The organism is Rhizobium sp. P2_G2 (genome assembly GCF_056403555.1).
On the sequence record NZ_JBFUFF010000062.1, the window covers coordinates 1 to 41,823 of the forward strand.

General features: G+C 60.2%; 33 protein-coding genes and 1 pseudogene. 15 read left to right on the forward strand and 19 right to left on the reverse strand.

Features of this window, described 5'->3' with window-relative positions:
* From AC1D06_RS29220 to gmd, 6 genes and pseudogenes are all read right to left on the reverse strand, one after another.
* The coding region (locus AC1D06_RS29220; protein WP_477968544.1) for a transposase at positions 1-160 on the reverse strand (160 nt) is incomplete at its 3' end.
* A 1,826-nt stretch (positions 161-1,986) separates the two neighbouring features.
* Positions 1,987-4,593 (reverse strand): annotated as a pseudogene (locus tag AC1D06_RS29225) (toxin TcdB middle/N-terminal domain-containing protein); the annotation flags it as partial.
* 237 nt (positions 4,594-4,830) lie between these two features.
* Positions 4,831-5,256 carry a hypothetical protein gene (locus AC1D06_RS29230; RefSeq protein ID WP_477989372.1) on the reverse strand — a complete coding sequence of 142 codons (426 nt, stop codon included), beginning with the start codon at positions 5,254-5,256 and terminating at the stop codon, positions 4,831-4,833.
* Between the two features lie 146 nt (positions 5,257-5,402).
* Positions 5,403-6,569: an acyltransferase family protein gene (locus AC1D06_RS29235; RefSeq protein ID WP_477989373.1), complete on the reverse strand. Its 1,167-nt coding sequence runs from the start codon at positions 6,567-6,569 to the stop codon at positions 5,403-5,405.
* Between the two features lie 60 nt (positions 6,570-6,629).
* Positions 6,630-7,562, reverse strand: a complete 933-nt coding sequence (gene fcl / locus AC1D06_RS29240) for a GDP-L-fucose synthase (RefSeq protein WP_477989374.1) — start codon at positions 7,560-7,562, stop codon at positions 6,630-6,632.
* Between the two features lie 3 nt (positions 7,563-7,565).
* Positions 7,566-8,636 carry a GDP-mannose 4,6-dehydratase gene (gmd, locus tag AC1D06_RS29245; protein WP_477989375.1) on the reverse strand — a complete coding sequence of 357 codons (1,071 nt, stop codon included), beginning with the start codon at positions 8,634-8,636 and terminating at the stop codon, positions 7,566-7,568.
* Positions 8,637-8,781: 145 nt separating this feature from the next.
* On the opposite strand from gmd, the gene AC1D06_RS29250 reads away from it, so the two are divergent.
* From AC1D06_RS29250 to AC1D06_RS29260, 3 genes are all read left to right on the forward strand, one after another.
* The gene (locus tag AC1D06_RS29250; RefSeq protein WP_477989376.1) at positions 8,782-8,946 is read left to right on the forward strand and encodes a hypothetical protein; all 165 of its coding nucleotides are present in this window, start codon (positions 8,782-8,784) and stop codon (positions 8,944-8,946) included.
* Positions 8,947-8,993: 47 nt separating this feature from the next.
* Entirely contained in the window at positions 8,994-10,820 is a 1,827-nt protein-coding gene (glmS, locus tag AC1D06_RS29255) for a glutamine--fructose-6-phosphate transaminase (isomerizing) (RefSeq protein WP_477989377.1), read from the forward strand.
* Between the two features lie 76 nt (positions 10,821-10,896).
* On the forward strand, positions 10,897-11,637 hold the full coding sequence (locus AC1D06_RS29260; protein WP_477876951.1) for a DUF502 domain-containing protein: 741 nt from the start codon (positions 10,897-10,899) through the stop codon (positions 11,635-11,637).
* Here AC1D06_RS29260 and recG read toward each other — a convergent pair.
* Positions 11,576-13,681, reverse strand: coding sequence for an ATP-dependent DNA helicase RecG (gene recG, locus AC1D06_RS29265; RefSeq protein ID WP_477989411.1), 2,106 nt, complete (start codon positions 13,679-13,681; stop codon positions 11,576-11,578). The genes AC1D06_RS29260 and recG overlap by 62 nt on opposite strands.
* 99 nt (positions 13,682-13,780) lie before the next feature.
* On the opposite strand from recG, the gene AC1D06_RS29270 reads away from it, so the two are divergent.
* Both AC1D06_RS29270 and mfd read left to right on the forward strand, forming a co-directional pair.
* The gene (locus tag AC1D06_RS29270; protein WP_477876950.1) at positions 13,781-14,095 is read left to right on the forward strand and encodes an FAD assembly factor SdhE; all 315 of its coding nucleotides are present in this window, start codon (positions 13,781-13,783) and stop codon (positions 14,093-14,095) included.
* A 26-nt stretch (positions 14,096-14,121) separates the two neighbouring features.
* Positions 14,122-17,622, forward strand: coding sequence for a transcription-repair coupling factor (mfd, locus tag AC1D06_RS29275; RefSeq protein ID WP_477989413.1), 3,501 nt, complete (start codon positions 14,122-14,124; stop codon positions 17,620-17,622).
* A 2-nt stretch (positions 17,623-17,624) separates the two neighbouring features.
* Here the strand turns inward: mfd and AC1D06_RS29280 are convergent, their stop codons facing one another.
* From AC1D06_RS29280 to AC1D06_RS29295, 4 genes are read right to left on the reverse strand one after another with little or no spacing between them, the layout of a single operon-like run.
* Positions 17,625-17,993: a DUF5615 family PIN-like protein gene (locus tag AC1D06_RS29280; RefSeq protein ID WP_477989378.1), complete on the reverse strand. Its 369-nt coding sequence runs from the start codon at positions 17,991-17,993 to the stop codon at positions 17,625-17,627.
* A complete protein-coding gene (locus AC1D06_RS29285; RefSeq protein WP_477989379.1) occupies positions 17,990-18,220 on the reverse strand; it encodes a DUF433 domain-containing protein in 231 nt (76 codons plus the stop codon). Before AC1D06_RS29285 ends, AC1D06_RS29280 begins: the two co-directional genes overlap by 4 nt.
* 51 nt (positions 18,221-18,271) lie before the next feature.
* A complete protein-coding gene (locus AC1D06_RS29290) occupies positions 18,272-18,940 on the reverse strand; it encodes a DsbA family oxidoreductase (protein WP_477989380.1) in 669 nt (222 codons plus the stop codon).
* A 5-nt stretch (positions 18,941-18,945) separates the two neighbouring features.
* A complete protein-coding gene (locus tag AC1D06_RS29295; protein ID WP_477989381.1) occupies positions 18,946-20,766 on the reverse strand; it encodes an extracellular solute-binding protein in 1,821 nt (606 codons plus the stop codon).
* A 250-nt stretch (positions 20,767-21,016) separates the two neighbouring features.
* On the opposite strand from AC1D06_RS29295, the gene AC1D06_RS29300 reads away from it, so the two are divergent.
* On the forward strand, positions 21,017-21,634 hold the full coding sequence (locus tag AC1D06_RS29300; protein ID WP_477876947.1) for an invasion associated locus B family protein: 618 nt from the start codon (positions 21,017-21,019) through the stop codon (positions 21,632-21,634).
* A 181-nt stretch (positions 21,635-21,815) separates the two neighbouring features.
* Here the strand turns inward: AC1D06_RS29300 and gltA are convergent, their stop codons facing one another.
* Positions 21,816-23,105 carry a citrate synthase gene (gene gltA, locus AC1D06_RS29305; RefSeq protein ID WP_477989383.1) on the reverse strand — a complete coding sequence of 430 codons (1,290 nt, stop codon included), beginning with the start codon at positions 23,103-23,105 and terminating at the stop codon, positions 21,816-21,818.
* 297 nt (positions 23,106-23,402) lie between these two features.
* Here gltA and AC1D06_RS29310 point away from each other — a divergent pair, with 297 nt between their 5' ends.
* Positions 23,403-25,829: a ComEC/Rec2 family competence protein gene (locus AC1D06_RS29310; RefSeq protein WP_477989384.1), complete on the forward strand. Its 2,427-nt coding sequence runs from the start codon at positions 23,403-23,405 to the stop codon at positions 25,827-25,829.
* Positions 25,830-25,849: 20 nt separating this feature from the next.
* Here the strand turns inward: AC1D06_RS29310 and AC1D06_RS29315 are convergent, their stop codons facing one another.
* From AC1D06_RS29315 to AC1D06_RS29335, 5 genes are read right to left on the reverse strand one after another with little or no spacing between them, the layout of a single operon-like run.
* On the reverse strand, positions 25,850-27,067 hold the full coding sequence (locus tag AC1D06_RS29315; protein WP_477989386.1) for a molybdopterin molybdotransferase MoeA: 1,218 nt from the start codon (positions 27,065-27,067) through the stop codon (positions 25,850-25,852).
* Positions 27,067-27,564 carry a cyclic pyranopterin monophosphate synthase MoaC gene (gene moaC / locus AC1D06_RS29320; RefSeq protein ID WP_477876943.1) on the reverse strand — a complete coding sequence of 166 codons (498 nt, stop codon included), beginning with the start codon at positions 27,562-27,564 and terminating at the stop codon, positions 27,067-27,069. Before moaC ends, AC1D06_RS29315 begins: the two co-directional genes overlap by 1 nt.
* Entirely contained in the window at positions 27,561-28,373 is an 813-nt protein-coding gene (gene trpC, locus AC1D06_RS29325) for an indole-3-glycerol phosphate synthase TrpC (RefSeq protein WP_477989388.1), read from the reverse strand. Before trpC ends, moaC begins: the two co-directional genes overlap by 4 nt.
* 9 nt (positions 28,374-28,382) lie before the next feature.
* Positions 28,383-29,393, reverse strand: coding sequence for an anthranilate phosphoribosyltransferase (gene trpD / locus AC1D06_RS29330; RefSeq protein ID WP_477876941.1), 1,011 nt, complete (start codon positions 29,391-29,393; stop codon positions 28,383-28,385).
* An 8-nt stretch (positions 29,394-29,401) separates the two neighbouring features.
* Positions 29,402-31,282, reverse strand: a complete 1,881-nt coding sequence (locus AC1D06_RS29335) for a peptidylprolyl isomerase (protein ID WP_477989390.1) — start codon at positions 31,280-31,282, stop codon at positions 29,402-29,404.
* Between the two features lie 252 nt (positions 31,283-31,534).
* On the opposite strand from AC1D06_RS29335, the gene ytfQ reads away from it, so the two are divergent.
* From ytfQ to glmU, 7 genes are all read left to right on the forward strand, one after another.
* Entirely contained in the window at positions 31,535-32,497 is a 963-nt protein-coding gene (gene ytfQ, locus AC1D06_RS29340; RefSeq protein WP_477989394.1) for a galactofuranose ABC transporter, galactofuranose-binding protein YtfQ, read from the forward strand.
* 126 nt (positions 32,498-32,623) lie between these two features.
* Entirely contained in the window at positions 32,624-34,159 is a 1,536-nt protein-coding gene (locus tag AC1D06_RS29345; protein ID WP_477989396.1) for a sugar ABC transporter ATP-binding protein, read from the forward strand.
* Positions 34,156-35,160: an ABC transporter permease gene (locus tag AC1D06_RS29350; protein ID WP_477876937.1), complete on the forward strand. Its 1,005-nt coding sequence runs from the start codon at positions 34,156-34,158 to the stop codon at positions 35,158-35,160. Before AC1D06_RS29345 ends, AC1D06_RS29350 begins: the two co-directional genes overlap by 4 nt.
* On the forward strand, positions 35,157-36,122 hold the full coding sequence (gene yjfF, locus AC1D06_RS29355) for a galactofuranose ABC transporter, permease protein YjfF (protein ID WP_477989398.1): 966 nt from the start codon (positions 35,157-35,159) through the stop codon (positions 36,120-36,122). Before AC1D06_RS29350 ends, yjfF begins: the two co-directional genes overlap by 4 nt.
* 12 nt (positions 36,123-36,134) lie before the next feature.
* On the forward strand, positions 36,135-36,908 hold the full coding sequence (locus AC1D06_RS29360; protein WP_477876935.1) for a FadR/GntR family transcriptional regulator: 774 nt from the start codon (positions 36,135-36,137) through the stop codon (positions 36,906-36,908).
* A gap of 72 nt (positions 36,909-36,980) precedes the next feature.
* A complete protein-coding gene (locus tag AC1D06_RS29365; protein WP_477989402.1) occupies positions 36,981-38,291 on the forward strand; it encodes a hemolysin family protein in 1,311 nt (436 codons plus the stop codon).
* Positions 38,292-38,343: 52 nt separating this feature from the next.
* A complete protein-coding gene (gene glmU, locus AC1D06_RS29370; RefSeq protein ID WP_477989404.1) occupies positions 38,344-39,702 on the forward strand; it encodes a bifunctional UDP-N-acetylglucosamine diphosphorylase/glucosamine-1-phosphate N-acetyltransferase GlmU in 1,359 nt (452 codons plus the stop codon).
* A gap of 54 nt (positions 39,703-39,756) precedes the next feature.
* On the opposite strand, the gene lexA is transcribed toward glmU, so the two are convergent.
* Positions 39,757-40,476 carry a transcriptional repressor LexA gene (lexA, locus tag AC1D06_RS29375; protein ID WP_477989406.1) on the reverse strand — a complete coding sequence of 240 codons (720 nt, stop codon included), beginning with the start codon at positions 40,474-40,476 and terminating at the stop codon, positions 39,757-39,759.
* A 332-nt stretch (positions 40,477-40,808) separates the two neighbouring features.
* Positions 40,809-41,345 carry a helix-turn-helix domain-containing protein gene (locus AC1D06_RS29380; protein WP_477989408.1) on the reverse strand — a complete coding sequence of 179 codons (537 nt, stop codon included), beginning with the start codon at positions 41,343-41,345 and terminating at the stop codon, positions 40,809-40,811.
* 276 nt (positions 41,346-41,621) lie between these two features.
* Here AC1D06_RS29380 and AC1D06_RS29385 point away from each other — a divergent pair.
* Positions 41,622-41,823, forward strand: a 202-nt coding sequence (locus AC1D06_RS29385) for a hypothetical protein (RefSeq protein WP_477989409.1), incomplete at its 3' end; no start/stop codon positions are given.

Genomic DNA, 41,823 nt, shown 5'->3' on the forward strand with positions numbered 1-41,823 from the left:
GGTTTGCTATAACGTCATGACGACGCGCAACATCAACAACACGAACACCGGGCTGAAAGCTTTCCGCTACAATCCGAGCCTTAACGTCATCCGGCCAACGCCGATTTCCCCGGCGCGGCTCGACAACTTCGTAGCGACCCACAAATCCATCTTCTGCCATGCAAATCTCCAGTTAGTCCTGGAAACCTTCTCGCACACGCAGCAAGCCTCAAAATATAGCCAATCCAATGGGGCGGAGACGGCGCTTACGCGCAGCTGCCCATTGTCATTGTAGAAAAAGCGTTGCTCGGCATAGTTCGCGGYGGTGCTGTCGGGTCCGTTGGTCGCTAGGGTCAGCTGCCCCATGCAGTCGGTGTTGGTGTTTTGCGGCACCTCTAGGCAGTCATACGTGTTGATCGCGATATAGGTCCTCGGGCTGCTGCCGGTGAACTTCATCGTCACCCGACCCAGTCCGTCATATTTGATTGTGGTGACGATCTGGCGGGCATCGGTTTGGGTTATCAGCTGATTGGCGGCGTCGTAAGTATATGTCCAGTGCCCCATGTCCGGGTCGTTAGCGTCAGTCCGGTTGCCTGCCTGGTCATAGGCGTAGGACCAGATCGCAGAGCCTGGGTCACGCACCTCCATGAGGTGCTTCAGATCGTCGTAGCTCGCCGAATAGACCTTGTTATAGCTGGCATCGGTGCTCAGCTTTGTCTGCACCAGCGCCACATCGCCATCCGATGTGGTGGTGGTTTGCGTGAGGCGCTTCCGGCTTCCGGCAACGTCTTCCGTCAGAGTCGCTTGTGCTAGAAGCACGTTGGAACTGCCGGGGTCACTGGTGCCGGCCAGCGCATAGGACCACGCCTTCGTCGTACCGTCCGGCATGACCGTTTGCACGACACGGTTCGCCCAATCGTAGCTGTTGACCGTCCAATGATAACTGCCGTTGCTTGAAGACAACAGCGACTGCTTCCACACATTGCCGCGGCCATCGAACAGCGTCTTGGCGTAAGAATCCGGTGAGGTAGTATCGCCATTCACTTTCGCTAGATATGTCCGGCCGAAACCGTCGATATAGTTGATCGTCTTGGTATACGTGCCATCGGGCAACGGTGCGGTCGTCACGACCAGTGGCATTTGTGTCAGATCGGCCTGACTGCGCAGCGCGCTGAAGCTGCCCTCGTTCTGATAATAGGTGTTAACATAGGCGCCGGTGGTCGTGTTCTGCACCGAGGTTTCACGGCAATAGTCATCGGTGGTATGGGTGACGGAGATGTTGTTGGGATCGGTCTCCGTTGCCGGCACCCGGCAGACGGGGTCATTGACAAAATTCGATGTCAGATAGGTCGTGCCCGACACCCACTTCTGCACCTTGGTCGGCAGGACCTTTTGGCTATCGCCATAGGTCCAGAGCGTCTCCGCCAGCTTGGCGGTGCTGGTGTTGTCCGAAGCGAGCACCGTCTGCCGGGTCATGTTGCCGGTGCTGTCATAGTCGAAGGTCGTGAAGCTGAAGGTGCTGGCGTCACGGAAGACCTTCGTCTGCAGAAGGTTAGTGCCCGTCGGCAGGACATCATTGGCATTGCCGCTGATCGGAACGCCGGTATACCACATGGCCTTCTTGGCGATGATCGTCCCGCCATTGCCCAATCCGTCATAGGTCGTTTCGACATAGGGCCGCGAGACGATATAGGCCGTGGTGTTTTTGTTGAAACTCCAATCCGTCGTATATTCGTCACCGGGAAAGTCGGTACCGTCCGAGTGGGCCAGGCCGAAATGCCGCTCCTCGGTGATGTTGCCGTAATCGTCCCAGTCGCGGGCGATCTTGAGGTAGCGGGTGACGCTGCCTTCGTTCAATGTGGTCAGCGTCGCGAGCAATTGCGCCCGATAGGGCGGGGCGGCTGCGTTGACGCTCCAGGTATTGTTTTCGACCTTCTTCAGCGTRCCTGCGCCATCCTTGTAATCGATCTCGTCGGGCTGGCCGAAGCTGGCCGTATCCTGGCGATAGGTCGTGACGATGGTTGGATTGCCAGTCTCGCCGTTTGCCATCGGCAGCGTCTTGGTCGCGGTGCGGAAGCCGCGGAACTTTCGGTCGGCCGGAACAAACAGGCCGCCCGCATAGCTGTACTGGGTCACCGCGGTGTTGCCGATCCCGTCATCCGTGGTCACCTTCGACACGGTCGCCACGGCAAATGGCAGGAAGGTGTTTTGATAGGCGGTCGAAGCGGCATAGTCGAAGGTCGAGGTGGCGCCCATCTCCGTGGTCACACGGGTCAGCAGATTGGGAAGGGCGGACGACAGAGCCGACTTGGTCTTGGATCGAGTAAGCCTGTAGGACGTGTTGGCAGCGGCGGTGTCGAGCGACTGGCCGACGGTCGACAGTTGCGGCCGGAAGACGACATCCACCAAGCCATCGCCGTCGAAATCACCCAAAACCGCCGTCGTGCCGGTCACCGAGGCGGTTTGGGTCAGGTTGTACGTGCCCGAATCCAGTGAAAAGCGGAAGAAGGTGAAATTGCGATCGGTGTTGGAATAGGCGATGTCTCGCGCCGGATCGGTCGCGGTACCGGGCTGGGTCAGTCTGGCATCTTCGACAATGACCTCCGCCTTGCCGTCGCCGTCCAGATCCCGCAATTGCAGCGAGCCCAAAGTGACGTAGGGCGTATCGCTGCCCTGCTGCAGCAGCTTGCGATAGATGACATTGGTGAACCGGCTGCCGCTCGAGGTTCCCACATTGAGATAAACGGAAACATAGACGTAGAATGCGCACTGGCACTGGGTCTGGATGCTGTCGTTGTTCAACACCTCGAGCATGACGATGTCATCGAGCCCGTCGCCGTTGACATCGCCGTATTCGCACTTGCCGACACAGGGAAATTGCGACTGCACCTGTTCGAGCGTGGTCTGATCGCTCGACGACTTGATTTTGAGGTTGTCGTCGCGGACAAACAACAGCTGCTGCCTGCCATTGTCGAACAGGTTGGCGGTGCCTTGACCGCCTTGCAAGTTGTTATGCTCGGTCGAATCAAGGTTGTCGGTGCCGTTGCCGTCATAATCGACGACCTGGGTATAGGGAGCCGGTTTGGCGCAGAACGCTGCCAGGCGCGTGTCACTCACGCTCCTGCAAGACTGCCAAATCTGCGCTGAGAAAGTGTCTCCGCTCTTGGTGAAGTAGGCGTCTGCGGTGACGACCGGATCGTTTGTGACAGTTCCATCCGGACCAACAACGCCCAGCCGGTTTCGGAACATTGCATAGGTGTCTTTATAGCTCTGACCGAAATGACCGATATTGTAAGACGGGATCGGCAGATGCTGCAGGCAATAATGGTACCAATTCTGCAGTGCGCAATCTATATTGCCAAGCTGCAAGCGAGAGAATGTATTCGTCGTGCCCGCATTTTGATTGTAGAGGTTATAGGTGCAAGGGGCTGGCGCAAATTCCTGGTTGAACTGAGCCGTATAGCCCGATTGCATTTGCAGCAGTTCGCTTATGCCATCCGAATTAACGTCGACAGTCGCCAGAGGACCGGCGCCCTTCAGACTGGCAATGTCGGCAGCAGCACCGAACCCATCGTAGTCGGCGTAGTCGAAGATGGTGTCCTTGGAACCAAGCCCGCCGCTATTTGTGATCGACACCGCGCCGGTCTGCGAATCCACAGCGACGTCGGATTTCTTGCCGTAGCGCTTGATGTTGAGAAGCCGGGATGAGCCGTCGCCGGGCTGGGTGCCATAGTTGAGCTTGTAAGTCTCGACAGTGAGGCCGGCTTCCTGGACCTTGATGGCCGCCATGCGACGGGCGAGAATCGCCAGATTTTGGCCGGTGGCGACAGCGATATCGTCCGGTCTGTCCTCGTAATAGAAGCTGACTATGGCATCGTTGTAGGTGATGGTTTTGGGATAGCAGACCGGCAAATTGGAACCGGGGCAGCTATAGTCGTAGGTGATCTGATTGCCGTTTGTGTCGGTGATTTTGTACACCAACCACTTGGCATACTTGGCCAACGCGTCATTATTAGCCGTGCCGGATAAGAAATTGTTCGCGGGCCGAAACACCATTTTGGTGCCGTCGCGGCTGGTGACCGACCAGGCGTTGTTCGTCCGGTCGCGCGAGATCTGCAGGTAATTTTCCGTCTGGCTGGTGTAAATGTCGGAGCCCGTCTGCGATTTGCAGGAGGCACTGACATTCTGGGCGTCCGAGCACTTCAGCAGTTCCTCGCCATTCAGCAGGAAGACATCGGTGCCGTCTTGATCGGCGGTGGCGCCATCGAATGCCGGGATCGTGCCCTTGTGACGCGCCCGCTCGATGACATCGAAGCCGCTGACACCCCAGGCATAGCCGAGCCAACCCTGGTAGAGCCCGCCGATCTTCGATTTGCGCGTGGATGAGTAGCTCAGCGACAGTTTTGGCTCGAGGCCATGAAACGTCGGCATGTCGATGTCATAGCCATAATCGAGGGTGCCCGCGCCGCCTATGTTTGGAGTTTTTAGGCTTGGCGCTGTCTCGCTCTGCTTGGATGGAACATTTTCCGCAGTGCCGGATGCATTGCCAATGGCCGGAAAAATTAGCGCAAACAACAACACAACGCAAAAGCGAAGTTCTAACGAAATCTTCATAATATCCCCTCGATCCAAGCCCTTTTTGCCGGATCGGGGACACGATTAACATGAGGTTTTTCGTGAGATCAATAAAAAGTAGATGACAGATCAAAAAAAGTTGTATTTTAGCAAATAACTATCAATGGATTCTCTCGCATAACTCAGATGAGTCATGTCAATCAGGCGCACGCCATACGTGCGACAAATTGTCGCACAGATATAGCCCAGCTTCCAATGCAGCCGAGCGCCTGAACTTTACTGTGCCTGCGTGCTTTGGACGTCCGACGTTGTTTGATCGACAGGGTTGCTGTCGGTTTGTACACTCGTCTGGTCAGTGTTGCTGTCGGACGATGTGGTGCCATCATCCACGGGCACACTGCTGGTGTCGGTCGTCGTATCGCTTGTTGTCGTATCGCTTGCGGTCGGGTCGACAGGCAGTTGCTCAAGCACATCAACTTCTGTCGCGTCCGTCGTCCCGTCGGCATATGTCACCCTGACCACCTGACCCGGCTCAAGCCCGTCCAGCGCGACATATTCCCCAAGGTTCAATTCGGCGCCGCTCTCCAATGTCAGAATGCGCGCATTGGCATCGAGCGACACCAGCTTGCCGTCCACTGTCGCAGACAGTGCGGGAAATGCATAGGCAGCCAGGATCGTTGCGAGAACAGGGTAAAGGCGCATTGGAAATATCTCCGTGGAACAACTCGTAGTTAAAGAGCTGTGCTGCGTTTAGCAAGAGGGTGTTGCCAACGCAGGTCGGGAGCGTTCACGTCTCATTTCCCGTGGGAGGAGGGGCGCCGCAAGCTCCCTCCTATCCGATCGAATCCCTATGCCGAAACCGGTCCTGCCACCGGCTTGCGTTGGAGCCTGTTGGCCGCCCGCCGGCCCCAGGCAATGCCTGGCAGCTCGATGAAACGATAGGCGAGGAAAGCCAGGCCGTAGGTGATCGGGATCGTCAGGGCCAGCGCTGCCCAGAAGCGGGGGAAGGGCTGGAGCGCGGGGAAGGTGGTTGCCAGCCATCCGGTGACCGGCAGCATGACGATCAGATGGATCAGGTAGACGCCATAGGAGAGATCGCCGATCCAGCGGCTGAGCGGGTTGGAAAAGATGAAGTCCAAAGGGCCAACCGTACGGCGCAGCAATACCGGCAGCCTGTCCCTGTAGATCAGCGCGAAGAAGCCGAGGACGATGCCGATCTTGATTGCCCGGTGCAGCCCATCGCGGCCGCCGCCGAGCGGCACGAAGATCACCGCGCAGGCGGCCAGCAGGTAGAGCCATTTGGCATGGCCTTCGCCGCGGATCGACATGGCGATTAGCATCCCGGCGGCGAAGAGATGGAATTTCATCGCCAGGATGGAATAGGCGCCGACGACGAAGCCGTTGCGTTCGAGCCAGGCGCCGAGAATCCAGGCGAAGCCGACCAGCAGCGGTATGGCGATCTTCCAGCCGATCCGCATGATCAGCAGCATCAGGAAGGGGAAGACGGCGTAGAACTGCATTTCCAGCCCGATCGACCAGTCGGGCAGCGGCGTCCTGAAATTATGCGTATAGGTCATGCCGAAGACGAAGCTGACATGCATCAGGATATTGGTCAGCGACTGGTCGAGATAGCGGCCGGCATAGGTCAGGGTCTCGGCCATCGAACCGGGCATGACGGCGGCAGAATTCAGCCGCTGCTGCCAGAGTTCCGGGCCGAAATAGAGAGAGACCGCCAGCGCGACATAGTAGAGCGGCGCGATGCGGAAGAAACGCCGGACCCAGAAGATCATCCAGGTCGATGGCTCCGTCCACGGCTCTCGCGCCTCGCGCAGCTGATAGTGGAAGGCCATTAGGAAGCCGGAGATGATGATGAACAGTTCCACTGCCATGTCCGGCTGGTCGAAGACGTCGATCATGTAGCCGGTCAGGAACATGGTATGGCCGACCAGCACCCAGAGCGAGGCAAAGCCGCGCAGGCCGTCGAGAAAGGCGAGCTGATGGCGGCTGTCAGCCATTCAATCATCCCATGTTTCAAGTCGCCGCGGCCCAACGTGATGGGCCGCGTGAAAAAATGTTCAGGCCTTGTTGGCCAGAAACCACAGGTAGACGGCGGTGATGCCRTCGCGCAGGTCGATCTTCGGCGCCCAGCCGGTGGCGCGCAGCTTGTCGGCGCTCATCAGCTTGCGCGGCGTGCCGTCCGGCTTCGAGAGGTCATGGACGATCCGGCCCTGGAAGCCGACGACGTCGCAGACCATCTGCGTCAGTTCGAGGATGGTCAGGTCCTCGCCGGAGCCGACATTGACATGGCCGGCTGCCGAATGCGTCTTCATCAGATGCACGCAGGCGTCGGCGCAATCATCGACGTGAAGGAACTCGCGGCGCGGCGTGCCGGTTCCCCAGACGGTGATGCTCTCTGCGCCTGAGAGCTTTGCCTCATGCGCCTTGCGGATCAGCGCCGGCATGACATGCGATGAATTGAGGTCGAAATTGTCGCCGGGGCCGTAGAGATTGGTCGGCATGCCGGAGATGAAATCGGAGCCGTGCTGCTTGCGGTAGGCGTCGCAGAGCTTGATGCCGGCGATCTTGGCGATCGCATACCACTCGTTGGTCGGCTCGAGAGGGCCAGTCAGCAGCGCTTCCTCGGTGATCGGCTGGGCTGCGAATTTCGGATAGATGCAGGACGAGCCGAGGAACATCAGCTTTTCGATGCCGACCTTGTGGGCACCGTGGATGATGTTGGCCTCGATCATCAGGTTGTCGTAGAGGAAGTCCGCCGAATAGGTATCGTTGGCGAGAATGCCGCCGACCTTGGCTGCGGCAAGGAAGACGGCATCCGGCCTGGTCTTCTCGATCCAGGCGGTCGTCGCAGCCTGATCGCGCAAGTCTGCATCCTGTCGCGAGGCGGTGATCACCTGGCAATCCTCGCTCGCCAGCCGGCGGACGATGGCCGAGCCGACCATGCCGCGGTGGCCGGCGACCCAGACCTTCTTGCCCTTGAGAGCATACATGGATCAGGCCTCTTTCATCACAGTGGCGGTCTGCATGACCTTGAGGTCCTCGTTGACCATTTCGCGGCAGAGATCGCGGACGGAGGTCTCGTGCTTCCAGCCGAGCCTCTGGTGCGCCTTGGAGGGGTCGCCGATCAGGAGTTCGACTTCCGTCGGACGGAAATAACGCGGATCGACTTCGACGATGCATCTGCCGGAGAGCGTGTCGTAGCCCTTTTCCTCGACGCCTTCGCCACGCCATTCGAGATGGATGCCGACATCCTCGAAGGCCCAGGTGACGAATTGTCGGACTTCGGTGGTCTCGCCGGTGGCGAGCACATAGTCGCTCGATTCATCCTGCTGCAGCATCAGCCACATGCCCCTCACATATTCGCGCGCATGGCCCCAGTCGCGCTTGGCGTCGAGATTGCCGAGGAAGAGCTTTTCCTGCTTGCCGAGCCGGATGGCGGCTGCCGCGCGGGTGATCTTGCGGGTGACGAAAGTCTCGCCGCGCAGCGGGCTCTCATGGTTGAAGAGAATGCCGTTCGACGCATGCATGCCATAGGCTTCGCGGTAATTGACCACGATCCAGTAGGCGTAGAGCTTTGCGGCGGCATAGGGGCTGCGCGGGTAGAAGGGCGTGGTTTCGCGCTGCGGCACTTCCTGGACCAGGCCGTAAAGCTCCGACGTCGAGGCCTGGTAGAAGCGGGTGGTCTTTTCGAGGCCGAGAATGCGGATGGCTTCCAAGAGCCTCAGCGTGCCGATGCCGTCGGCATTGGCGGTATATTCCGGTGTCTCGAAGGACACGCGCACATGGCTCTGGGCGGCGAGGTTATAAATCTCGTCGGGCTGGCATTCCTGGACGATGCGGATGAGATTGGTCGAATCCGTCATGTCGCCATAGTGCAGGAAGAAGCGCTGGTCCTGTTCGTGCGGATCCTGGTAGATGTTTTCGATGCGGCTGGTGTTGAACGAGGAAGAACGGCGCTTGATGCCGTGGACGATATAGCCCTTGCTCAGCAGAAGCTCTGCGAGATAGGCTCCGTCCTGGCCGGTAATGCCGGTGATCAGCGCTACTTTCTTGTTGTTCTTCAATGCAGTCTCCTGTCGCACACAATCGGATCGGGCATGCCATTCATACCGTCAACCGCGCTAGAGGCGGAATCTGGCGGTAAAATGTCCAATCCGCGGGAACGGCCCAAGCGAGGCGCCGGAAGAGAGTGCCCGGGACGCCGATCGCATGGAAATTTCAGGACATTGCTGGCTTGCCTTGTTGGTCCGCTGCATAACGGATGTGCTGCAAATATGCAACAAATCCGGGATCATCAGGTTGCGGGAAATTTTTGGTGTGGCACCGTTAACGGTGGAAACCGAAATTGATGCGGCTCAGGTTGCCGTAGCCTGATTTTCCGGTCAAAAAGCCTGTTCGTTGAACTGTTTGGGAGACATCGCATGTGCGGAATCGTCGGGATCGTGGGTGTTCAACCGGTGGCGGGGCGGCTTGTCGATGCCCTGAAGCGGCTCGAATATCGCGGATACGATTCCGCTGGCATCGCCACCATCGTTGAAGGCCGGCTCGAGCGCCGCCGCGCCGAAGGCAAGCTCGGCAATCTTGAAGCGAGGCTCGCGGCTGAACCTTTGGCGGGCAATTCCGGCATTGCCCATACGCGCTGGGCGACGCATGGCGTGCCGAACGAAACCAATGCGCATCCGCATTTTGCCGGCGGCGTTGCCGTCGTCCACAACGGCATCATCGAAAATTTCGCCGAGATCAAGCAGGAGCTGACCGCCAAAGGCGTCAGCTTTGCCAGCCAGACCGATACCGAAGTCGTGGCGCAGATGCTCGCGGACCAGGTCGGGGCAGGGGTCTCGCCACGGCAGGCCGTGCAGGCGATGCTGAAGCGCGTTACCGGCGCCTATGCGCTGGCGATCATGTTCGAAAGCGAGCCCGAGACGATCTACGCCGCCCGCTCCGGCCCGCCGCTCGCCATCGGCTATGGCAAAGGCGAGATGTATCTTGGCTCCGATGCTATCGCGCTGGCGCCCTTTACCAACCAGGTTTCTTACCTCGTCGATGGCGATTGGTCGGTGATTTCACGGACTGGCGCGGAGATCATGGATATAGAGGGCCGGCCTGTGAGCCGGCCGCGCCAGCAGTCTACGGCGTCAGCCTATGTCATCATCGACAAGGGCAACCATCGGCATTTCATGGAGAAGGAGATCTATGAGCAGCCGGAGGCGATTTCGCACACGCTTGGCCACTATATCGACTTTGCCGAAAAACGCGTTCGTGACGTGCCCGAGATCGACTTTTCCAAGCTGCAGAGCCTGGCGATTTCCGCCTGCGGCACCGCTTATCTGGCGGGACTGACATCGAAATACTGGTTCGAACGCTATGCGCGCCTGCCGATCGAAATCGACGTCGCCTCAGAATTCCGCTATCGCGAAGTGCCGCTGGCGCCATCATCCGCCGCCCTTTTCATCTCGCAGTCGGGCGAAACCGCCGATACGCTCGCCTCATTGCGCTATTGCCGGGAGGCGGGGCTCAGAATCGGCGCCGTCGTCAATGTCCGGGAATCGACGATTGCGCGGGAATCGGACGCAGTCTTCCCGATCCTTGCCGGGCCGGAGATCGGCGTTGCCTCGACCAAGGCGTTCACCAGCCAGCTGACCGTCCTCGCGGCACTCGCCATCGCTGCCGGCCGGCAGCGCGGCACATTGTCCGCCGAGCAGGAGCGAACGCTCGTCGGTCATCTCGCCGAGATGCCGCGCGTGATGAGCGCGGTGCTCAACCGCATCCAGCCGATGATGGAGACGCTGTCGCGCGAGCTGTCGCGCTGCAAGGACGTGCTCTATCTCGGCCGCGGCACGAGTTTTCCGCTCGCCATGGAAGGCGCGCTGAAGCTGAAGGAGATTTCCTATATCCACGCCGAGGGCTATGCCGCCGGCGAGCTCAAGCACGGCCCGATCGCGCTGATCGACGAAAACATGCCGGTGATCGTCATTGCTCCGCATGACCGCTTCTTCGAGAAGACGGTGTCGAACATGCAGGAGGTGGCCGCCCGCGGCGGCCGGATCATCCTCGTCACCGATGCACGGGGCGCAGCGGCGACGACGCTGCCGACCATGGCAACGATCACATTGCCGGATGCCGACGAATCGATCMAGCCGATGATCTTTTCGCTGCCGATTCAGCTGATTGCCTATCACACGGCCGTATTCATGGGCACCGATGTCGACCAGCCGAGAAACCTGGCGAAATCGGTCACGGTGGAGTGAATGCGACGAAAATGCGCTTGTGCAGCGCGGGAATGCCGCGCTAAGATTCAGGGGTGTTGTAGGACTGGATTGCGCAATGGATGAATTGCCGCTTAAACCCCCGAAGACGCCGCTMGGCGTGCGATTGCGCAACAATTTTCTCACCGGGCTGATCATCTGTGCCCCGATCGCCATTACCATCTGGTTGACCTGGACCTTCATTCATTGGGCCGACAGTTGGGTCGAGCCCTATATTCCGTCGCCCTTTTCGCCAGAGCACTATACGAAATTCGCCGTGCCCGGTTTTGGCCTGTTGATTGCGGTGATCCTCATCACCCTGATCGGCGTTTTCGCCAAGAACCTGATTGGCCAATCGATCGTCCAGTTCGGCGAGTCGATCCTGGCGCGCATGCCGCTGGTACGATCGCTCTACAAGGGCCTGAAGCAGATCTTCGAGACGGTGCTGCGTGAGCGGACGAATTCGTTCAAGAAAGTCGGCATGATCGAATATCCGTCGCCAGGCCTGTGGTCGATGGTGTTCATCGCCACTGACGCAGCGGGCGAAATCGCCTCGCGCTTCAATGACAAGGGCATGGACATGGTGGCGGTGTTCCTGCCGCCGACACCGGTTCCGACCGCGGGATTCCTGGTTTTCGTCGAGCGCTCCAAGATCATGGAGCTCGACATGACGCCGGAAGATGCCGCCAAGCTGCTGATCTCCGGCGGCCTCGTGGCACCGGAATGGTCGCCAAAAGAAATCGACGTCGAGCCGCCCGTCAGCCCGCGTTCAGAAACCGGATCGCTTCGTCGCGCCGGAACAGATAAAGTAGCGTCCTGACCGCCGTGCCGCGTTCGCTGGTCAATTCGGGATCACGATCGAGCAGATAGTGTGCGTCCTTGCGGGCGATCTCCAGGAGGTCGCCATGGGCTTCAAGGCTGGCAATGGCAAAGCCTGGCGTGCCGGACTGACGCGTGCCGAGCAGTTCGCCCTCGCCACGCAGCTTGAGATCCTCCTCGGCGATGAGGAAGCCGTCCTCGGTTTCGCGCATGATCTTCAACCGCGACTGCGCGTTTTCGCTGAGCGGCCCTTTGTAGAGCAGGATGCAGCTTGACGCTTCGCTGCCGCGTCCGACGCGGCCGCGCAACTGGTGCAGCTGCGCCAGGCCGAAACGTTCGGCATGCTCGATCACCATGATCGACGCGTCGGGCACGTCGACGCCGACCTCGATCACCGTCGTGGCGACCAGGAGCCGCGTCTCGCTGTTCTTGAAGGCGGACATGATGGCGTCCTTTTCCGGCCCGCTCATGCGTCCATGAATGAGAGTGGCCTGGTCGCCAAAGGTTTGCGCCAGCACGGCATGCCGTTCCTCGACCGATATCAGGTCCGATTCTTCGGATTCTTCCACCAATGGACAAATCCAGTAGACCTTGCGGCCCTCGGCCACGGCGGCCCGGAGGCGATCGATGATCTCGCCGATACGTTCGGCGGGCATGATCACGGTCTGGATCGGCTTGCGACCGGCCGGTTTTTCGGTGAGTTTCGACACATCCATATCACCGAACGCGGCGAGGACCAGGGTGCGCGGGATGGGCGTCGCCGTCATCACCAGCATATGCGGCGAGATGCCCTTGGCCGTCAGCCGTAGCCGCTGGTGAACGCCGAAGCGATGCTGTTCGTCGACAACGGCGAGAAGCAGGTTGCTGTAGCTGACATTGTCCTGAAACAGCGCATGCGTGCCGATGACGATCTGCGCTTCGCCGGATGCGATGCGCTCGACAATGTCTTCGCGCTCGCGGCCCTTGGTGCGGCCTGTCAGGATTTCGATACGGATATCGGCCTTGCGCGCCATCTGGCTGATCGTGGCAAAATGCTGCCGGGCGAGGATTTCCGTCGGCGCCATCAGCACGGCCTGGCCGCCGCTCTCGACTGCCGCCAGCATCGAGAGAAGCGCCACCACGGTTTTGCCCGAGCCGACATCGCCCTGCAGCAGCCTGAGCATGCAGTCCTTGCCGGCCATGTCGTGCAGGATATCGCCGATCGCCGCCTGCTGGCTGTTGGTCAACGAGAAGGGCAGGGCATCGACGACCTTGGTCGACAGTTCACCGGTCGGCGACACCGGCGTGCCGGGTGTCTTGCGCAGCCGCGACCGCACAAGCGCCAGCGACAATTGGCCAGCGAGGAATTCATCATAGGCAAGCCGGCGCCGGGCTGGCGCCTGCGGATCGATGTCATGGGCATCACGTGGATCATGAACCATCCGAAATGCGGTGGCGACGGGCATGAAGCCCTGCTGCTGGACGAGTGCGACGTCTGCCCATTCCGGCATGTCCGGTACCTTGGCGACGGCCGCCTCGATCGTCTTGCGCAGGATTTTCGGCGAGAGCCCGGCCGTCAGGCCGTAAATCGGTTCGATCATCGGCAGCGTCTCGCCTTCGGAGAGGCGCGCAACATGATCGGGATGCACCATCGAGGCGCGGCCGTTGAACCAGTCGATCTTGCCGCTGACCATCACCGTCTCGTCGACGGGAAACTGCTTCTGCAGCCAGTCGCCATAGGAACGGAAATAGGTCAGCGCCAGTTCGCCGGTGTCGTCATGCAGGAAGATGCGGTAGGGCACATTGCGATTGCCGCGCGGCGGCGGCTGGTGACGGTCGACGCGGGCGGTGACGGTGACGATCGCGCCTGGCGCCGCCAGCGCGATGCCCGGCTGGTTGCGGCGGTCGATCAGGCTGGCGGGCACATGGAAAAGCAGGTCGATGATCCGGCAATCCTCGATCGCTTCGCGGCCGAGCAGCCGCGCATAGAGTTCGCCGGTCTTGGCGCCGATTCCGGGCAGCGACGAGAGCGAAGCGAACAGTGGATCGAGGATGAATGGGCGCATGAGCGCAATAGATGCCGTGTCCCGGATGATTTGCAAGGCTGACAAGCCGATTTTCAGGGGATATAGAGTGCCTCTTTCATAGAGGAATCCGCGAGCCCCATGACCGGAACGAACCGCACCAGCGCTGAGCTTGATCCCCGCCGCAGGCGCCTGCTGTTTCGCGCCTGGCATCGTGGCATCCGCGAGATGGACCTGATCTTCGGCCAGTTCGCCGATACCGAGCTACCGCATCTGGCGGACACGGAACTGGATGAATTCGAGCGCATTCTGACCGAAGACGACAATGATCTTTTCAAATGGATCTGCGGTGGAGAGACCTTGCCGGATCGGCTGACCACGCCGCTTTTTGCGCGAGTCATGGCTTTCCGGCCGGAAGAGGCATTCGCATCTGCGATCGATACAGGCAAGGTTTGATGCTGACAGAAAACAAGACGGGACAGGTGATCCCCGGTTTCGATCCTCAAAAAGTGCTTGCGGATGCGAAAAGCTTCACGATCGGCAATGTCCCTGCCGGCGTCGATGCGCTGCTGCTTGCCGAACTGGCGCAATCCGGCGCGCCGATCGCCTATGTTCTCTCCGACGGCCAGCATATTTCCGATCTTGAGCAGATGCTCGCCTTCCACGCGCCGGAAATTCCGGTGCTGAGCCTGCCGGGCTGGGACTGCCTGCCCTATGACCGCGTCTCGCCCGGTACCGATGTCTCCGCCCGGAGACTTTCGGCGCTGTCCGGCCTGATCAGCCATGCCAGGAATCCGCATCCGGCGATCCTGCTGACGACAGCCAACGCGCTGGTGCAGAGGCTGCCGCCGCGCGAGGCGATTGCCGCCATGGGTTTTTCGGCCAAGCCCGGCCAGACGATGCGGATGGATGACATTGCCTCGCGGCTGGAACGCAACGGCTTCGACCGCACCGATACGGTGCGCGAAGTCGGCGAATTTGCCGTGCGCGGCGGCATTCTCGACGTGTTCATGCCTGGTGAGGAACAGCCGTTCCGGCTGGATTTCTTCGGCGACACGCTGGAGACGATCCGTTCCTTCGATCCCTTGACGCAGCGCACGACGGGACAGGTGCGTTCGCTGGAACTCAATCCGATGAGCGAAGTGTCGCTCAATCCGGACATGATCAGCCGTTTCCGGCGGAACTACCTGACCATGTTCGGCGCGGCGACGCGCGACGATGCGCTCTATCACGCCATTTCCGAAAGCCGCCGTTTTGCCGGCATGGAACATTGGCTGCCGCTCTATTACGAGACGCTCGAAACCCTGTTCGATTATCTCGGCGCCTTCCGTATCCTGACCGACCATACGCTGCAGGAAGCGGCGGTCGAGCGCTTCAAGCTGATCACCGATTATTATGAAGCGCGGCTGGAAAGCGGCAAGCCGCAGAAGGGCATGACGCAGGGCGCGCCCTACAAACCGGTGCCGCCCGACCAACTCTATCTTTCCGATGAACAGGTGAAACTGGCGCTCGCCGAAAAGGGCGCGATCCGTGTCACGCCGTTCAACGAGCATGAGGGCGAGGCGCGCAAGGTCGTAGTACTTGAAGCGCGGCCGGGTATGCGCTGGGCGCGCGCCGGCGAGCAGCAGGGCGAAGAGCGGGTCAACGTCTTCACCGCCGCCGTCAAGCACATTGCCGACCATCGCGCCAAGGGCGACAAGGTGGTGATATCAGGCTGGTCCGAAGGTTCGCTCGACCGCCTGCTGCAGGTGCTGGCCGAGCATGGACTGGAACGCGTCGTTCCGGTGGAGAGCCTTGCCGGCGCGATGAAGCTCAAAGCCGGTGAGGCGGCCTCGACGGTGCTGTCGCTCGAAAGCGGCTTCGAGACGGGAAAGCTCGTTGTTATCGGCGAGCAGGATATTCTGGGCGACCGGCTCGTCCGTCGCGCCAAGCGCAAGCGCCGCTCGGCCGATTTCATCTCCGAAGCCTCGTCGATCGACGAAGGCTCGATCGTCGTTCATGCCGAACATGGCATCGGCAAGTTCATGGGCTTGGTGACGATCGAGGCGGCCGGCGCGCCCAGAGCCTGCCTGGAAATCCAGTATGCCGGCGGCGACAAGCTGTTCCTGCCGGTCGAAAATATCGAACTGCTGTCGCGCTTCGGCTCGGACGCAACGGAGGTGCAGCTCGACAAGCTCGGCGGTGTCGCCTGGCAGGCGCGCAAGGCCAAGCTGAAGAAGCGGCTGCTCGACATGGCCGCCGGCCTGATCAAGATCGCGGCCGAACGCACCATGCGGCATGCGCCGGTGCTGGCTTCGCCCGAGGGGCTCTATGACGAGTTCTCCGCCCGCTTCCCCTATGACGAAACGGAAGACCAGGCCAGTGCGATCGAGGCCGCGCGTGAAGATCTCGCCGCTGGTCGGCCCATGGACCGGCTGATCTGCGGCGATGTCGGTTTTGGCAAGACCGAAGTGGCGCTGCGTGCTGCTTTCATCGCTGCGATGAATGGCGCGCAGGTGGCAGTCGTCGTGCCGACGACGCTGCTGTCCCGCCAGCATTTCAAGACGTTCTCCGAGCGCATGCGCGGCTTCCCCATCCGCATTCGCCAGGCCTCGCGGCTGGTCGGAACGAAGGAACTCAACGAGACGAAGAAGGAGCTCGCGGAGGGCAAGGCCGATCTCGTGGTCGGCACGCATGCGCTGCTCGGCTCCGGCATCAAATTCGCCAATCTGGGCCTGCTGATCGTCGACGAAGAGCAGCATTTCGGGGTCAAGCACAAGGAACGCCTCAAGGAGCTGAAATCCGATGTGCACGTGCTGACGCTCTCGGCGACGCCGATTCCCCGCACGCTGCAACTGGCGCTGACAGGCGTTCGCGAACTGTCGCTGATCACCACCGCGCCCGTTGACCGCATGGCGGTGCGCACCTTCATTTCGCCTTTCGATCCGCTGGTGATCCGCGAAACGCTGATGCGCGAGCACTATCGTGGCGGACAAAGCTTTTATGTCTGCCCACGCATTTCCGACCTCGAGGAAATCCAGATCTTCCTGCGCGAGGCGGTGCCGGAACTCAAGGTCGCCACCGCCCATGGCCAGATGCCGGCGGGCGAACTCGACGACATCATGAACGCCTTCTACGACGGCCAGTATGATGTGCTCTTATCGACAACAATCGTCGAATCCGGCCTTGACGTGCCGACGGCCAATACGCTGATCGTACATCGCGCCGATATGTTCGGCCTCGCGCAGCTCTATCAGATCCGCGGTCGCGTCGGTCGTTCCAAGGTGCGTGCCTTTGCGCTGCTGACGCTGCCGGTCAACAAGACGCTGACGACCATGGCCGACAAGCGGCTGAAGGTGCTGCAATCGCTCGACACGCTCGGCGCCGGCTTCCAGCTTGCCAGCCACGACCTCGACCTGCGTGGCGCCGGCAACCTGCTGGGCGAAGAACAGTCCGGCCATATCAAGGAAGTCGGCTTCGAACTCTACCAGCAGATGCTCGAAGAAGCGGTGCTGGAAATCAAGGGCGATGAACAGTTGCCCGATACCGGCTGGTCGCCACAGATCGTCATCGGCGTCACGGTGATGATCCCGGAACATTACGTGCCGGACCTGCATCTCAGGATGCAGCTCTATCGGCGTCTCGGCGATCTGGAAAACTTAAAAGAGATCGACGGCTTCGGCGCAGAGCTGATCGACCGCTTCGGCCCGATGCCGCCCGAGGTCGAGGCGCTGCTCAAGGTCGTCTACATCAAGTCGCTTTGCCGCACCGCCAATGTCGAGAAGCTGGAAGCCGGGCCGAAGGGCATCGTCGTGCAGTTCCGCGAAAAGGTGTTTCCGAACCCGGCCGGGCTGGTCGCCTATATCGCCAAGCAGGGGACGCTGGCGAAGATCCGGCCTGATCATTCGATGTTCCTGGCGCGCGACCTGCCGAGCCCGGAAAAGCGCATGGCAGCTGCGGCGGTGCTGATGACGCAGTTGGCGGAGATTGCGGGGAAGGGGTGAATTTATTCACCAAGCGGCAATAGTCGCAGGCGCGTGCGCTGCGGATCGATCGTCAGCAGCGCGCCCGCTTGAAGTTGATCGGCAGACTGCTTCAAGGCCATCGCGACTGCGATACCAATGCTTTCCGGCCTCAGATTGTTGGATCGAATTTGAATCACGCTCGGCTCACGGCCATGCGTTACAGCCAGGATCGAACCGAAATCGAGATCGTTCGTCAAGACGTGGTAGCTGTGATCCGCGGCATAGCGCATTATATCAATATCCCGCGCAGCAGCCGATCCGACTTGTGACCAATGCACCGCCTCGATATCCCCAGATCGTAGAAACGCCGCCCAACTTGGTGAGAGGTTCATGTCGATCAAGATTTTCATGACTCTGCGAATGCGATTTCCCGCTCTTCTGAGCGCCATGCAGCGTAAAGCAAAGCCTGCTTTATATCGTCAGCCTCAAGATAGGGGTAATCTTGAAGTAACTCTTCTGGTGTCAGACCGGCACCGATCTGCCCGACAATCATACCGACCGTTACCCGCATGCCGCGTATGCACGGCCGTCCGCCCATGACGTTCGGGTCTTGAGTAATGCGATCCAATTTTTCCATTGCGGCCTCGACGATATTCGAAGCAGATTTTAACCGAAACCCAATCCGAAGTCACTCTGCCGCTTGCGTCTTCATCTCGGCGATCTGCTTGAGTGCGGTGGCGAATGCCTCGACCGACTGCGCCCCGGTCACCGCATATTGATGCTCGAAGACGAAGCAGGGCACGCCGGTGACGCCCATGCGCTGCGCATGCGCGATCTCTCCCTTGATAAGATCGAGATCGCTGCCGTCCTCCAGCCGCTTTTCGACGGTGCGACGATCCATGCCCATGTCGGTGGCGATCTGCAGAAGGACGGCACGGTCACCGACATCGAGGCCGTCGACGAAATTGGCCTTGAACAGCGCCCGGGAAATCTTGTCCTGCATGTCATGGCCCAGCAGGCCGGCCCAATGGATCAGGCGATGGGCGTCGAGCGTATTCGGGAAGCGCCTGGCTTTATCGAGCGCGAAAGGCAGGCCGATTTCGGCGCCCATCTTGGTCAGCATTTCATGCGAGCGGCGCACCTGGTCGGCACCACCGATCTTCTTGGCGAGATAGTCGAACGTGTCGAAACCACCCGGCGGCACGTTCGGTTCGAGTTGGTAGGGTTTCCAGGTAATATCGGCGCTGATTGTGTCCCTCACCTCGTCCAGCGCAAGCTTCAATCTTCCCTGGCCGAGATAGCACCAGGGACAGACCACGTCGGAGATGATTTCGATATCGATATGCTGCTTGTCCATGAACCCTACTGAACCCTTTTGTCCCACCATGTTTGGAACTGTGCGCCGTATAATGGCAAATAATCCGGATGGCCGATATAGTTCCATCGCGCAACCCACTGTTCACCAATGAAGAAGAGCGGGATGACATAGTGGCCGTTGAGCAGCAGGCGGTCGAGCGCGCGGATGGCGGAATTGAAGTCGTCCGTCTCGCGCGCCGCGACGATCGCCTGGATCATCTGGTCGATATCCGGATCGGCGACACCGGCCATGTTTTCTGATCCCGGCACTTCGCGATAGGAAGAACCCCAGCGACTGACCTGTTCGATGCCAGGCGACAGCGACGCCGCATAGGTGCGGAAAATCATGTCGAAATCGAAGGTCTGGCTGCGCTGCTGATATTGCGCGTCTTCGACCGAACGGATTGAAATGACGATTCCGAGAGCTGCAAGACTGCGCTGATAGCTAAGAGCGATGCGAGTCTGATCCGGACTCTGGCAGAGGATTTCGAAGGCGAGCGGCGTGCCTTTCGCATCGCGCATCTTTCCGTCCTTGATGCTATAGCCGGCGGCCGTGATCAAGTCATAGGCCCGCTTCAGCACCTTGCGGTCGCGGCCGGAACCGTCGGTGACCGGCAGCCTATAGGTGCCGGCCAGGATCGCTGGGTCGATCTCGTCCTTCGCCGCGCCCAGCAGAGCAAGTTCCTTGGCGCTGGCCGGATGATCTTCGCTGGAGAGATCGGAATTCTGCCAGAAGCTTTCGATGCGCGAATAGGCATTGTCGAACAGCGTCCTGTTCAGCCATTCGAAATCGAAGGCGATCATCAGACCCTCGCGCAGTTTTTCATTGGCGAAGAGTGGCCGGCGGGTGTTGAAGACCAGCGAATAGGTATTGGCCGGCAAGCGCAGCTTGAACGCGTCCTTGACGACATCACCGCGTTGCACAGCCGGGAAGTTATAGGCGCCTTGCCAATTGTTCGGCGCGCCTTCCTTGTAGATATCGACTTCACCTTTCTTGAAGGCCTCGAACAGCGTGTTCTCTTCGAGAAAATATTCGATCGAGATCTGATCGAAATTGTTGAAGCCGACCATAGAAGGCAGGTCCTTGCCCCAATAATTCGGGTCGCGCTCGAAGAGGATCTTTTCACCCGGCCGTACCTGTTTGATACGGTAAGGGCCGGAGCCCATGAGCGGCGTCAATGTGGTTTGATCAAAGCCGTCGACCTTCGTCGCGTGCTTCGGCAGCACCGGCGACAGCGCCAGAAGCAGCGGCAATTCCCTTGTGGCGGTCTTGGACAAGGTGAAGCGGACAGAATGTTCGCCGATCTTCTCCATCTTTTCGACCAGGACTTTCCCGCCTGCGACCAACCGGGTGGAGAAGGGAGGAGCGCCCTTGTCGCGCAGGAGTTCGAAAGTGAAGATCACATCGTCGGGCGTAACCGGCTGGCCATCCGCCCACTTCGCCTTGGGGTTCAGGTTGAACTGGATGTAGGTCCGGGCATCATCCCATTCAACGCTCTCCGCCAGCAGGCCATACATGGTGAAGGGTTCGTCACGAGACCGCATCATCAGCGATTCGAACACAAGGTTGCCGAGTTCCGGGTCCCAGAGGCCGCGCGCGGTGGTACGCTTGCCCTTGAGGATGAAGGGATTGAGGTTGTTGAACGTGCCCATCACGCCGAACGCCAGCCGGCCGCCTTTCTTTACGTGAGGGTTTATGTAAGGGAAGGCCTTGAAGTCCGGCGGCAGCGCCGGATTGCCACGCATGGCGATGCCGTAGAGCGCTTCGCCGGCAAGCACCTGGGCCGGAAAGATCAACAGGAACAGGGCCACAAGCAGTTTCAGCACAGCAATCGACCTTGAAAAACACGAGTCACGCTTCGAGACTAGCAACAGTGCGGCATATATCCAACTTGTGGTGTGGCATTTCTGAAATATTCGTCGCGGCCTCAAAGAAAGGCTGGATATCTTGGAGGCGGCGATGTAACAGGGGCGCCAATAACACGGGTCATGTATTTGCCTCAATTGACCGGCAGGAGGGCTCCGGCTGAACGGCCGGGAGCACTGGCCTCACAGAGATCAGGAGACGGGATAGAATATGAGCTTCACCATCAAGACCGCCGTGCGCGCGACCATCGGAGCCGTGGCCTTTGCGGCGACTGCGTTCACCATGCCGGGTTACGCTTCCGCTCAGCAGACGCCGCAGGGCTGGTTCAAGCTCTGCGACAAGCAGGATGACAGCACCGTCTGCTCGGTGCGCAACGTCCAGACCGCCAATACCGGACAGTTGATCACCGCCGTGGCGCTGGTCCTGGTCACCGGCAAGATCAACCGCAAGTTCATGCAGGTTTCGGTGCCGACCGCGCGTCTCGTCCCGCCGGGCGTGCTGATGCAAATCGACAATTCGAAGGGCAACAAGCTGGAATACGGCGTCTGCATGCCCGACATGTGCATCGCCGAAATGCCGCTGACCGACGCGATCATCAACAACATGAAAAAGGGTCAGGAAGTTGTGTTCACCTCGGTGAACTTCCAGCGCATGCCGAACCCGATCAAGATGTCGCTCGAAGGCTTCAAGGCGGCCCTCGATGGCCCGGCCATGGAGCAGTCCAAGATGGTGGAGACCCAGAAGAAGCTGCAGGAAGAAATGCAGAAGAAGGCTGAGGAAGCCCGCAAGAAGCTGGAAGAAGCCCAGGACAAGGCCAAGGCGCAGTAATTGCTGCCTGCCGGCAGTCTGCCAGCTTCGGATATTGGAACAGAAAAGGCCGCGATCGCGGCCTTTTCCATTTCAGGCGATATCGGATCTTCGCCGGGCAACAGATCCGAATTCACATGGCAGTCGAGGAAAAGGGCCATGTCGTTTCCGACACGGCCCTTTCGATTTGCTGGCAGAGCGCTCAGCGCTTGGAGACGTGCACGTAGTCGCGTTGCGGCTCGCCGACATAGAGCTGGCGCGGCCGGCCGATGCGCTGGTCCGGATCCTCGATCATCTCGTTCCACTGGGCGATCCAGCCGACGGTACGGGCGAGCGCGAACAGCACGGTGAACATCTCGGTGGGGAAGCCCAGGGCCTTGAGCGTGATGCCCGAATAGAAGTCGATATTCGGATAGAGCTTCTTCTCGATGAAGTATTCGTCGTGCAGCGCGATCTTTTCGAGCTCCATCGCCACTTCGAGCAACGGATCGTCCTTATGGCCGAGTTCGCCGAGAACTTCATGCGTCGTCTTCTGCATGATCTTGGCGCGTGGGTCATAGTTCTTGTAGACGCGGTGGCCAAAGCCCATCAGGCGGAACGGGTCGTTCTTGTCCTTTGCCTTGGCGACATATTGCGGGATGCGGTCGACGGTGCCGATCTCGCGCAGCATGTTGAGCGCGGCTTCATTGGCGCCGCCATGCGCCGGGCCCCAGAGGCAGGCAATGCCGGCGGCGATACAGGCGAAGGGATTGGCGCCTGACGAGCCGGCAAGACGCACGGTCGAGGTCGAAGCATTCTGCTCATGGTCGGCATGCAGGATGAAAATGCGGTCCATGGCGCGGGCCAGAACCGGGTTCACCACATATTCCTCGCAAGGAACGGCAAAGCACATGCGCAGGAAGTTCGACGCATAGTCCAGATCGTTCTTCGGATAAACGAAGGGCTGGCCGATATGATACTTGTAGGCCATGGCGGCGAGCGTCGGCATCTTGGCGATCATGCGCAACGAAGCGACCATGCGCTGGTGCGGATCAGTGATGTCGGTAGAGTCGTGATAGAAGGCCGAGAGAGCGCCGACGCAGCCGCACATGACCGCCATCGGATGAGCATCACGGCGGAAGCCGGTGAAAAAGCGGCTCATCTGCTCATGCACCATGGTGTGGTGAACGACGCGATAGTCGAAATCCTTCTTCTGGCTGGCGGTCGGCAATTCGCCGTAGAGCAAGAGATAGCAGACTTCGAGGAAGTCGCCGTGTTCGGCAAGCTGTTCGATCGGATAGCCGCGATGCAGCAACACACCTTCATCGCCATCGATATAGGTGATCTTGGATTCGCAGGAGGCGGTCGACGTGAAGCCCGGGTCGTAGGTAAAGGCCTTGGCGGTTTTATAAAGGGGCGCAATGTCAATGACGTCAGGGCCGATGGTGCCGGATCGCACTTCGAGATCGACCTGCTTGCCGTCAATTGAGATAGACGCTTTCTTATCAGCCATAATTTCCTCCGTTCAAGGATAGGCAGGCAGCAAAAAGCTGCCACAATTAGAGTGGGCTTTCGCGGACGAATATCTGATAAACACAAAGAATTACCAGAGTCTGTTGTTGCGTTGCCGTAACAGGTTTTGGCACTGCAATAAGCGGAAATCAAAGAGAATCTTCTTCACTAGAATTTTAATCGATTGAACGCGCCGGTCACACCCAGTGCGCGAAAAATCGCATGAATCGCAGTTGCCAATTCCGAATCCGGGCTGCAGTCTCTCTGTTAAGAAATCGGGCGATTTCACGACATTATTATGACAAGCGGGCTCGCAAACGAAGCACAGCGGGAAGATATTGAATCGGTCGACGCGTTCGATCTCGATCTGCTTCCCAGTGCATTGAACCGGCCGGCACCGGTCGTCGATCGACCACCGAGAGCCCGTATAGAACAAGCCGTTGCCGTGGTGGTCATGCGCTCGCGCGCCTTCGCCTCGGATGGTTTCCGGCTGGAACGCGAGTTCGGCCATCTGTTCCACTGGACGCCGGTCTTTCTGGGAGCCGGTGCCGCGTGGTGGTTTGCGCTGGACCGTACGCCAGCCGTGGCGCCGACCTTGCTGCTCTGCATCGGCGCGGCTGTGGCATGGTTGATCCTCGGCCCCTGGCGGCCGGCATTGCGTGCAATTGCCGCAGCCGCACTGCTGATGACAGCCGGCGCCTTGCTGGCCGCCTGGCAGACAGCGCGGGCCGACACGGTGATTCTCGACGGGCCGGTGACGACGACGGTCCGCGGGATAGTCATCGCGCGCGAAGTGGATTCCCGCGGTCGCTGGCGCTACGAGATCAACTTGGTCGAGACGGAAAAGCCGCGGCTGAAGCGGGCGCCGCAAACCATCCGGGTGACCTCGCTCGGCCATGATCCGCCATTGGCGATCGGTGCGACGATCGAGGGCAGGGCGCGTCTTTCACCGCCTTCCGGCCCGGCTCTGGCGGGCCTCAATGATTTCGCCTTCGACAGTTATTTCGATGGGCTCGGTGCGTCCGGCTTCTTCTACGGCAAGCCGAAAGCGTGGGCAAACGCGCCGCCCATCTCGCAGTCGCTGACCGACAAGACAATGCAGGTGATCGACTCGGTGCAGATCGACATCAGCGCGCGAATCCGGTCCATCCTGCCCGGAGACACAGGCGCTTTCGCGGCGTCGATGGTCACTGACGACCGGCACGCCATGTCGCCGGAAACTACAGAAGCACTGAGGCTCGCCGGCCTGACGCATATTATTGCTATTTCCGGGCTCAACATGGCGCTTGCGGCCGGTCTTTGCTTTGTCGGGCTGAGGCTTCTGCTCAGCCTGTCCCAGGAATTCTCGCATCGATGGCCGGTCAAGAAGATCGCGGCAGCCGGCGCATTGGTGACGGTGACGCTTTATTATCTGATCTCGGGCTTTTCGGTATCGGCCGAGCGCGCCTATATCATGATGGCGATCATGCTCACGGCGGTATTTTTCGACCGGCCGTCGATCAGTCTGCGCAACATAGCGCTTTCCGCCATCGTCATCGCAGTCGCCTCGCCATCTGCGATGATCGGGCCGGGTTTCCAGATGTCCTATGCCGCCACGCTGGCACTTGTGACCGGATATTCCACGCTGCAGCGGCGAATGCAGTCCATGACACCGATCAGCGGAATTCCGCTGTTGCGCCGGCTGATGCCGGCTGCCCGCTTCATGGCCGGCGTGTTCATGACCTCACTGATCGGTGGACTGTCGACCGCCCTGTTTTCAATCGAATATTTCAACCGCATCGCCACCTGGGGACTGCCGGCGAACCTGCTTGCCATGCCTGTCATCTCCCTCGTCGTCATGCCGGCAGCGATTGTGGCGCTCTTTGCCCTGCCTTTCGGGCTCGAATGGCTGCCGGTGAAGGTGATGGGCTATGGGCTGGATTTCGTTATCGCCATGGCAAAATGGATCGCCGTCCAGCGTGGAGAATGGATCACCGGACAAATCCCCGCCTGGCTGTTTGTCGGCATGACTTTCGGCCTGATCACACTCGCCATCATGCGCTCGCATCTGCGCTATGCCGGTGCCGTCGTCTGCATCGTCTTGCTGGCAGTGCATCTGGCACTTCCCGCTGCGCCGAAGCCAAGTCTCATCATCTTTGAAGACGGCAGCCTTGCCGGCATCGTCGACGGCGAGACGGCGGCCGTCAGCGAGAGCAAGCCCTCAGACTTCATCCTTCAACAGTGGCAAAGGGCGTTGAAAGTCAACACCGTGGTAAAGCCCGATGCGATTGCTGCCTCGAAACTAGGCGCGCCGACCACGAAGGCCAACAAGCGGCAACGACTGACTCAGGATGAGATCAACCAAGCCAAAAAAGATATTGCAAAGGCACTCGCCAAGACACCGGCCGGCCACTTCGCCTGTGCGCAGAAACAGTGGTGCGTCGCGACGACCGCCAGCGGGCTGGTGATCATCATCGCGACCAATGCCGGCTTGACCGGGGCCGCCTGTGACCTCGCCGATATCGTCGTCACGCCGGCGCGGCTGAAATGGTCGGATTGCCGGTCGGGAGCTCAACTTTTCACCGGCCAGACACTACGCAAAACCGGTTCGCTCGAGGTCTATGTGGTTGAAAAGGACGATGGCCCGCCGACCGTCACTGTCGTGGGCGCCATAGACGGCAAATCGCGGGCATGGATGCGGCATCGCCGTTATGACTGGCATACCGACACGTTCGCGGAAAACTGATGCCTGGGCGTCCAATTCGCTCAGATGTCGCGGAGCATCATCACATCGCAGTCCGCACCAGCCGGCAGCGATGTCGCGTTCGGCGGGCGAATGACGAGCGCGTCGGAAAGCGCAAAAATCTTCATCTGCGAGGAATCCTGCTTGCCGAAGGATGTGACACAGAGGACGCCGTCTGCGTTTCGGCTGGCTGTGGCGCGCAGATAGTCCTGGCGGTGGTCGTTGGCCGACAGGGGAGTCGTTGTCATCGCCATGCGACGCCTCGATGGCGCTTGGCGATGCGCCAGCTTGGCGATCAGCGGTTCGAGAAAGAGGAGGGCGCAGACCATGCTCGACACCGGATTGCCCGGCAGTCCCAGCACATGCATCGGCCCMAGCGAACCGACCATCAGCGGCTTGCCCGGCCGCATGGCGATGCGCCAGAAATCGAGCTGCATGCCGATATTCTTGAGCGCCGGCTGCACGAGGTCGTAATCGCCGACGGAGGCGCCGCCGAGCGTCACCAGCACATCCGCACCCGCTTCGACCGCCGTGCGCGCCGCACCGGCAATCGCCTCGGGTTGATCCAGCACAATGCCGAGATTGATCACCTCCGCGCCGGCTGCCAGCGCGAGCGGTGTAATGGCGTGAATGCTCGACGCGACGATCTGGTGCTCGCCAAGTGCGCTGCCGGGCGGCAGGAGTTCGTCGCCGGTGGCGACGATGGCGACCAGCGGCTTGCGGTAGACATCGAGCGCAGGGTGGTTCATCCCGGCTGCGACCAGGAGCCGGCCGGGATCAAGCACCAGCCCGGCCCGCAGCACGACGTCGCCTTCGGCAAAATCCTGGCCGCGCGGCCGGACATGCCGGCCCGCTTCGGGCGAAAAATTGTTTTCGATGAAGCCGCCGTCGATGACAGTGGCGTCTTCCTGCAGAAGCACGACATCCGCGCCCGCCGGCATCGGTGCGCCGGTGAAGATGCGGACGGCCTCACCAACTGCGACCTGTCCGGAAAAACCATGTCCCGCCGCCGATTCGCCGATCACCTTGAGCTTTTGTCCGACCGTCGTCACATCTGCCGAGCGAAGCGCGTAGCCATCCATGGCCGATCCATCAAAGGGCGGCTGCGTCAGCAGGGCCGCGACCGGTCTCGCCAAAACGCGGCCTTCGGCCGCCTTCAGTGGCACCGATTCGCTCGCCTCGGTAGGACGGGCCTTGTCGAGTAGGCGCCGCAGTGCATCTTCGACAGGCAGCAGCGCCATCAGTTTTCCAAGTCCGTGCGTGAAAAATCGCCTGACTTGCCTCCCGTCTTGCTCTTCAGCCGGATGTCGATGATTTCCATGCCTTTGTCGGCCGCTTTAGCCATGTCGTAGATGGTCAGACAGGCCACCGTGACGGCGGTCAGTGCTTCCATTTCGACACCGGTCTTGCCGGTGAGTTTTGCCATTGCCTCGACCCGCAGTCCCGGCAAGGCCGGGTCGGGGACGATGTCGACCGAGACTTTTGACAGCATCAGCGGATGGCAAAGGGGAATCAGATCCGAGGTCTTCTTGGCGGCCATGATGCCGGCGATGCGAGCCGTGGCGAGCACATCGCCTTTCTTGGCATTGCCGGACAGTATCAGATCGAGGGTCTTGGGCTGCATGCGGACCGCGCCTTCGGCAACCGCCGTGCGGACCGTTTCGGCCTTGTCGCCAACGTCGACCATATTCGCTTCCCCGCCGGCGTCGATATGGGTCAGGCGGGGCTCCATCGTCATTCCGCGGCAGCAGCGCGGTCGAGGCCAAGAAGCGTGCGTGTCGCCGCCGTCACATCATCCTTGCGCATCAGGCTTTCGCCGACCAGGAAAGTGGTGATGCCGGAACGGCTGAGCCGGGCGCAATCGTCATTGGTGAAGATGCCGCTTTCACCGACCAGCAGCCGGTCGTCCGGCACCAGTTTCGCCAGCCGTTCGGACGTCGCGAGATCGACCTCGAAGCTGCGGAGATTGCGGTTGTTGACGCCGAGCATCTTCGAATTGAGCTTCAAAGCCCGCTCCGTTTCCTCTTCGTCATGCACCTCGACCAGCACATCCATGCCGAGTTCAAAGGCGGCATCCTCCAGCGCCTTCGCTTCGTCATCGGAGAGCGAGGCCATGATGATCAGGATGCAGTCGCCGCCCCAGGCCCGGGCCTCGTAGACCTGGTAGGGGACGAACAGGAAATCCTTGCGCAAAGCCGGCAGCGCACAGGCGGCACGGGCTCGGGTGAGGAATTCCGGCGCACCCTGGAAACTCGGCCCATCTGTCAGCACCGAGAGGCAGGCCGCGCCGCCGGCCTCGTAGGCGCTCGCCAGTGCTGGCGGGTCGAAATCGGGGCGAATCAAACCCTTGGAAGGGCTCGCCTTCTTGATCTCGGCGATGAGGCCATAGTCGCCAGCCGCCTTTTTCGCCTGCAACGACTTCAGGAAGCCGCGCGGCGGTTCGACGCCGGCGATCCTAGCCTTGAGCTCGGCGAGTGATACCGTCGCCATCGCGGCAGCGATTTCGTCGCGCTTATAGGCTTCGATCTTCTGGAGGATATCGGTCATGACAATCCCTCACGCATTCGAAACGACGATCAACCGCTCCAGCGCGGCCTTGGCAGCACCAGTTTCCAGCGAATGCTTTGCCATAGCGACACCTTCCATCAGGTTGGCAGCCCTGCCGGCAATGACGAGGGAAGCCGCGGCATTGGCGACAGAGATGTCGCGATAGGCATTCTCGGCGCCTTCGAGCACGCCCATCAGGGCGGCTGCGTTGTGGACACCATCGCCGCCGCGAATTTCCGCGAGGTCGATCTGCTGCATGCCAAAATCCGCGGGCGTCAGCGTGAATTCGCGGATATTGCCATTCTCCAGCGCTACCACGGTGGTCGGGCCGGTCAGCGTGATCTCGTCAAGGCCGGAACCGTGCACGGCCCAGATATGCGTCGAGCCGAGGTTCTTCAGCGCTTCGGCGATCGGCCGCAGCCATTGCTCGGAATAGACGCCGAGCAGTTGCCGCCTGACGCCGGCCGGATTGGAGAGCGGTCCGAGCAGGTTGAAGATCGTGCGCGTGCCGAGTTCGATTCGGCTGGGTGCCACGAAGCGGATCGCCGTGTGGTGCCCCTGCGCGAACATGAAGCCGATGCCGGCATCGCGGATGCAGCTGCCGATCTGCTCGGCCGAAATATCAAGCTTGACGCCGAGCGCCGAAAGCGCGTCCGCCGTCCCCGATTTGGAACTCTGCGCCCGGTTGCCATGCTTGGCGACCGGCACGCCGCAGCCTGCGACGATGATCGAGGCGAGCGTCGAGATATTGTAGGTATGGGCGCCGTCGCCGCCGGTGCCGACGATGTCGACGGCATTTTCGGGGGCCTCGACGCGCAACATCTTCGAACGCATCGTGGTCACAGCGCCGAGAATCTCGTCGACGGTCTCACCGCGCACGCGCAGACCCATCAGCAGCGCACCGATCTGGCTTGGCGTCGCCTCGCCGGACATCATGATGTCGAAAGCCTGACAGGCTTCTTCGTAGGAGAGCGGATTGCCTGCGGCAACCTTGGCGAGGAAGGGCTTTATGTCCGCCATCGTTCCTCCTACCGGACCATGAGCTGGTTGACGAGCTGCCGGTTGACGCGGGAGCTGTATTCCAGTGCGAGTTCATTCACCATCTGGTCGAAAATATCCTGACCGGCGCTGGCAGCGCTCTGCTTCACCTGGCTCGTCGTGTCGTCGAGCGCGTCGCTCTGCGGCGTGTCGTTGACCTCCGTGACCTGCAGCACGATCTGGCCGTCGCCGCCGGGCGCATTCGTGACGAAGCTATCCGGGCCGCCGAAAGCGGCGTTGACAGCCGCCGTGCCGAGCACGTCGTCCTGCGTGGTGCGCTTGATGTCGGATTTGTGCTCGACCGCAAGCTTGAGGCCGGTCGCAACATCGGCGATCTTGGCGCCGCCGGTGATCTGCTTGGTAACTTCCTCGGCCTTCTTTGCCAGCGCGAGCTTGACCTGTTCGGCGGTCCAGTCGGCGACGACCTTGTCCTTGACCTCTTCGATCTTGCGGTCCCGGGCCTGTGTGACGCCATCGACCTGGAACCAGACATAACCGCCATCATCGAGCGTGAGCGGCAGGGGCTCGACACCTTCGTCCGTCTTGAAGGCCTCCGGCAACAGCTTGGCCGGAACATCCTTGATCTCGCTGCCCTTCATGTCCTGGCCCTCGGAATCGATGGCTGCCAGGGTCATGGTCTTCAATTTGAGCTTCTTGGCCACTTCCGGCAAGGTCGAGCCGGAGGCACGATCATCCTCGAACTTGTCATAGACGCTCTGGATGTCGTCATTGGCCTGGACCAGCGCCAGCTGCTTGCGGATGTCATCCTTGACATCATCCAGGGACTTGACCACTTCCGGGCGAATATTGGTGATGCGCAAGATGACCGGACCGAGGAGGCCGTCGACGACGGGCGTAACGCCGCCATCCTTGGCCACGGCGAAAGCGGCTTCGCCCATTTTCGGGCTCGGCATCTTGTCCTTGGTGAAGTCGCCGAGCAGCACGTCGGTCGGGGTCTTGCCCTGTTCAGTGACCAACTGGTCGAAGTTCGCGCTGCCCGCTGTCAGCTTTGCCTCAGCAGCTTCGGCCGAGGCCTTGTCTGCGAAGGAAAGCTGCTCGATGGTGCGCGTCGCCGGCGTGCGGTAGCTATCCTTGCGCTTGTCGTAGTCATCATTGACCTGCGCGTCCGAGATTGCTGTTGGATCGGAAATATCCGCTGGTTCGAGCTTGACATAGGTGATCTTGCGATATTCCGGCGCCTTGTATTTCGCCTTGTTGGCCTCGAACCACTTGTTCAGCACGTCGGTGGCCGGCGGCTTGATCGGGTCGATATTGTCCTTGGTCAGCATCAGATAATCGATACCACGGCGCTCATTGGCATAGGTCTGCAGCGCATCGACGAGTGTCTTCGGAGGTTCGAAATCCTTGGTCAGCGCATCAGCGATCTGGGTACGGACCGCTTGCTTGTTGGCGATCTGGATCCAGTCGTTGACAGGGATCCCAACATTCCGCAACACCCCTTCCATCTGATTGCGACTGAAGGCACCGGTTTCGTCGTGGAAGGCCGGCTCCTGTTGGATCACCTGCAGCAGCCGTTCCTGGGACTGTCCGAGTTTCATATTGCTCGCCAGTTGATCGAGTGTAGCACCGGATATGAGCTGGCTGAGCACGTTGTTTTCAGCGCCGAGAGCTCTGGCCTGATCCGCCGTCAGGCGCATTCCGAACTGCTGTGACAGCCGTCCAAGTTCGTTCCTGAACGCGAACGCGAACTCGATATTCGAGACCTTCTGATCGCCCACGACGACCACGGCGTCAGAAGCAGAATTGAAGATCGAACTGTGGACGCCCCAGATACCGAACGCGCCGACGAGGAGGAGCATCAGCCCCTTGGCGACCCAGGTTTTCGCGGCCTTACGCAGTAGTTCGAGCATCTCTTCCCAAAACCTTTGTTCCTGGCGCGCGACAATCGCGCACGACAACATCGCCGTTCCCAGAGGAGCGGCGGCAGAGACAGTGCTTTTAGCGATTGGCGGGCAGGGGTGGCAAGCGCAAAGTTCCGATGTCGACAGGAAGCCGGCGAATAAAAAAGTATGACTTTTCAAAAATATCAGCTTTACAAAAATAATATCGTATGATTTTTCTTGAACTCGCTGCAGCTCGCAGCGATTTTTGGGAGGAAATCCATGACTTTCTTGAAAGCACTCGCGGGTGCTACGGCGCTCGCTGTCACCATGTTCGCGGCGTCTCAGGCGGCGGCCTTGACCGTTGGCTTCTCGCAGATCGGCTCGGAATCGGGCTGGCGCGCCGCCGAAACCACCGTCACCAAGCAGGAAGCAAAGAAGCGCGGCGTCGACCTGAAATTCTCCGACGCGCAGCAGAAGCAGGAAAACCAGATCAAGGCGATCCGCTCCTTCATCGCCCAGGGCGTCGACGCAATCTTCCTCGCCCCGGTGGTCGCCACCGGCTGGGATGACGTGCTCTCCGAAGCCAAGGACGCCAATATTCCCGTCATCCTGCTCGACCGCAAGGTCGACAGCAAACCCGACCTCTACCTGACCGCCGTGACCTCCGACACCGTCTATGAAGGCAAGGTCGCCGGCAAGTGGCTGGTCGACAATGTCGGAGCCAAGAAGTGCAACATCGTCGAACTGCAGGGCACGACCGGCTCGTCGCCGGCCATCGACCGCAAGAAGGGTTTTGAAGAAGCGATTGCCGGCCACGACAACTTCAAGATCATTCGTAGCCAGACGGGCGACTTCACCCGCACCAAGGGCAAGGAAGTGATGGAAAGCTTCCTCAAGGCCGAGAACGGCGGCAAGAATATCTGCGCGCTCTATGCCCATAACGACGACATGGCTGTCGGCGGCATCGAAGCGATCAAGGAAGCCGGCCTGAAGCCGGGCAAGGATATCATCGTCGTGTCGATCGACTCGATCCCGGATATCTTCAAGGCGATGGCAGCCGGCGAATCCAACGCCACAGTCGAACTGACGCCGAACATGGCCGGCCCGGCCTTCGATGCCCTCAATGCCTATCTGAAGGACAAGAAGGTTCCGCCGAAGTGGATCCAGACGGAATCGCACCTCTATACGCAGAAGGACGATCCGATGAAGATCTACAATGCCAAGAAAGACCTTGGCTATTGATCAGCCCTGATCGGCGTTTCGCCGGCGCTCTGTCGCCGGCGAAACGTGAAGACTTGCCATGACCGGCGCGCCGCGACGTCGAGCACATTTTATGCTATGAGTCCGGTCGGCGGGGGGAGCCATATCATGCCTGAAGGCCAAGCTATTTCATCCGCGCCGGTCCTGGAAGCGCGCGGTATTTCCAAGCAGTTCCTGGCCTCCAAGGCGCTCGATGGCGTCGATTTCTCGCTGATGGGCGGAGAGGTTCACGCATTGCTGGGCGAAAACGGCGCCGGCAAATCGACGCTGATCAAATGCCTTACGGGTGCCTATCACCGCGACGGCGGCGAGATTCTGCTTGCCGGACAGCCTRTCGATCCSCGCAACACGTTCCATGCCCAAAAGCTCGGCATCGGTACGGTTTATCAGGAGGTCAACCTCCTGCCCAATCTGTCGGTCGCGGAGAACCTCTATCTCGGGCGCCAGCCCGTCCGCTTCGGCATGACCCGGACTGGCGAGATGGTACGTCTGTCACGCGCGCTGCTGTCCGAATACGGCCTGGATATCGATGTCAGGCTGCCGCTTTCAAGCTTTTCCGTCGCCGTGCAGCAGATTGTCGCGATCGCCCGCGCGGTGGACCTTTCCGGCAAGGTGCTGATCCTCGACGAACCGACCGCCAGCCTCGACGCCCATGAAGTCGAGGTGCTGTTTTCCATCGTCCGCCGACTGAAGAGCCGCGGCCTCGGCATCATCTTCATCACCCACTTCCTCGAACAGGTCTATGCGATCTCGGACAGCATCACCGTGCTGCGCAATGGCCGGCTAGTGGGCATGCGCAGCACCGCCGAACTGCCGCGCAAGGATCTGGTGGCGATGATGCTCGGCCGCGAACTCGCGGAACAGGAAAAGCACGATCCGGCCGAAGTGCGGAAGGGCGGCGCCGTTCGTTTCCGCTTCAAGCAGATCGGCCGTCGCGGCAGGGTGTCGCCTTTTGACCTCGATATCGCCGAAGGCGAGGTCGTCGGGCTCGCCGGCCTTCTCGGTTCGGGGCGGACGGAAAGCGCGGAAGTCATGTTCGGCGCCCGGCCGGCCGACCAGGGCACGATCGAGATCGACGGCAAGCAGGAGCGGATCGGTTCGCCGGAAGCCGCGATCGCGCATGGCTTCGGCTTTTGCCCCGAAGACCGCAAGACCGACGGCATCATTGGCGATCTTTCGGTTCGTGAAAATATCATTTTGGCGCTGCAGGCACGCCGTGGCTGGGCGAGGCCCTTGCCTCGCTCCGAACAGAATGCGCTTGCCGACCGCTACATCAAGGCTCTGGATATCCGCACAGATGGCCGTGAAAAGCCGATCAAGCTGCTTTCCGGCGGCAACCAGCAGAAGGCGATCCTGGCCCGCTGGCTCGCCACCGATCCGCGCCTGCTGATCCTCGACGAGCCGACCCGCGGCATCGATGTCGGCGCGCATGCGGAGATCATCAAACTGATCCGCGATCTCTGCAGCCGCGGCATGTCGCTGGCAGTCATCTCGTCGGAAATCGAGGAACTGATCGCCTATAGTTCACGCATCCGCGTGCTGCGCGACCGGCAACATGTCGCCGAACTCAGCGGCAGCGAGATGACGGCGGCCGGCATTGTCGACGCCATTGCCGCCACGCATGAAAAAGGACAGGCTGCATGAAGGACGGCGCCCTACTGCGGCGATTGTTGCCACAAATCCTGACGCTCGCGGTCGTGCTTCTGCTGAACGTCATTCTGTTTCCGGATTTTTTCAATATTTCCATTCAGAACGGCCGGCTTTACGGCAGCATTATCGACGTGCTCAACCGCGGCGCGCCCGTTGCGCTGATCGCCATCGGCATGACACTGGTGATTGCCACGCGCGGCATCGATCTGTCGGTCGGCGCAGTGATCGCCATTTGCGGTGCGGTGGCCGCCGCCGCGATCACCGCAGGCTATTCGCTCTTCGCCACGATCGCGTTTGCTTTGCTGCTGGGTCTGGCCTGCGGCCTATGGAACGGGTTCCTTGTCTCGATCCTCAACATCCAGCCGATTGTCGCCACACTGGTGCTGATGGTCGCGGGTCGAGGCATCGCTCAATTGATCACCGCCGGTGCCATCCTGACTTTTGACGATGACGGACTGATCTTCGTCGGCAGCGGCTCGGTCTTCGGCCTGCCCATGCCGGTGGTGATCTGGATTGTCTTCGGCCTGCTGGTGACGCTGCTTGTGCGCAAGACGGCGCTTGGGCTGCTGGTCGAGGCGATCGGTGTCAATCGCCAGGCAAGCCAGCTCTCCGGCGTCAAGACAACAGCGCTGCTGATCGCGGCCTATGTGCTGACCGGGCTTTGCGCCGCGATTGCCGGCCTGATCGTCGCCGCCGACATCAAGGGCGCCGATGCCAACAATGCCGGTCTCTGGCTTGAGCTCGATGCGATCCTGGCGGTCGTCGTCGGCGGCAATTCGCTGCTTGGCGGCCGGTTCAGCATCCTTGGTTCGCTGCTGGGTGCCATGATCATTCAATCGGTCAATACCGGCATCCTCACGTCCGGCTTTCCGCCGGAATACAACCTGATCATCAAGGCCATCATTATCGTGATCATCCTGGTCATCCAGTCGCCGCGCATGTCCGAAATCTCGCAGTTCATTGCCTCTCGCCGCCGCGGGGAGGGCACGCGATGAGGGCGAAATACCTGCCATTGATTGCCACCGTCCTGATCTTCCTGGTGGCTTATGCTCTTTGCATCGCACAATATCCCAACATGCTGTCGACCCGCGTGATCGGCAACCTGCTGACCGACAACGCTTTCCTGGGCATCGCCGCCGTTGGCATGACTTTCGTGATCCTGTCTGGCGGCATCGACCTGTCGATCGGCTCGGTGATCGCCTTCACCGGCGTGGTGATTGCGGTGCTGCTGCGCGACACCGGCATCCATCCGCTTGTCGCCTTTCTGATCGCGCTTGTCATTTCGACCCTGTTCGGCGCGGCGATGGGCGCGATCATCCACTATCTCGAGATGCCGCCTTTCATCGTCACGCTGGCCGGCATGTTCATGGCCCGAGGCTCCTGTTACCTGCTGACGAACGATTCGATCCCCGTCGAGCATCCTTTCTATAAGGAACTGAAATCCTTCTATTTCAAACTGCCCGGCGGCGGGCGGCTGACCCTGATCGGCATGGTCATGCTGGCAGTCTTCGTTGTCGGCATCATCATTGCGCACCGGACGCGATTTGGTACCAATGTCTATGCCTTGGGCGGCGGCGCGCAGACGGCCAAGCTGATGGGTGTTCCTGTCGGCAGGACCACGATTGAGATCTACGCACTGTCCGGTTTTCTCGCCGGCCTGTCGGGCATCGTCTTCTCTCTCTACACCTCGGCCGGCTATTCGTTGGCGACTGTAGGAGTCGAACTCGATGCGATTGCGGCTGTCGTCATCGGCGGCACGCTGCTGACCGGCGGGGCAGGCTTTGTGGCCGGCACGCTGGTCGGCATCCTGATCCAAGGCCTGATTCAGACATACATCACTTTCGACGGAACGCTATCGAGCTGGTGGACGAAAATCGCCATCGGATTCTTGCTATTCGCCTTTATCCTCATGCAAAAAGGAATATTGCTGGTGTCGAGGATAAAAAAAGAAACCTGAGGAGGGGTCACATTGCGCAGGGGGGTGCTTGAAGCCGCCATATCCGGCAAACGGACGAGGACGAGCCATTCACAGGTGGTCGATGAGCTCGGCCGGGCGATTATCGCCGGAGAATATCCGGTCGGCGCGACGCTGCCGGGTGACGTCGACCTGGCGCAGCGGTTCAAGGTGTCGCGCACTGTTTTGCGCGAAGCAATGAAGACGCTCGCCGCCAAAGGCCTGATCGTGCCGCGGGCCCGCATYGGCACGCGCGTCACCCCCAAGACGCAGTGGAACCTCTTCGACAGTGACGTGCTGAGCTGGCATTTCGACCGTGGGGCCGACCAGGAATTCCTCGATCACCTGAGCGAGATCCGGCTCGCCTTCGAGCCCTTCGCGGCATCGTTGGCAGCCCAGAACGCCACCGAGGATGACATCAAGGAACTCTACCGCTTCGCCGAAGAAATGGGCGCCGCCCATCACACGCCGGAGACGCTCGCTGTCGCCGACCTTAAATTCCATCTCTCCATCGCCGAGGCGTCACGCAACCCCTTCATGCGCACCGTCGGCAGTCTGATCGAGGCGGCACTGGTAGGTGTCTTCAAACTGTCGTCGCCGGCCGAGGCGGGCAGCCGCCGCGAGGAAGTGTCGGAAGCGCATACGCAGATCGTCGACGCAATCGCGGCACGCGATGCCGAAGGCGCAGCGGAGGCCATGCGCAAGGTTATCCTCACCGGTCGCAACCGGGTCCGCAGCGCCATCCAGGCGCTCAACACGGATAGCTTTCCGCCGCTGTCGAGCGGCTAATTCCCAGACGCGTCTTGAAGATTAAGCGCCACCGCTTTAGTTTATGGTCCAATTGCAATTGGCGCCCCCCTTGTGACTGAAATCATCGTCATCTTCGTCTTGTTCGTCATCAATGCGTTTTTCGCGATGTCGGAACTGGCCATCGTCTCCTCGAGCAGGCCGCTCCTCCGCCAGATGGCCAAGCAGGGAAACGAGCGCGCGGCAACTGCGCTCAAGCTCGCCGAGGATTCCGGCACCTTTCTATCGACCGTGCAGGTGGGCATCACGCTGGTCGGCATCGTCGCCGGCACATATGGCGGCGCCTCGGCCACCGAGCGGCTCGGACCGGTCCTCAATCAATACCCGCTCATCGCGCCTTATGGCCATGTACTGGCCGGCATTGTCGTCGTCACGGTGATCACCTATTTTTCGGTGATCATCGGCGAACTACTGCCGAAGCAACTGGCGCTGCGCAATCCCGAGCGCATTGCCGTCGCGGTCGCCGGCCCGATGTCTGTGCTCTCGAAGATCACCGCTCCCTTCGTCTACCTGTTCGAAATGTCGGCACGGCTGGTGCTGAAGCTGTTCGGCATGGCAGCCGGTGACAACGAGGAGGTCACCGAGGCGGAAGTGCACGCCGTGCTGGCCGAGGGCGCGGAGAGCGGCGTATTCGAGAAATCCGAACATGAAATGCTCCGCCGCATCATCTCGCTCGCCGACCGGTCGGTGAAATCGATCATGACGCACCGGACGGAGATGGTCTCGCTCGACATCAAGGACACGCTCGACGACGTGGTCGAAGTGGTGCGCGAAGCCGGCCATTCGCGCTACCCGGTCATCGACGGCAGCCCTGACAAGGTGGTCGGCGCGGTGCGCGCCAAGGACATCCTGCGCGCTTCGCTGTCGCCGCGCAGCTTTCTGATGAAAAATTACATGCAGGAGATACCGACGATTCCGGAAATGACGAATTGCCTCAGGGCGTTCGAAATGTTCAAGGCGTCGAACGTGCATATGGCTGTTATCGTCGATGAATACGGCTCGACCGAGGGCATCGTTACGTCTGCCGATCTGCTCGAAGCGATCGTCGGCATTCTGCCGTCCAACTACGACGATGTGGATGACATTCAGATCCGTGAACGCGATGACGGCTCATGGCTGATCGACGGTCGCACGCCCGTCCATGAGATCAAACTGGCTTTCGGCCTCGACGATCTCTCCACCGAGRACGGCTACGAGACGATTGCCGGCTTTGTCGTCCAGAATCTCCGCAAGAATCCGGAGGAGGGCGACAAGCTCGATCAGTATGGCTACCGCTTCGAAGTGATCGACATGGACGGCCGCAGGATCGATAAGATCCTGATGATGAAGATTGGTCGTCCGACTGCTGCGCAAGAAGCCAGTTGATCGATTTTCACACGCTCTGATATTCCGTCGCAAACAACCCGGGAGAATCAACATGGCCGATCGCGTCCTGGCAGTGGTGCTGGCGGCAGGCGAGAGCAAGCGGATGAACTCCGCCAAGTCGAAGGTGCTGCACACGATCGGCAACCTGCCGATGATCTCGCACGTGATGCTGGCGCTCGGCCGCAGCGGTGCTGACTGCATCGCGCTGGTCGTTGGCCGCGATGCGGAGCCGGTCGTGGCCGCAGCGTCCGGGTCCGGTATCGAGGTCCGCGCCTTTGAACAGGCCGAGCGGCTCGGCACAGGCCACGCTGTGCTGGCGGCGCGCGGCGAAATCGAAAAGGACTACGATCAGATCCTGGTCGCCTATGGCGACGGGCCTCTGATCGAACCCGCACCGCTGATCGAAGCGCTGGAGAAAGTGCGCGCCGGCTATGATGTCGCGGTCGTCGGCTTCGAAACCGACAAACCCACGGGCTATGGACGCCTGCTTACCAAGGACGGCGAGCTCGTCGCCATCCGCGAGGAAAAGGACGCGACAGAGGCCGAGCGGAAGGTCACCTTCTGCAATAGCGGCATCATGGCGATCGATGGCCGCAAGGCTTTGTCGCTGCTGACGAAAATCACCAATAACAATGTCAAGGGCGAGTATTACGTCACCGACATCATCGAAATCCTCCACCGCGAAGGCGGCAGGGCGGCGACGGTCGAAGCGCCGAGCGACATGGTTGCCGGCTGCAACAACCGGGCGGAACTCGCCGAACTCGAAGCGATCTGGCAGAAGAAGCGCCGTCATCAGTTGATGCTCTCGGGCGTGACGATGATCGCGCCGGAAACCGTCTTCCTGTCGCATGACACGCGGATCGGCCGCGACACTGTGATCGAACCGAATGTCTGGTTCGGTCCCGGCGTCACCGTCGATAGTGACGTCGTCATCCACGCCTTCTCGCATATCGAGGGCGCCCATATTGCGCCAGGCGCAAGCGTTGGTCCGTACGCACGGCTGCGGCCTGGCGCAGACCTGGGCGAAAAGGCCAAGGTTGGCAATTTCTGCGAAGTGAAGAATGCCGCGATCGGCGAGGGCGCCAAGGTCAATCATCTGAGCTATATCGGCGATGCCATCATCGGCGCGCGGGCGAATATCGGCGCCGGCACGATCACCTGCAATTATGATGGCTTCAACAAGTTCGAAACCCGGATCGGCGCCGACGCATTCATCGGCTCGAACAGTGCACTTGTCGCACCGGTGACGATCGGGGCAGGGGCGCTGACCGCCTCCGGCAGCGTGATCACCGAGGATGTTCCGGATGGCGCCGCCGGCTTCGGCCGCGCCCGTCAGGTCAACAAGGAGGGCTATGCGATCGCGATCATGGCGCGCAACAAAGCGCTCAAGGAATCAAAGAAGAAGAAATGATATTAAGCCGACGCAGGCGAGGCTGCTCGCCGCGCGTCAACCGATCGCCGCTTGTCAGTGATAGCGGCGGATGAGTCCGACCAGCTTGCCCTGGACCTTGACGCGATCCGGCCCGAAGATGCGAGTTTCGTAAGCCGGATTCGCGGCCTCAAGCGCAATGGAAGCCCCTTTGCGGCGGAAGCGCTTGAGCGTCGCTTCCTCGTCGTCGACGAGCGCTACGACGATGTCGCCCGGGCTCGCCGTGCTGCCGTTGCGGATGATCACCGTGTCGCCATCGAGGATGCCGGCCTCGATCATCGAATCGCCTTTGACCTCGAGCGCATAATGTTCGCCGCTGCCGAGCATGCCGGCCGGGACGGAAATATCGTGGGTGATGTTCTGGATCGCCGAAATCGGCACACCGGCGGCGATGCGGCCCATAACAGGGATTGCCACCGCTTCACCGGAGTTCTCGTTGGCTGCCGGCTTCGGCGCGGGCGCCGGCTGCACCTTGCCGAGCGAGCCTTCGATGACGCTTGGATTGAAACCCTTCTGCGGCGGCTTGATGCTCGGCGAATAGGCCTCGGGCAGCTTGATGACTTCGAGCGCCCGGGCACGGTTGGGAAGCCGGCGAATGAAACCACGCTCCTCCAATGCCGTGATCAACCGGTGGATGCCGGACTTCGAGGCCAAATCGAGCGCATCCTTCATCTCATCGAACGAAGGGGGCACGCCGGACTCCTTCATCCGCTCATGGATGAACAGTAGAAGTTCCTGTTGTTTTCTCGTCAGCATGGACGTCCCCTTGGGAATCGTGAAACAAATCTCGAACAAACACTATATGTTCCATGTATGTTCCGCAAGGGTTTTAAATATGGTTAACGCGTGGAGGCGCGAAAGATATTTCGGAATGGCTGTCAGAGCTATTCTGGAATGAAAATGGCAACGCACCTTTGTTTTCAAAGGATAATTCGCGGAAAAATAGTGTTACCAATCGCCAGATTGAGCAACACCAAATTCTTCATTCCAGGATAAATATTAAGTCATTGTTTTAAATTAGTTTATTGAGCAACTAGCGGAATTGGTGAACGGAGCATTCTGGCGATTGAGCAACAGATTGAGCAACCCTAGATAATACGCTCGTCCTCCCACCACGGCGGAGGCGGAGCATCGAATTCACCTACGGCATACTCGGTGACCAGTGCTTTGTAGATGTCCTGAGGCTTGATCAAACCGGATTTCAGCCATTTGTCCCGAGATGCCTTGATCCGAGTTACGTACTCACCGACCCAAATGTGGATCGTCGCTAGTTGGTCATCCGTCAACCCGCCAGCAAGCCTCCGGTCGGGTTCGGACTTGGAGTTTGCAAGCTCGTGACGCGTTGCGAGCAATGCTAGCCAGAGATCTTCCTTGTCAATCTCAAGGGGTTTGTCAGTAAGACCGTGTCGCCCGACCGTTTTGGGCTCTCCGCTGCCCGACATCAACCAGTCTAGGGAAACTGTACCTCCAGAGAGCATTTCGGATAGGTATTTTGCTGGCACTGACGCCCGGCGCCTCCATGCCGCAATGGTACTTCTTGATACCCCGAGATAGTCGGCAAGCTCTTGATCCTGCTTGAGATTCAATGCCTGCTTTGCTCTCGCGATTATACCGACGACATCCATGGTGCACAAAATGTCACTTTTCTGTTTGACTAGTGACAAAATGTAACTTACATATTGTCACATGACTAATGTGCACAGGGCGATTTGCAATGCAAGTGGCTGAACGATTTGATTATCCCACGGTGCGCGCCGCCTTTATCATTCGCGGTACCTCTTTTTCCCGCTGGTGCTTAGAAAACGGCGTCTCCAGGGCGTGGGCAATCGCGGTCTTGAACGGAGAACAAGACGGTCCCGCCGCGCGCGCTCTGCGCGCAAGAATAGTGGAGGCCGCTTGCTGTGAGCGGGACTAGCAGACACATTCTCTCGTCCGATCTCGCTCGTCTGGCGAGTATCTCGCCTCAGCGCATGCGCCTCATATGCCAAGAGTTCGAAAACCGCACGCGTACCGACTGGTGCGGTGCGGCCTTGAAAATCAAATTGCTTCATGGTCGCGGCGGCAAGTCAGGCAAGCTCTACACCATTGAGGTCTCCAGCCTTC

What these genes read in the sequence shown, in the direction of transcription:
- AC1D06_RS29230 (WP_477989372.1), bottom strand. Translation starts at nt 5,256, where the DNA reads ATGCGCCTTTACCCTGTTCTCGCAACGATCCTGGCTGCCTATGCATTT.
- AC1D06_RS29235 (WP_477989373.1), bottom strand. Translation starts at nt 6,569, where the DNA reads ATGGCTGACAGCCGCCATCAGCTCGCCTTTCTCGACGGCCTGCGCGGC.
- AC1D06_RS29250 (WP_477989376.1), top strand. Translation starts at nt 8,782, where the DNA reads ATGGAAATTTCAGGACATTGCTGGCTTGCCTTGTTGGTCCGCTGCATA.
- recG (WP_477989411.1), bottom strand. Translation starts at nt 13,681, where the DNA reads ATGCGCCCATTCATCCTCGATCCACTGTTCGCTTCGCTCTCGTCGCTG.
- AC1D06_RS29270 (WP_477876950.1), top strand. Translation starts at nt 13,781, where the DNA reads ATGACCGGAACGAACCGCACCAGCGCTGAGCTTGATCCCCGCCGCAGG.
- AC1D06_RS29280 (WP_477989378.1), bottom strand. Translation starts at nt 17,993, where the DNA reads ATGAAAATCTTGATCGACATGAACCTCTCACCAAGTTGGGCGGCGTTT.
- AC1D06_RS29285 (WP_477989379.1), bottom strand. Translation starts at nt 18,220, where the DNA reads ATGGAAAAATTGGATCGCATTACTCAAGACCCGAACGTCATGGGCGGA.
- AC1D06_RS29290 (WP_477989380.1), bottom strand. Translation starts at nt 18,940, where the DNA reads ATGGACAAGCAGCATATCGATATCGAAATCATCTCCGACGTGGTCTGT.
- AC1D06_RS29300 (WP_477876947.1), top strand. Translation starts at nt 21,017, where the DNA reads ATGAGCTTCACCATCAAGACCGCCGTGCGCGCGACCATCGGAGCCGTG.
- gltA (WP_477989383.1), bottom strand. Translation starts at nt 23,105, where the DNA reads ATGGCTGATAAGAAAGCGTCTATCTCAATTGACGGCAAGCAGGTCGAT.
- AC1D06_RS29310 (WP_477989384.1), top strand. Translation starts at nt 23,403, where the DNA reads ATGACAAGCGGGCTCGCAAACGAAGCACAGCGGGAAGATATTGAATCG.
- moaC (WP_477876943.1), bottom strand. Translation starts at nt 27,564, where the DNA reads ATGACGATGGAGCCCCGCCTGACCCATATCGACGCCGGCGGGGAAGCG.
- trpC (WP_477989388.1), bottom strand. Translation starts at nt 28,373, where the DNA reads ATGACCGATATCCTCCAGAAGATCGAAGCCTATAAGCGCGACGAAATC.
- trpD (WP_477876941.1), bottom strand. Translation starts at nt 29,393, where the DNA reads ATGGCGGACATAAAGCCCTTCCTCGCCAAGGTTGCCGCAGGCAATCCG.
- AC1D06_RS29335 (WP_477989390.1), bottom strand. Translation starts at nt 31,282, where the DNA reads ATGCTCGAACTACTGCGTAAGGCCGCGAAAACCTGGGTCGCCAAGGGG.
- ytfQ (WP_477989394.1), top strand. Translation starts at nt 31,535, where the DNA reads ATGACTTTCTTGAAAGCACTCGCGGGTGCTACGGCGCTCGCTGTCACC.
- AC1D06_RS29350 (WP_477876937.1), top strand. Translation starts at nt 34,156, where the DNA reads ATGAAGGACGGCGCCCTACTGCGGCGATTGTTGCCACAAATCCTGACG.
- yjfF (WP_477989398.1), top strand. Translation starts at nt 35,157, where the DNA reads ATGAGGGCGAAATACCTGCCATTGATTGCCACCGTCCTGATCTTCCTG.
- glmU (WP_477989404.1), top strand. Translation starts at nt 38,344, where the DNA reads ATGGCCGATCGCGTCCTGGCAGTGGTGCTGGCGGCAGGCGAGAGCAAG.
- lexA (WP_477989406.1), bottom strand. Translation starts at nt 40,476, where the DNA reads ATGCTGACGAGAAAACAACAGGAACTTCTACTGTTCATCCATGAGCGG.
- AC1D06_RS29380 (WP_477989408.1), bottom strand. Translation starts at nt 41,345, where the DNA reads ATGGATGTCGTCGGTATAATCGCGAGAGCAAAGCAGGCATTGAATCTC.